This window comes from Actinophytocola sp. KF-1, assembly GCF_054661535.1.
Map to the genome: position 1 here is coordinate 169,367 of NZ_BAAFVK010000015.1, position 55,611 is coordinate 224,977.

Consider the following 55,611-nt stretch of genomic DNA (forward strand, 5'->3'; position numbering starts at 1 on the left):
CCGCGACTCCTCCGACTCGGTGGTCGAGGTGCTGCGCGGCCAGCGGCTGCTGGCCTCGATCCTCGGCATCGGCCTCGCCGTGCTGGTGGTCACCGCGGTCGCCAGGTCGCTGACCGAGGTCACCCCGGTCGGCCTGCAGGGCCAGGAGGCCAACGGCGGCGTCGGCAACGTCGAGAACATCGGCCGGTCGATCTTCACCGACTGGCTGTTCCCGTTCGAGCTCACCTCGGCGCTGCTGATCACCGCGGCCGTCGGCGCGATGGTGCTCGGCTACGTCGACCGGCACACCCGCGGCCGCAAGACGCAGAAGGAGATGGTCGAGGCCCGCTTCCGCGGCGAGCACGACCGCCCGTCGCCGCTGCCCGGGCCCGGTGTGTTCGCCACGGCCAACTCGGTCGCCACGCCCGCGCTCCTGCCGGACGGTTCGGTCGCGCCGGAGTCGCTGTCGCGCCTCATCGACTCGGCCGCCGCGGAGACCTTCGACGACGAGCGCAAGGCGGTCGCGGGCAGCGCCCACGCGACCGAGGCCCGCGCGCTGAACCCGACGAGGGAAGGGGAAGCCCCGTGACCCCCACGGTCTACCTGCTGCTCTCCGCGCTGCTGTTCACCATCGGCGCGGTGGGGGTGCTGGTCCGGCGCAACGCGATCGTCGTGTTCATGTGCATCGAGCTGATGCTGAACGCGGTGAACCTGTCGCTGGTCACGTTCGCCAGGATCAACGGCTCGCTCGACGGGCAGATCATGGCGTTCTTCGTGATGGTGGTGGCCGCGGCCGAGGTGGTCGTCGGTCTCGCGATCATCATGTCGATCTTCCGTACCCGCCGGTCGGCCTCCGTGGACGACGCCAACCTGCTGAAGTACTGAGGGGTATTCCGTGTCGTCTACATTCCTGCTGGCTCAGGCCCAGGAGGTCCAAGAAGCCGGCGGTGCCGCGGGCAGCGCATGGTTGCTGATCGCCTTCCCGGTGATCGGTGCGGCCGTCCTGCTGCTCGGCGGCAAGGCCACCAACGCGTGGGGTCACCTGCTCGGCTGCGCTACGGTCGTCGCGTCCTTCGTGTACGGCGTCATCCTGTTCTTCTCCTCCACCGGGCTGCCGGAGGAGGAGCGGGTGCAGAACCTGCACGTGTTCGACTGGATCCCGGTCGGGCAGCTGCAGGTCGACTTCGGACTCCGGATCGACCCGCTGTCGATCAGCTTCGTGCTGCTGATCACCGGCGTCGGCTCGCTGATCCACATCTACTCGATCGGCTACATGGCCGACGACCCCGACCGGCGGCGGTTCTTCGGGTACTTCAACCTGTTCGTCGCCGCGATGCTCATCCTGGTGCTGGGCAACAGCTTCGTGTCGCTGTACCTGGGCTGGGAGGGCGTGGGTCTCGCCTCGTACCTGCTGATCGGGTGGTACACGAACCGCCCGTCCGCGGCGACCGCGGCCAAGAAGGCGTTCCTGATGAACCGGGTCGGCGACGTCGGCCTGGCCATCGCGATCTTCATCATGTTCGCGGAGCTGGGCACCACCCAGTACACCGAGGTGTTCGCGAACCTCGACCAGCTCTCGCCCGCGTCGATCACCGCGATCACGATCCTGCTGCTGCTCGGTGCCTGCGGCAAGTCCGGCCAGGTGCCGCTGCAGGCGTGGTTGCCCGACGCGATGGAGGGCCCGACCCCGGTCTCCGCCCTGATCCACGCGGCGACGATGGTCACCGCCGGTGTGTACCTGGTGGCCCGCGCCAACCCGATTTACATGATGTCCGAGGACGGCCGCCTGGTCGTGACCCTGGTCGGCGCGGTGACGCTGCTGGTCGGGTCGATCATCGGCTGCGCGTACGACGACATCAAGAAGGTCCTCGCGTACTCCACGGTCAGCCAGATCGGCTACATGATGCTGGCCGTCGGCCTCGGCCCGTTCGGGTTCGCGCTCGGCATCATGCACCTGCTGACGCACGGCTTCTTCAAGGCCGGGCTGTTCCTCGGCGCCGGCTCGGTCATGCACGCCATGAACGACGACGTCGACATGCGCCACTACGGCGGGCTGTGGCGGGTCATGCCCATCACGTTCGCCACCTTTGGCCTCGGCTACCTGGCACTGATCGGCATCCCGCCGTTCTCCGGCTTCTTCTCCAAGGACGCGATCATCGAGGCCGCGTTCGGCGCGGAGGGTTGGCGCGGCTGGGTCTTCGGCATCGCGGCCCTGCTGGGCGCGTTCCTGACGGCGTTCTACATGACGCGCCTGATGTTCATGACCTTCTTCGGCAAGAAGCGCTGGGAGGAGCTGAAGTCCGAGGACGGCCGCGACTACCACCCGCACGAGGCCGGTCCGGTCATGTGGGTGCCGATGGCGGTCCTGGCGATCGGGTCGATCGGCGCGGGCTGGTTCTTCTCCTCCGGCGACACGCTCGCCGAGTGGCTGTCGCCGTCGCTGGGGCAGCTGCAGGAGGCCGAGCACACGGCCATCCCGCACTCGCTGGTGCCGATCCTCACGATCGTGCTGTCGGTGCTCGGCGTGCTGCTCGCGTGGCTGGTCGTCGGCCGCCGCGACGTGCCGGTGGTCAAGCCGGAGCCGGTCAGCTTCCCGGTCCGCGCGGCACGCAAGGACCTGTACGGCAACGCCCTCAACGAGGCCCTGATCGCTCGCCCGGGCACCTGGCTCACCAGGGCGCTGGTGTACGTGGACAACAAGGGCGTCGACGGGCTGGTGAACGGGATCGCCGCCGGCTTCGGCGGTAGCTCCGGCCGGCTGCGCAGACTCCAGACCGGGTTCGTCCGCTCCTACGCGGCGTCGATGCTCGCCGGTTCGATTCTGGTACTGATTGCCTTCCTGGCGGTGAGGTACGCGTGAGCACTTCCTCTTCCGGTGCGGCCCTGCTCGTCGCACTGCTCCTCATCCCGCTGGTCGGCGCGATCGTCGTCGCCTTCCTGCGGGACAACGACCGCCTCGCCAAGCAGGTGGCGCTCGGCTTCTCGCTCGTCGAGTTCGTGGTCATGGTGATCTCCTGGATCTCCTACGACCCGAGCGGCGCACGGATGCAGCAGGCCTTCTCGGTCGACTGGATCCCCGCGCTCGGCGTGCACCTGTCGTTCGGCATCGACGGCATCGCGCTCGTGATGATCGCGGCGCTGGCGCTGCTGGTGCCGGTCGTCATCGGCGCCGGGTGGACGGACAAGCTGCCCGCCGACCGCAGCGCGGGCGCGTACCTGTCGCTGATCCTGCTGCAGCAGGCGATCACGATGGGTGCGTTCGCCGCGACCGACGTGTTCGTGTTCTATGTGCTGTTCGAGGTCATGCTGATCCCGATGTACTTCCTCATCGGGCAGTACGGCGGCGCGCGGCGGCAGTACGCGGCGGTCAAGTTCTTCCTGTACTCGTTCCTCGGCGGCATGATCATGCTGGCCTCGGCGATCGGCGCCTACGTGCAGGCCGCCGACACGCTGGGGAAGGGCACGTTCGACTGGGCCACGCTGGTGCGGGTCGTCTCGGACGCGCCGCTGACCAACCAGATCTGGATCTTCCTCGGCTTCTTCCTCGCGTTCGCGGTGAAGGCGCCGCTGGTGCCGCTGCACACGTGGCTGCCGGACGCGGCCGCCGAGGCGCCCATCGGGGTCTCGGTGATCCTGATCGGTGTCCTCGACAAGGTCGGCACGTTCGGCTTCCTGCGCTACCTGCTGCCGATGACCCCGGAGGCCAGCAAGACGCTGGCGCCGCTGGTGCTCGTCATGGGTGTCGCGGGCGTCATCTACGGCGCGCTGCTCGCCACCGGGCAGCGGGACATGAAGCGGCTCATCGCGTACGTGTCGATCGCGCACTTCGGCTTCATCGCGCTCGGTGTGTTCGCGTTCTCGGCGCAGTCCGAGACCGGCGCGGTGTCCTACATGCTCAACCACTCGATCTCGACCGGCATGCTGATCCTGGTGATCGGCATGGTCGTCGCCCGCGGCGGCTCCTCGCTGATCGCGGACTACGGCGGCCTCGCCAAGATCACCCCCGCGCTCGCGGGCGTGTTCCTGGTCGCCGGTCTCGCGTCGCTGTCGCTGCCGGGCACGAACTCGTTCATCTCCGAGTTCCTGGTGCTGATCGGGTCGTACGGCAACGAGCCGGTGTACACGATCATCGCCACGGTCGGCATGATCTTCGCCGCGCTCTACATCCTCTGGCTCTACCAGCGGGTGTTCCACGGTCCGGTGCGCGGGAACGCGCTCGTGGACGTGACCGGCGGGCCCGGCACCGCGATCGCGCCGGAGGTCGGCGCGCGCAAGGCCATCCTCGACCTGAGTGGCCGGGAGAAGCTGGTGCTCGCCCCGCTCCTGGTCCTGGTGGTCGGCATCGGCTTCTACCCGAAGCCGGTGCTCGACGTGATCACGCCGACCGTCGACGCGACACTCCAGTCGGTCGGTATCTCGGACGGAGGCAACTGAGTTGTCCGCACTGGTTTTCCTGGCCCAGGAGGCCCCGGGCAAGGAGACGCTGCCCCCGGTCGACTACCCGGCGATCCTGCCGGTGCTGATCATCCTGGGTGCCGCGTGCATCGGGGTGCTGGTCGAGGCGTTCCTGCCCAAGCACCAGCGGTGGTCGGCGCAGGTGTTCCTAACGCTGCTCGCGGTGGTCGCGTCCGGGGTCGCGCTGGCGTTCTACCTCGTCGACGCGCCCGAGGCCGGTGCCACGACGCTGTCGGGCACGATCGCGGTCGACGGTCCGGCACTGTTCCTGTGGGGCACGCTGCTCGCGCTGTCGCTCGGTGCGGTGCTGATGATCGCGGACCGGTCCGTGGAGCCCGGCGGTGCGTTCGTGGCGACCGCCGCGATCCGCCCCGGCACCGTCCAGGACCGCGAGCAGCGGCTCGGCGCCCACCCGGCTCGCCGTGACGCGGCCCGGTTCGGCATGCAGACCGAGGTGTTCCCGCTGACGCTGTTCGCGCTCGGCGGCATGATGGTCTTCTGCGCGGCGAACGACCTGCTGACCATGTTCATCGCGCTCGAGGTGCTGAGCCTGCCGCTGTACCTGATGTGCGGTCTTGCCCGCCGTCGCCGCCTCCTCTCGCAGGAAGCGGCGGTCAAGTACTTCCTGCTCGGCGCGTTCGCGTCGGCGTTCTTCCTGTACGGGCTCGCGCTGCTGTACGGCTACGCCGGGTCGGTGCGGCTGGAGGACATCGCGAACGCGGCGGCCGGTTCGGACCGCTCGGACGCGCTGCTGTTCGGCGGCATGGCGCTGCTGATCGTCGGCCTGCTGTTCAAGGGCTCGGTCGGCCCGTTCCACGCGTGGACCCCGGACGTGTACCAGGGCGCGCCGACGCCGATCACGGCGTTCATGGCGGCGTGCACCAAGGTCGCGGCGTTCGGCGGCATCCTGCGGGTGCTGTCCGTGGCGCTGGAGTCGACGCAGTGGGAGTGGCGCGGCGTCATGTGGGGCGTCGCGATCGTCTCGATGATCATCGGCGCGGTGCTCGGCCTGACGCAGACCGACATCAAGCGCATGATCGCGTACTCGTCGATCGCGCACGCCGGCTTCCTGCTCATCGGCGCCATCGTGCTGTCGCCCGAGGGCGTCTCGTCGACGATGTTCTACCTGCTGGCGTACGGCTTCACCACGGTCGCCGCGTTCGGTGTCATCTCGCTGGTCCGCGACGCGGACGGCGAGGCCACGCACCTGTCGCAGTGGGCGGGCCTGGCGAAGCGGTCGCCGCTGGTGGCCGCGGTGTTCACGTTCCTGCTGCTCGCGCTGGCGGGCATCCCGCTGACGTCCGGGTTCATCGGCAAGTTCGTGGTGTTCTCGGCGGCGCTGTCGGAGGGCATGGCCCCGCTGGTGGTGGTCGCACTGGTCGCGTCGGCGATCGCGGCGTTCTTCTACCTGCGCGTGATCGTGCTGATGTACTTCAGCGAGCCCGCACCGGACGGCCCGTCGGTGACCGTCCCGGGCGCGTTCACGACGGCGGCCATCACGCTGGGCGTGGTGATCACCCTGCTGCTCGGGATCGTGCCGGCGTTCGCGCTGGACTGGGCCGGGGCCGGCACGTTCGCGGTCCGGTAATCCGGTTGTGCGGAACGGCGCCCACTGCTTCGGTGGGCGCCGTTCTTTCTGTCCCGGAGGAGTGGCATGAGGGTCCAGCACATCACCGTCGACTGCGCGGAACCGTACGAGCTGGCGCGGTTCTGGAGCGTCGTGACCGGGTGGCCGATCAGCGACATCGACGAACCGGGCGACGACGAGGTGCTGGTCGAACCGCCGGACCCCGCCATGACCGAGCTGCTGTTCATCCGCGTCCCGGAACCCAAGTCGGGCAAGAACCGGCTGCACCTGGACGTCGTGCCCACCGAGCGGACCCGCGACGAGGAGGTGACCCGGCTGCTCGAGGCCGGCGCCACCCTGGTCGACGACCGCCGCACCCCGGACGGCCGCGGCTGGGTCGTGCTCGCCGACCCGGAGGGCAACGAGTTCTGCGTCGAGAAGGAACGCTGAGCGTGCCGCACCGATGATCACGCGCCACCACCCGGCGCACCGCGGCCCGACCCCGGGCACCTCACCGTGCGTCAGGTGCGTCACACGTACTTCGTGACGTGCGGGAAAAGGCTGGACATTAGGCTGTAGCCAGCGATTTCTATGTTGGGGAGCGATGCCGACGTGACTGCAGACCAGACCGTGCCGCGGCTACCGGCGTCGCTCGGGCTCGATCAGGCCGACCCAGCGCTCGTCGACACGATCACCGAGGGCCTCACCCGGGTCGAGACCGTGCTGCGGACCGTCGTCCAGAGCGACGTGGACTTCGTGGAGCAGGCGGCGCTGCACCTGGTCAAGGCCGGTGGCAAACGCTTTCGCCCGCTGTTCACCCTGCTGGCGGCGCAGTTCGGCCCCGACGCCGCCGCAGGCACCACCGACGAGGTGATCACGGCGGCCGCGGCGGTGGAGCTGGTGCACCTCGCGACGCTGTACCACGACGACGTGATGGACGAGGCGACCATGCGGCGCGGCGCGAAGAGCGTCAACGCGCGCTGGGACAACACCATCGCGATCCTCACCGGCGACTTCCTGTTCGCGCACGCGTCCGGGCTGGTCGCCCGCCTCGGCAGCGACGCGGCCCGGATCATCGCCGAGACGATGGGGCAGCTGGTCACCGGCCAGATGCGGGAGACGGTCGGGCCCGGCCCGGACGACGACGCCGTGCGGCACTACCTGAGCGTCATCGCGCAGAAGACCGGGTCGCTCATCGCCACGTCCGGCCGGTACGGCGGCATGTTCTCCAACGCCGCGCCCGCGCACACCGAGGCCCTGCACCGGTTCGGCGACCTGATCGGCACCGCCTTCCAGATCTCCGACGACATCATCGACATCGCCTCGCCCGCCGACGAGTCCGGCAAGACCCCGGGCACGGACCTGCGGGAGGGCGTCAAGACGCTGCCGGTGCTGTACGCACTCGCGCAGGACCCCGACCCCCGGCTCGCCGAGCTGCTCGCCGGTCCGATCACCGACGACGACCAGGTGGACGAGGCACTGACGCTGTTGCGCAAGTCCCCGGGGCTCGAACAGGCGGTGCGCACGCTGAGTGACTACGCCGACCGGGCACGTGCCGAGCTCGCCACGCTCCCGCCCTGTTCAGCGCGCGACGCGCTGGACATGCTGGCACGCTACGTGGTGGCACGTACACGATAGGCGAGGATTCGATTCCACGCAGCGTGTCGGCTTGCGAAACCAAGAGCCAAATCGACCGGGTGGTTCTTGCGGCTGGTCCAGCCGCAGTAGCCTGAGGACCACCCTGCTAGGCGTTCGCGCGGTGCGCGGAGGGAGTTCGATCGATGCCGATCTTTGGCCAGGTCTGGTTGTGGAGCTCACTGGCCTTCCTGCTCGGCGCAGTGCTCTGCTGGTTGCTGGTGGCCCGCCCGGCCCGCAACCGCGTCGGTGAGCTGGAGGCCCAGCTCGCCACGCGAGCGCGCCGCCAGTCGGCCGGCGAGCGCCCGGAGCAGCCCCGGCGGAAGGACGGCCGGAACGACGAGGAGGCCGAGTTCTCCCGTGCACTGGTGCCCGGCCTCGGCGACCGCCCCGACGGCGAGGACTCGGAGTACCTCACGCGTTCCTACGCGCTGCGTGACACCCCGCCGCCGCTGCCGCCGGAGCGGGACCCGCTGGGCCGGTACGAGGACCGGGAGCCCGGCAGCCCCGGCCGCGACTTCGCGCCGCTGCCGCCCGAGCGCGAGCCGGAGCCGTCCCTCGGCGGTTTCGACGGCGGCCTCTCCGCACCGCCGGAGCCGAGCACCGAGCTGACCCAGAGCGGCCCGAGCGCGGCCGCCACCCAGTACCTCGACGTGTCCGCCGGTTCGCTCACCGCGCCGCCCGAGGTGCCGCCGATGTCGCCGCCGCCGTCGGACCGCGGCTGGTTCGACGACGAGCTGGAGGGCGACGCCGCCAACCAGGCGCCCGAGGAGCAGCCCGCGCTGCCCCGCAACCGCCACCAGCTGGACGAGTCGCTGGAGCTGAACGACTCGCGGCTCGTCGACGACGACGTGGACGCCATCGGCGACGCGCTCGACGACGAGGAGGAGGACGAGGAGTCGCGCCCGGCCGTCGAGGACGACGGCGGCACCGTCTTCACCCAGCGCACGCACCCGATCCCCGGCGAGCTGATCCGCCGGATCGACGAGGAGGGCAAGGCCGAGCAGGCCGAACGCGCGGAGGCCGAGAGCACCGAACTCGCCGACGACTTCGTCGACGACCTCGCCGACGAGCCGGGCGACGAGGTCGCCAAGCACGAGCGGACCGTCGAGTCCGAGCCCGTGGCGCCCGGCACGCCACCCGCCGCGCAGGAAGCCGAGAAGACCGGCGCGTCGCACGCACTGGTCGAGCCCGAGCCCGAGGTGGCGTCGGCCGAGGAACTCCGGCAGGAGCGGACCGAGGTCGTCGCCGCGGTCGCCGAGAAGCCCGCGAACGATCTCCCGCGGCGGGTGCCGAAGCAGAACAGGATCACACCGGGGGTGGCGGTGCGAGTCGAACCAACGCCGAGCGCGTCCGCGCTGCCCAAGCGGGTGCCCGGCAAGCCGAGGCACCAGGTGCCGTTCGGGGTCCAGCCGTCGTCGACCCCCGAGCCCGCCCCGGCGGCCGCCGTGGTCGACGAGGTGCCGGACACGCCGAGGTCGCTGTTCGAGCCGATCGTCCCGGCCGCCGACGAGGGCACGTCCACCCCGCCGCCCCCGCACCGCCTGCGGCAGGGGAGCGGCGGTGGCCGCGGCCCGTTCGGCCCCGGCTCCGCGATGCCGTTGCCGGGCGGGGCGTCCCCGTCGCCGGAGTTCACGATCAAGGCGAGCGTCGCCGCGCTGCGGTACTGCACGCCGGACTCGCCGCAGTTCGGCCGCACGGTCGCCGAGGTCTGGTTCCGCACGGCCGCCGACGCCGAACGGGTGGGATTCCGGCCCGTGGGCTGAGTTTTTGACAGCGACTTGACAGCCGGTCACCGACCGGTTCAGCGGTTGCCCTATTGTTCTCGCCTATCGGTGATCGTTACCGCGTCATCCGCGAGGAGGCAGACGCCGTGAAGTGGTTGAAACAGCTCATCGGGAAGCTGAAGTCGATCGGCGGCCGCAAGCAGGCCAAGGACACCACGGCGACGGCCGCTCCGGAGATCGTGGCCCCCGCCGCGAAACCGGACGACACCGCCGAGGCGGCGGAGGAAGCCGCGACGGAGAAGGCCAAGTCCGACAAGGCGGTCGCGGCGTCGGCCGACACGGACACCACGGCTCCGGAAACCGTTGCGGTGACTGAGGAAGCGGTGGCCGAGGACAAGGCCGACACGGAAACCGCGGCCGGCAAGGCCGACGCGGATGCCGCCGACAAGGGGGACGCCGAGCCGGCCGACAAGCCCGCCGAAAAGCCCGCGCCCGCCACGAAGTCCACCGCGACCAAGGCGAGCCCCAAGAAGTCCGGTGCGGCGGAAAAGCAGGCCGACAAGGCCGAGGCCGCGAAGCCGGAAGCGGCCTCGGATGCCGCGGGAAAGCAGGCTGACAAGGCCGAGGCTGCGAAGTCGGAAGTGGCCGCGGATGCCGCGGGAAAGCAGGCCGACAAGGCCGAAGCTGCGAAGCCGGAAGCGGCCGCGGATGCCGCCACCGACAAGCAGACAGACACGGCAGCAGCCGGGAAGTCCGCCGCCAAGACCGAGAAGTCCGCCGCCAAGGCTCCGGCCAAGTCCGCCGCGAAGGCGAAGCCCGCCACGAAGCCCGCCACGAAGCCCGCCGCGAAGGCCGAGCCCGCCGACCCGGCGCTCAACACCCTCGACGAGGGCGCCATCACCGCCGAGCTGAAGGCATCGGGCCCCTACGGCCCGGCGTCGGCGAAGCCCGCCGCGGACGGTTCCGCGCCCTCTGCCGAGTTCGCGGTGAAGGCCAAGGAGTCCTCGAAGCTGTTCCACACCGAGAAGTCCCCGTACTTCGGCCGCACCAAGGCCGACGTCTGGTTCAAGACCGAGGCCGACGCCGAGGGCGCGGGCTTCCAGGCCTGGGACCACAAGAAACGCGCGGCAGCGAAGAAGTGAACGCGAAAGGCCCGGGAAGCTCCCGGGCCTTTCCGCTTTATCCGACCGTCCAGGTGTCGTTGCCGTTGAGCAACGCCTGCAGGTTCGGCGGCTTCGCCTCGGCGGCCGTGGCGACCTGGTGGCGCGCCATGTCGTCGTAGGTCGGCCGCCGCACGTTCCGGTACACGCCGGTCACCGTGTGGGCCAGGTCCTGTGTCGACAGCCGCGACAGCGCGAACGCGTACGACGGGTCCTCGATCGACGAGTCGTGCACGACGACCCGGTCCTCGCCGACCTCGCTGACCTTCGCCACCTCGAACCCGCCGAAGTCGGTCCGCACCACCCCGAACTCGCCCTCCGGCCCGAACCGGATCGGCTTGCCGTCCTCCAACGGGATCAGGCGTTGCTCTTTCTCGCCGGGTTCTTTGAGGACGTCGAAGGCGCCGTCGTTGAAGATGGGGCAGTTCTGGTAGATCTCGACCAGGGCGGAGCCGCGGTGTTGTGCGGCGGCGGTGAGGATGGAGGTGAGCTGGGCGCGGTCGTTGTCCAGCGTCCGCGCCACGAACGTGGCTTCCGCGCCAATCGCGAGGGAGAGCGGGTTGAACGGGTGGTCCAGCGACCCCATCGGCGTGGACTTGGTGAGTTTCCCGGTCTCCGACGTCGGCGAGTACTGCCCCTTGGTGAGGCCGTAGATGCGGTTGTTGAACAGCAGGATCTTGAGGTTGACGTTGCGGCGCAGGGCGTGGATCAGGTGGTTGCCGCCGATGGAGAGCGCGTCGCCGTCACCGGTCACGACCCACACCGACAGGTCCGGCCGCGTCACCGCGAGACCGGTCGCGATCGCGGGGGCGCGGCCGTGGATGGAGTGCATGCCGTAGGTGTTCATGTAGTACGGGAACCGCGACGAGCACCCGATACCGGAGATGAACACGATGTTCTCGCGCTTGAGCCCGAGCGTGGGCAGGAACGACTGCATGGCGTTGAGCACCACGTAGTCCCCGCAGCCCGGGCACCAGCGCACTTCCTGGTCGGACTTGAAGTCCTTCGCCTTCTGCGGCGCGTCGTCGGCAGGGACAAGGTCCAGCCCCCCGAGCGACGGGAGCCCCAGATCGACCGCGGTCATGCTCGAACCCCTTCAACGTGTTCGGTGAAGACGTGCTGCAGCTCCTCGGCCTTGAACGGCAGCCCGGCGACCTTCGTGTACGACTGCACGTCCACGAGGTACTTGCCGCGCAGCAGGAGCGCCAGCTGTCCCATGTTCATCTCGGGCACCACGACCCGGTCGTAACGCCTCAGCACCTCGCCGAGGTTCGCCGGGAACGGGTTGAGGTGCCGCAGGTGTGCCTGCGCGATCGCCATGCCCTGCCCGCGCACCCGCCGGACACCCGCGCCGATCGGCCCGTAGCTGGAGCCCCAGCCCAGCGCCAGCACGCGTGCGTCGCCGGTCGGGTCGTCGACCTCGAGGTCCGGCACGTCGATGCCGTCGACCTTCGCCTGGCGCAGCCGGACCATGCGGTCGTGGTTGTCCGGGTCGTAGGAGATGTTGCCCTTGCCGTCGGCCTTCTCCAGCCCGCCGATGCGGTGCTGCAGACCGGGCGTGCCCGGGATCGCCCACTCGCGGGCGAGCGTCTCGGTGTCGCGGACGTACGGCCAGTGCTCGTCGCTGCCGTCGAGCGCGTTCGGCTCGGACGCGAACGTGACGCTCAGGTCCGGCAGCTCATCGGCCCGCGGGATGAGCCACGGCTCGGAGCCGTTCGCGATGGCGCCGTCCGACAGCAGCATCACGGGCGTCCGGTACTTCAGCGCGATCCGCGTCGCGTCGAGGACCGCGTCGAAGCAGTCGCCGGGGGAGTTGGGCGCGACGATCGGCACCGGCGACTCGCCGTTGCGGCCGAACATGGCCAGCAGCAGGTCCGCCTGCTCGGTCTTCGTCGGCAGACCGGTCGACGGCCCGCCGCGCTGCACGTCGATGATCAGCAGCGGCAGCTCGGACATCACCGCGAGGCCGATGGTCTCGGACTTGAGCGCGATGCCCGGCCCGGACGTGGTCGTGACGCCGAGCGAACCGCCGTACGAGGCGCCGAGCGCCGTGCCGATGCCCGCGATCTCGTCCTCGGCCTGCACGGTCGTGACGTTGAAGTTCTTGTGCTTGGACAGCTCGTGCAGGATGTCCGACGCCGGCGTGATCGGGTACGCGCCCAGCAGCACCGGGAGCTTCGCGCACTGCCCGGCCGCCACGATGCCGTAGGCCAGCGCCGCGTTGCCGGTGATCTGCCGGTACGTGCCGGCGGGGAACTCGGCGGGCGGCACCTCGTAGGTGACGGCGAACGCCTCGGTGGTCTCGCCGTAGTTCCAGCCCGCGCGGAAGGCCAGGATGTTGGCCTCGGCGATGTCGGGCTTGCGGGCGAACTTCTCGCGCAGGAAGCGTTCCGTGCCCTCGGTGGGCCGGTGGTACATCCAGGAGAGCAGGCCGAGCGCGAACATGTTCTTGCAGCGCTCGGCGTCCTTCTTCGACAGGCCGGTGCCCTCCAGCGCGCCCTGCGTGAGGGTGGCCATGGCGACCTTGTGGACCTGGAAGTTGGACAGCGAGTCGTCCTCGAGCGGGTCGGCGTCGTAGCCGACCTTCGTGAGGTTGCGCTTGGAGAACTCGTCGGTGTTGACGATCAGCATGCCGCCGACCGGCAGCTCGCCGATGTTGGCCTTGAGCGCGGCCGGGTTCATCGCGACGAGCACGTCCGGCCGGTCACCCGGGGTGAGGATGTCGTAGTCCGCGAAGTGGATCTGGAACGACGAGACACCCGGCAGGGTGCCCGCCGGCGCCCGGATCTCGGCGGGGAAGTTGGGCAGCGTGGCGAGGTCGTTGCCGAAGGCGGCGGCCTCGGACGTGAACCGGTCACCGGTGAGCTGCATGCCGTCACCGGAGTCGCCGGCGAACCTGATCACGACCCGGTCGAGCTTGGTGACCTGGGTGGCCCGACCGCCCCCGTTGACGCTGGTGCTCATGCTCTGGTGGTCCCTCTCTCGCACGACTGCGTGCCTCTTTGTGAGGGTAGTCGTGCCTAACCCGGGGTTTCCCTGGTGCACAGGGTATTCGCGTTGGACGTCACAGTCCGGCTTCCCACATGCTGGAAGCCGCGTCACGCCTGGCGGGATATCCGTTCCCGCATGGCGGACAGGAGCTCGGCGAACGCGGGGGTCTCCATCGACGCGAGCTGCGCGACGAGTTCCGTCTCGACGGCGTCGTCGTGTCGATGGTAGGCGGCCGTCGTCCGCAGGGTGCGCTTGGTGGTCACCACCAGCTCGCGCGGCGCCTTCACCGCGGCCTGGCAGAACTCGACGGCCGCGGGCACGACGTCGTCCACCTTCCGGAACGCCAACCCGGTGCGCACGGCCTCATCCGCGTCCAGGACCTGCCCGAACAGCGTCATCGCGGCCGCGGTCTGGGGCCCGGCGACGCGCTGCGACATCCACGTCATCCCGCCGCCGGGGTGGATGCCGAGCTGCAGGAACCGGGCGTCGAACCGTGCCTCCGGCCCAGCGAGCCGCACGTCACAGGCGAGAGCGAGGTTCAACCCGGCGCCGACTGCGGGCCCGTTGACGGCGGCCACGGTCGGCAGGGGAGAGGCGGCCACCGCGAGGAACCCGGCGTAGATGGCGCGGAGGCCCTCCTCCCTCGCCTCGCCGAGCGCCGTGAGGTCGGCGCCTGCGCAGAAGGCGGGCGGCGCGCCGGTGACGACGATGGCGTGGACGTCGTCGTCCTGCTCACACGCGCGGACGTGCTCGACGAGCTGCGCGGACATCGGCAGGGTGAGGGAGTTCCGCCGCTCGGGGAGGTTGATCGTGATGACCCCGACCCCGTCACGCCGGTCCAGCAGAACAGTCATGGCCTGGGACATTAGCCCTCGCGAGGGAAGGAGCCGGCAATCCGCGGGGCAGCTCCCGCCGCCCACCGGCCATCAGCCGACGTCCGGCGCGGGCGGCCGCTCGAGCAGCGTCGACAGCACCACCGTCGACACCGTCCGGTCGATCATGTCGACCGCGCGCAGCCGTTCCAGCGCGTCCTCGAGGTGGTGGATGTTCGCCGCCCGCAGGTGGACGATCGCGTCCGCGGCGCCGGAGACCGTGTACGCCGCCACCACCTCCGGCAGCGGCAGCAGCCGCGCACGGATCCGTTCCGGCGTGACGTTGCCGATGCAGTGCACCTCGACGAACGCCTCCGTGCCCCAGCCCAGCGCCTCCGGGTCGACGACGGCCGTGAAGCCGCGCAGCACGCCCGCGTCGAGCAGCCGGTCCACCCGTCGCTTCACGGCAGGCGCCGACAGTCCGACGACCTTGCCGATCTCGGAGTAGCTACTGCGCGCGTCAGACACCAGTTGCGAAATGATTCGCTGATCTATCGCGTCCACACGCAACATTCTGCCGGTTTGAGGGTGCCATTGCGACATTGATCGATGGTCGGCCCCGACCGCACAATGTGAATCATGACGGGCACCTCCCGACGCGAGCCGACGCCGCGCCGCTACCTGATGTGCGAGCCGAAGTACTTCACCGTGGAGTACTCGATCAACCCGTGGATGAACCCGGACGAACCGGTCAGCGCCGAGCTCGCCGTCAAGCAGTGGACCGAACTCGCCGACATCTACCGCGAGCTCGGCCACCGCGTGGAGACCATCACCCCGGTGCCCGGCCTGCCCGACATGGTGTTCGCCGCCAACTCCGGCACGGTCGTCGACGGCCGCGTCCTCGGCGCCCGCTTCCGCAACCCGCAGCGCACCGCCGAGGCCGACCACTACCGCCGCTGGTTCCTCGACCACGGCTACCGCGACGTGGTCATGCCGACCGCGGTCAACGAGGCCGAGGGCGACTTCGCGTGGACCGGCAGGCTGCTGCTCGCGGGCACCGGCTTCCGCACCGACCCACGCGCCCACGCGGAGGCGCAGGAGGTCCTCGGCGTGCCGGTCGTGTCGCTGCAGCTGGTCGACCCGCGCTTCTACCACCTCGACACCGCGCTGTTCGTGCTGTCCGACGAGCACATCGCCTACTACCCGGAGGCCTTCTCGGCAGGCTCGCAGCGCGTGCTGGCCCGCCTGTACCCGGACGCGATCATCGCCAACGCGGCGGACGCGGAGTGCCTCGGCCTGAACGGCGTCTCGGACGGCCGCAACGTGGTCCTCCCCATCGAGGCCACCCACCTGGCCGAACGCCTCGTGCACGCCGGCTACGAACCGACCTTCGTGGACATCTCGGAACTCCGCAAATCCGGCGGCGGCCCCAAGTGCTGCACGATGGAACTCAGGGACTAAATCGGTCACGCTGAGTAAAGTCTTCTCGGCCAGCGTCAGGCCCGAAACCGCAGCGAGAGGACGGTTTCGGTACACCGGCGCTGGCCGAGTCGTCTGTACCGGTCGTCACGGCAGCCGGGGCTGGGCGCTGAGCTTGGCGACGACGTCCAGCACGGACACGCCGCTCAACTGGACCACGGCGGCCCACAGGAACAGGTTCAGCCAGTCGTCCATGTTGTCCTCGAAACCCTGGTTGTTCAGGTACTCGGCGGAGAACCCCACGAACGTCACGACGAGCGCGGACACGAGCGCCGCGACGAGGCGGACGTGCCGGATCAGCCACGAGTCGCGCTCCAGCCTGCCGCGAGGCGGTTCGACATCCGTGGGCCACGGCCGGGTCTCGGTGCGGCGGCGCCAGCCGGTGCGCGGGGTCTTGGGGGTGTCCGGAGCGGGGAAGGTGCTCAACAAGGTCGTGGCGCCGTCGAGGTCGTTGCTGTGCAGCAGCCGCCCGATGTTCTCCGCGTCGGCATGGCCGACGTGGTCCGGGTACACCCTCATGAAGTTGTCCACCGCCTCGACGTGGTTCCGGAGGCGGTTCGTCTCCTCCGTGCGCGCGTTGATGGTGTCGGTGTCGGTGTTCCACGGCTTGTTCCGCAGGTCGGTCAGCTGGTTGATCTCCGACTGCACCAGGTTCTCGAGCAGGTTCGCCGCGCGCACGGGGAGCCCGTCGCGCCACAGTTCGTCGAGTCGTTTGCCCTGGGCCTGGATGCGGTCCCGGATGTGGTGGATCACGCCGATCGCGGGCCTCGCGATGTCGATGGTGGTCTCGAGTTGCCGGAACTTGGTCTTCAGGTCCGTGATCTCCTGGTGCCGGAGGTGCTGCTCCACGTCGTCGCGGAGGACGCGCAGCGGGGTGGGGAGGTCGTGGTCGGTGTACCCCTGGTTGGCGAGCAGTTGCCGCGACCTGGCCAGCCTCCGCCTCGCCTCCGCGAGCGGGGTGAGGGACTCGGTGATCCACTTGATGGTGAGACCGACGAGCGCACCGATCAGGAGGATCACGAACGCGACCGCCGCGCTCCACTTCTCGCGGTCGGCGATGTCCACGACGACCTCACGCCTGCGCGGGTCCGCGCCGGTGCGGAACACCGTGAGGTGCCCGCGGTAGCAGCCTTCCGGCACCGGCGCCGCCCCGAACGGAGCCACGACCGCGCGCACGTCGACCGTGGTGTTGTCGCTGTTCACCTTGGCGCTGACGGTGATCTGGTCGGCCGGGAAGGTGGCCACCGTGCCGTCGCGGACCAGGTCGCCTTCCAACGTCGCCGTCACCTGGCGCGCGGCGTCGGCGTCGGGCGCGCCGCTCGGAACGGTCAGGGTGAAGCTGCGGGTGATCGGCTCGCGGCCAAGACCGAAGTTGACCGAGATGTCGTCCCTGTCGACGTGGTCGCACAGCTCGGCGGGCCGGGGTTGACCGGCCAGCTTGAACAGCACGACCCCGACGAGGACGAGCAGCACCGCGAGGACGATCACCTTCCGCCGCCGCTTGATCCACATGGTGACCCCCTGTGCTGCCGCTTGCCCGGGACCGTCGCGACAGGACGGTCTTCGTTACCGGCGGTCGCGGTGCGTGAGCACGTGGGTCACTGAACGAGAATGGCCGTCGTGACGACGCAGGTGATCGTGCTCAACGGTGGTTCCAGTGCCGGGAAGTCGGGTATCGCCCGGTGCCTGCAGGCTGTCCTGCCCGACCCGTGGCTCTCGCTCGGCGTGGACACCTTCGTCGACGCGTTGCCCGCGGCCATGCGGGCCTCCGACACCGGGATCGAGTTCGCTGACGACGGGGGTGTCCAGGTCGGCCACGCGTTCCGCGCGCTCGAAGCGACCTGGATCGCGGGGATCGCGGCCATGGCGCGCGCCGGCGCGCGGGTGATCGTCGACGAGGTGTTCCTCGGGCAGGCCGCGTCGCAGCGGCGGTGGCGGGACGCGCTGGACGGGCTCGACGTGCTCTGGGTCGGTGTCCGCTGCGATCCCGAGGTCGCGGCCGGGCGGGAGACCGCGCGTGGCGACCGGGTCGCGGGGATGGCCGCCGCGCAGGCGGAGCTCGTCCACGACGGCGTCACCTACGACCTGGAGGTCGACACCACCCACGACGAGGCGTTGACCTGCGCTTACGCCATCGCGGCCGCCATCGAAAGGAAACCGTAAGGGCCTCGCCGCAAGCTGGTGCCACCACAGAGACAAGGGAGCACCGGACATGCGCAAGCTCATCGAATCCACGTTCGTCTCGCTCGACGGGATCATCGACGACACCCGGCCGTCCACGGCCTCGCGGGCCGAGCCGCAGCGCTGGGGTCAGCCGTATTGGGACGCCGACCACAACGGCTACGCCGCCAAGCTCATGGAGGGCGTCGACGCCATGCTGCTCGGCCGCTTCACCTACGAGGGCTTCGCCGCGGCGTGGGGTGCGCAGGAGGGGCCGTTCGCCGACACCATGAACGCGATGCCCAAGTACGTGGCCTCGCGGACGCTGACCGAGACCACCTGGAACGCCACGCTGCTCGGCGCGGACGTCGCCGAGGAGGTCGCGAAGCTCAAGGAGCAGCCCGGCGGCAACATCCTCAAGTACGGCACGGGCGAGCTGGACCGCACGCTCGTCGAGCACGGCCTCGTCGACGAGTTCCACTTCTGGTACTTCCCGGTGGTCGTCGGCGCGGGCAAGCACCTCTTCGAGGGCGCGGGGTTCGATACGACCCACCTGAAGCTCGCGGACGTCAACCGGTTCGAGTCGGGGATCGTCGTCCACATCTACGCACCCAAGTAAGCCACCGCCTCCAGCGGGGTGAGTTCGGTGCCGCTCGCGAAGTGGTGGTCGAACCGGGGGTCGGCGAGCTGGACCGTCGAGGTGACGCGGTCCAGCTCGCTGCGGTCCGCGGTGGACAGCGGCAGGTCCCCTCGGGCGGTCGCGGCGGCGCCGAGCAGGCGGGACGCGACGGCGGCGCGCCCGTCCAATACGAGCGCACCGGCAATGCCCGTCAGCGCATGCGCCATGCCGTGCGCCGCGTCCTGGTCCCGGTACACCTCGAAGGCTTCCCGGTGCCACCGCAGTGCCGCCGCCGCGTCACCCCGCTGCTCGGCCAGCAGGCCCAGCTCGACCAGCACCATCGTCAGGTACGGCGGCGTGCCCTCGTCGGACTGCTGCTCCCGCGCGGACGCCAGCAGCCAGCGCAGGTGCTCCTCCGCCACGTCCGGCGCACCGGCGCGACGGGCGGCGAACGCGAGGCTGATCGTCGCGAACACCTCGCCGGTCCGCTGGCCCTGCTCGATCGTCAGCTTCCTGGCCTGCGCCGCGTACTCCTGGGCGGCCGCGTAGTCCGCGGTCTGCACCGCCGTCCATGCGAGCCAGGACAGCCGACCTGCCACGTCCGACCACAGGCCGAGCTCCTCGGCGATCCGCAGGCCCTCCCGGCTCAGCCGTTCCGCCTCCGCGTGGTCGCCGGTCATGTCGGCGAGGCCGATGAGCCAGTCCGTGGCCTGCAGAACACCCCAGTCGTCGCCCAGCTCGCCGAACAACCGGGCGCTGCGGCGGGCGTCCTCCTCGAGCGCGGCGGCGTCGGCGCGCATGTGCGCGAGCATGGCGCGGGTGCTGAGCACCGCCGCCTCGCCCCAGGTGTCACCCGCGTCGCGGAACACGTCCAGCGCCCGGGACAGCAAGTCACTTGTCATGGCGGTGTCGCCGAAGTCGATGATCGTGGCGGCCAGGAACCACTGCGCGCCCGCCAGCTCGACGGGGCTCGCCACTTTCTCGTACGCCCGTAACGCCTCCGTCGCCGGTTCCGGGCCCGCCTGGCCCTGGCGGATCGTCAGGCCCGCGTGCCAGAACTCGGCGGCCGCCCGCACCTCGGCCGGCGCGTCGCCCGGGACCGCCAGCGCGGCCGCCAGCATCCGCCGCCCCTCCACGGGTCTGCCGCGCAGCAGCCAGTACCAGCCCAGCGCCGTGGTCAGGCGCAACGCCTCCGCGGCGGCGCCTGCCCGTCCGAACGTGTCCAGCGCCGCGCGCATGTTCGCGGCCTCGGCGTCCAGCCTGCGCAGCCACTCCCGCTGACCGGGACCGCGCAGCTCCGCCTGTTCCGCGCGGGCCAGGTAGTGGTCGGCGTGCCTGCGCCGCACCGCGTCCTCCTCGCCCGCGGCACGCAGCCGCTCGACGCAATACGCGTGCACGGACTCGAGCAGGCGGTACCGGGAGCCGTCGACGCGCGCCACGAGTGACCGGTCCACCAGCCCGGCCAGCAGGTCGAGCACCCCGTCCACCGCGCACACGGCTTCGGCGCCCGCCAGCGTGCAGCCGCCGACGTGGACGGCCAGCCGTCGCAGCACGGTCCGCTCGTCGTCGGTGAGCAGCTGCCAGCTCCAGTCGATCACCGCGGCGAGCGTGCGCTGCCGGGCCGGCGCGTCCCTCGGTCCCGCGCCCAGCAGCCCGAACCGGTCGTGCGGCACCTGCAGCCGCGTCGCCAGGTCGGTCACTCCCAGCGCGGGCACGCGGGTCGCCGCCAGTTCGAGTGCCAGCGGGAGCCCGTCGAGCCGCCTGCAGATCTCGGCGACCCCGGTGGTGACGTCCGATTCGGCCGTCAGCCCGGCCCTGGCCAGGAACAACCGGACGGCCGCGGCGTGCGCGAGCCGTTCCGGGTCGTCCGTATCGGGAACGTCCAGCGGCGGCAGGTCGAACCGCGCCTCGCCGCGCAGCCGCAGCGGTTCGCGGCTGGTGGCCAGCACCCGCACGCCGGGCGCGGCGGGCAGGAGCGCCCCGACCAGGTCCGCGACCGGGTCGAGCACGTGCTCGCAGTTGTCCAGCACCAGCAGCATCCGGTGCTCCCGCAGCGCCGCCGCAGGGCGCTGCGCGCCGGGGATCGACAGCACGGAGAGGACGACCTCGCCGAGGTCGCCGGTGCCGTCCCAAGTGGTGAGGTCGATCAGCCAGGCGCCGTCCGGGTACGTGCCGGCCGCCGCCAGCGCGACCGCGCAGGCCACGCTCGTCTTGCCGACGCCACCCGGCCCGGTGAGCGTGACCAGCCGGCCGGCGGTCAGCAGCTCGCGGACCCGCGCGATCGCGTGCTCCCGGCCGATCAGTTCGGTCACCGGCGCGGGCAGGTTGGTCGTGGGCTTGACCGGGCGCGGGGCCGGTGACGGGGCGTCCTCCGCCGGGTCGCCGGAGAGGATCGCCCGGTGCAGCGCGGTCAGCTCGGGGCCGGGGTCCAGGCCGAGCTCGTCGGCGAGACCGCGGCGCAGGTCCTGGAAGCTGTCGAGGGCCTCGCCCGTCCGGCCCGCGCGGTGCAGGGCTCGCATGTGGGCCGCCCGCAACCGTTCTCTGTACGGATGACTTGCCACCTGCTCGCCGAGCTCGCCGACCAGTTCGCGGTGTTCGCCCAGTGCGAGGCGGGCCTCGGCGTGCGCCTCCACGGCGGCCAGCCGGAGCTCCTCCCAGCGGGCTCGCGCCGCCTCGGTGAACTCGTCGTCGGCGAAGTCGGCGAGCACCGGACCACGCCACAACGCCAGTGCCTCGGCCAGCACGCCGGCCCGGGCTCGTGCGTCGCCGGTCGTCCCCGCCCGCTCGACGAGCGCGGCGAACCGGACCGTGTCCACCGCGTCGGTCCGCAGCACGTACCCGGGCGCCTGCGACACCACCAGCTCGCGGCCGCCCGGCTCGGCGTTCGCCAGCGCCCGCCGCAGCTGCGAGACGCGGACGTGCAGGGCCGCGGTCGGGTCAGCGGGCGCGGCCGTGCCCCACAGGTCCTCGACCAGCCGGTCCACCGACATCGGCCGGCCCGCGTTGACCAGCAGGTTCGCGAGCAGCGCCCGCACCTTGCGGCCGGGCACGGTCACGGGCTCGCCGTGATCGGTCCAGACAGCCAGGGGCCCCAGTAAGCCGAAACGCACGGGGCACAGGCTAGATGCGCACGAACCCCGAACACATCACGCGCGCCCAGCTGATCTTGCCGTCGGTGACGTTGTAATACATCTGTTGTTCCATCAGCGAGTCGCCGTCGGCGTTGCGCAGGTGCAGGCGGTACGACACGTGGTCGCGCGTCGACACCTCGCCCGTCGACGTGTCCAGCAGCGCCACGACCTCGTCGGACGGCTCCAGCCAGTTGCCGAACAGGATGTCGATCAGCTCGTCGTGGTCGTGGGCTTCCCAGAAACGGCGTGGCGTCATGGCGCGGAAGTCCAGGTCGGGGGTCGTGATCGCACGCACCCCGGCCTCGTCCTTCGCCGCGAGGGCCTTCGCGAACTCTTCACCAGGGGTCATCCGCACAGCGTGCGCCGTCGCGCGGCCGAACACCATGGCCCTTCGGGCGAATATGTGAAAGACTCCTTTCGAAAGGAGCCTTTCACATGCAGAAGCGCCACCGCGTCACCGACGTCGAGCTGATGACCGCCCTCGCGCACCCGTTGCGCGGCGAACTGCTCCGCCACCTGCTCGCCCACGGCCCGCGCACCGCGAGCGAGTGCGCCGACGCGGTCGGCTCCACGGCGTCGAACTGTTCGTGGCACCTGCGCCAGCTCGCCAAGTTCGGCCTGGTCGAGCCGGTCGACGGGCCCGACGGGCGGCAGCGGCCGTGGCGCGCCACGATCGTCGGCCTCGAGCTGGGGGAGCTGGCCGACGACGACACCATGCGCACCGCCCAGCTCGCGGTCCTCGGCAGCGCGCTGCGGCAGGACCAGCAGCTCACGCAGCGTTTCCTCGACCACGCCGACGAGGTCCCGCCGGAGTGGCGGCACGCGGGTGCGCTCGACAACTACGCGCTCACGGTGACGCCGGAGGAGCTGACCGAGCTGGCCGCGAAGGTCGACGCGCTGCTCCGGCCGTACGTCACGACCATCCGGGAGGACGCGCCGCCCGAGGCCCGCACCGTGCACGCGGCGTTCCGCGCCTTCCTGTGGCTGACGCGATGAAACGGCTGCTGGTCGCTTCTCTCTGCTCCGAGACCGCGGAGTGGATGCTCCAGATCGCCCTGCCTGTGCTCGTCTTCCAGGCCACCGGCTCGACCGCGTCGACCGCGCTCATGATGGTCCTCGGGCTGCTGCCGATGGTGCTGCTCAGCCCGGTCACGGGCGTGGTCGCCGACCGCGTGCACCGGCCGCGGCTGCTCCTCGTCGTCTGCCTCGGCCAGGCACTGGTCGCCGCGCCGCTGCTCGCCGACGACGCCATGTGCTGGGTGGTCATGGCCATGCAAACCAGCCTCGCCGCGTTCTTCGAACCCGCTCGCAACGCGCTCGTCGCCGACCTCGTGCCCGTCGAGCGGCGCACCGCCGCCAACGGACTGCTCGCCGCGGCCGCCAACATCGCGCGGCTCGTCGGGGCGTGGCTCGGCGGTGCGCTCCTCGCGGTCGGCGGGATTCCGCTGGTGTACGCCGTGTACGCCGGAGTGCTGGCCGTCGGCGCGGCCGCGATGTGCGGGCGGTTCCCGGTCAGCCGACCCGCGAAGGCCGTCAAGCCACCGCCGCTGCGGGTCGACCGGCGCCTGCTGCCGATCGGGATCGCGCTCACGCTCATGTGCGTGGCACAGGGGATCTTCCTCGTGCGATTCGTGCCCTTCGTATTGGAAACCCTGGGTGCGGGTTCCGGCGGCGTCGGCCTGCTGCGTGGCGTGCAGGCCATCGGTGGCCTCGCCGCCGGGTTCGCGGTCGCGACGGTCGCCAGGCGCGTCGCGCCGACCGGGCTGTTCGCGTGGGGCGCGGTCGCGTTCGGGCTGGTGTCGGCGTGCATCTGGCACGGGCCCGCGCTGACCACCGCCATCGGCGTCTACGTGGGGATGTTCGTGGCCGTCGGCGCACCGGGGGTGGTCGCGAACTCGGGGCTCTCCGCCGTGCTGCAGTCCGCGGTCCCGCCGGCGGCCACCGGCAGGCTGCTGGCCGCCGCGTTCGCGCTCATGACGCTCGGGACCACCGCGGGCATGCTCGTCGCGGGGGCCGTCGCGTCGCCACTCCTCCTCGACGTGCAGGCGTTCCTGCACGTCGAGGCCGGTGCGCTACTGCTCGCGCACCAGCATCGTCACCGCGTCCGCGATGCCCGTCGGACCCGGTTCGCCGGTGGCGAGGCGGCGCAGCTGCAGGCCGGTGAGCAGCGCGACGACCGGGCCGGCGAGCCGGCCCGCTGACGGGACGCCGAGCCGGGTCAGCACGGTGGTGGCAATACGGTCGTACGCCTCGAAGCAGGCGGCGGCCGCGTCCCGCAGCGACGGGTCCCGCCCCGCCTGGATGTACAGCTCCAGCGGCGCGATCTGCTCGTGCCCGAACCTGGTGTCCACGGCGACCCGCTCGACCAGCGCCGCCGCCTCCGCCAGCGACGTGCCGGCGTGCGCGTCCGCGAGTGCCGCGAGCCGGGCGGCCTCCTCGGCCACGAACAGCAACATGGCCTCGCGCAACAACTCCCGCTGCGACTCGAAGTGGTAGGTGAGCGTGCCCAGCGACGTCTCCGCCTCCCGCGCCACCCGCCGGTTGGTCACACCCGCTACCCCGTCGGTGCCGATGACCCGCAGCACCGCGTGCAGGATCCGCTCCCTGGTGCTCACGGCCTGCGCTCGTCCCAGCGCAGCACCGACTCGAGCTGCGCGGCCAGCGAGATCAGCAGCTCCTCACCACCGGCGGGCGCCAGCAGCTGCGCCCCGACCGGGAGGCCGTCGTCGGTGAGCCCGGCGGGGACGTTCAGCCCTGGCCAGCCGAGCGCGTTCCACGGCCACGCGTACGGGCAGGCCGCCATCACCTTCTGGTCCGTGCGCCAGCCGGAAAGCCCGTCGATCGCGCCCACCGGCAGCGGCGGGGTCGCCGTCGTGGGCGCCAGCACCACGTCGACCCGCTCGAACAGCCTGCCCACCTTGCGGCGGTAGCGATCGAGGGAGGCGCGTGACCACCGCAGTGCCCGCCCGGACAGGCGCGCGCCGAGCCTTCCCGTGTCACTTGTACGGAAATCGAGCAGCGACCGGTCCGGCGCGGCGGCACACCACTCCTCCACGCCGGCCAGGGACCTCGGCAGGAACGTCAGCCCGAGCAGCCCGTAGTCCGGGTCGTCGACCACGATCTCGTGCCCGAGTGCGTGCAGGTGCCGCGCGACCCCGACCACCGCGGCACGGACCTGCCCGTCGAGCCGCACCCGCACGCCGCCCATGAACGCCGGGCGCAGCGACAGCGCGACCCGCAGCCGTGCCGGTTCACGTTCGGCCGCGGCGCGGAACCTGGTCTCCCCGGCCAGCACGTCGAGCGACAGGGCGGCGTCGGCGGTCGTCCGCGCGAGCGGGCCCCACTCGGTGATCCCGTTGAACGCCTCGGGCGTCGGCAGGGTGCCGCGCCCGGGCTTGATGCCGACGAGGTGCGTCCACGCCGCCGGGATGCGGATCGAGCCCGCGCCGTCCGACCCGACGGCCGCGGCGACGATCCCCGCCGCGACCGCGGCCGCCGACCCGCCCGAGGAGCCGCCGGGCGTGTGGTCGAGGTGCCACGGGTTGCGGGTGACGCCGAACGCCTCGCCCTCGGTGATCGGCCACAGCCCGAACTCCGGCGTGTTCGTCTTCCCGACGATCACCGCGCCCGCGGCCCGCAGCTGCCGGACCAGCGGCCCGTCCTCGGCGGCGACCGGGTGGTCGCCCGCGCAGCCGAACGCCGTCGGCTCACCGGCGACGTCCATGTCGTCCTTGACCGCGACCGGTACGCCGAGCAGCGGCAGCCGTTCACCCGCGGCGAGGCGCCGGTCGGCGTCCTTGGCCTCGACGAGCGCGGCGTCCCGGCGCAGGCGGCGGAACGCGTTGAGCGTGGGCTGGGTGGCATCGGCGCGGTCCAGGGCTTCCTGGGTCAGCTGTACTGAAGTGGTTTCGCCCCGTGCCAGAGCACTCGCCTGAGCCGTCAGCATCCCGCGTCCCCTCTCGTTCGTTCGAACGAACGGTAACCCGCGATGCGGGCCGATGCGAAGATGGCGGGGATGAACACCACCGTGAGTAGGCGTTCGCGCCGGCAGCAGACGAAGTTGTGGCGGGTCCCCGTGCTGCGGGTCGAGCGGGTCACCCCGCGGATGGCGCGCGTGACCGTCGGCGGGCCCGACCTGGCCGACTTCGCGGCCGCGGGCACCGACCAGAACGTGATGCTGTACTTCTACCCGGACGACGTGGCGCTGCCCGAGCCGTTGACGCTGGAGTCCGCGCGCGGCATGTGGTCCCAGGTCCGCCCGCTGACCAGGACGTACACCGTCCGCCGCTACGACGCGGAGGCCTGCGAGATCGACTTCGACTTCGTGCTGCACGAGGACGCGGGCCCGGCGTCGGACTGGGCGAAGCAGGCCGTGCCCGGCGACCGGCTGATCTTCGTCGGCCCGTCCCCGGCGTACTTGCCGGACGATACGGCTGACTGGCATCTGCTGGCCGGCGACGAGTCCGCGCTGCCCGCGATCGCGGCGATCCTGCGTGAGCTGCGCCCCGGCGTGCCCGCGCACGTGTTCGTGGAGGTCCACGACGCGGCCGAGGAGCAGGAACTGCCGACCGCGGCCGACCTGCACCTGACCTGGCTGCACCGCGACGGTACGGATGACTTGCTGGCCCGTGCCGTCGCGGCCGCCGAGCTGCCTGCCGGCCGGGTCGACGCGTGGCTGGCGGGGGAGCGGTCGTCGATGGTGGCGCTGCGGGCCCACCTGCTGACCGACCGGGGCTACGAGCGGTCGCGGGTGCGGCCGACGACGTACTGGCGCAGGGGCGAGACAGGCAACTGACCAGCGGGTTTGTCCCGCCCGGGGAACTCGCCGCCGCCGTGGCTCGTTACGCGTCAGTAGGAACGGTCACGGAGGCGGGAAAGTGCACAAGCACTACAACGGGCTGAAGACCGCGTTGCTGCTCGGCGGTATGAGCGCGCTGATCATCCTGATCAGCGGGCTCTTCGGGCGCGGTGCGTTGTTCATCGGTCTCGCGGTCGCCCTGCTGATGAACGGTTACGCGTACTTCAACTCCGACAAGCTGGCGCTGCGTGCGATGCGTGCCAGGCCGGTGTCGCAGGCGGAACAGCCTGCCATGTACCGCATGGTCCGCGAGCTGGCGACGTCCGCGCGCCAGCCGATGCCGAGGCTCTACGTGAGCCCGACGGCCGCGCCGAACGCGTTCGCGACGGGCCGCAACCCGCGCAACGCGGCCGTCTGCTGCACGACGGGCATCCTGGAACTGCTGAACGAGCGTGAGCTGCGTGCCGTGCTGGGCCACGAGCTGTCCCACGTCTACAACAGGGACATTCTGATCTCGTGCGTGGCGGGTGCCCTGGCCTCGGTCGTCAGCGTGCTGGCCAACCTGGCGATGTTCGCGGGCCTGTTCGGCGGCTCCGACGACGACCGCCCGAACCCCCTCGCCATGCTGGTGCTGGCCATCCTCGGCCCGGTCGCGGCGGGCATCGTCCAGATGGCGGTGAGCCGCTCCCGCGAGTACCAGGCAGACGAGTCAGGCGCGGAACTGACCGGCGACCCGCTGGCCCTCGCGTCGGCCCTGCACAAACTCGAGTACGGCACGGCGCGCTACCCGCTGGCCCCGGAACCGAAGGTCGTGTCGCAGGCCCACCTGATGATCGCGAACCCGTTCCGGCCCGGCGAGAACATGGCCCGCCTGTTCTCGACCCACCCCCCGATCCCGGACCGCATCCGCCGCCTGGAAGAGATGGCCCGCCGAGATCTGGGCCGCTGAACGAACGACGGCCTGATGCGCGGTGCATCGAGCCGTCGCTGGTCAGCCGCTCGCGCCAGCGGACTTCGCGACCGCCATCACGTACTGGCCGTAGCCCGACTTGTGCATCTCGGCGCCGATGGCCCAGCACTGGTCGGCGCTGATGTAGCCCCTCCGCAGCGCGATCTCCTCCAGGCACGCGAACCGCACTCCTTGGCGGTGCTCCAGAATCTGGACGAACTGGCCTGCCTCGAGCATCGCGTCGTTCGTACCGGTGTCCAGCCAGGCGAACCCCCGACCCAGGTTGACCATCCGTACAAGGCCGCGTTCCAAGTAGGCGCGGTTGACGTCGGTGATCTCGAGCTCCCCACGCGCGGAGGGAGTGAGACCCTTGGCGATCTTCACGACGTCGTTGTCGTAGAAGTAGAGACCCGTGATGGCCAGGTTCGACTTCGGCTTGGCGGGTTTCTCCTCGATCGACAACAGTCGTCCGTCCTCGGCCACCTCGCCGACGCCGTACCGCTGTGGGTCTCGCACCGGGTATCCGAACAGCACGCAGCCATCGATGTTCGCAACCGCCTCCTGGAGGATCTCCGAGAAGCCCACGCCGTAGAAGATGTTGTCGCCGAGTACGAGCGCCACGGAGTCATCCTTGATGAAGTCCGCGCCGATGATGAATGCCTCCGCGAGACCATTCGGCTCGGCCTGGGTGGCGTACTCGATCGAGATGCCCCATTTTTGTCCATTTTCGAGCAGGTGCGAAAACATGGGGAGGTCTTTTGGCGTGGTGATGACCAGTATTTCCTTGATCCCGGCGAGCATGAGGACCGAGAGCGGGTAATAGATCATCGGCTTGTCGTACACAGGCAGTAGCTGCTTCGACACTGCGTGTGTGATCGGGTGCAACCTGGTGCCTGCCCCGCCAGCGAGGATGATGCCCTTCAATGTGCCCCCTGAGCAGTAGGTGTGCCTGGTAGGAGATGATCCGTTGGCGGTCGTGACGTGGTAACACACTAGCGAACGGTTCGGCTCGTCTCGTTCGAGCCGGATCCGCATCGCGCGGGCAGGCCTGTGAATCTCTTGCGGGAAACAGCGTGCCGTCCCCTCGAAGTGTCATGTCGATAACATCGACTGCGTTACCCCGGCGCGGTGGTTATTCTTGTGTGGTCGGGTGGATGCGCAAGAAACATCACGGCTCTGGGGAGCGAATGACGTGGCATCTGTCCTGACTCTCACGCGTCTGCTCTTCATCGCACTTCGGGAGGACGAGTACCCGAGGGCAATGGATTGCGTCGCGCGACATGTCGGGCGGCACGACCGGAGTCTCAGAGAGCCTTTGCTGCAATTCGTGCAGCAGTCGATTCACGGCTGGAGTGACGACGAGGGCCTGCGAGAAGAGCTGCAGAGTGATCGGCGTACGCGATCGGTTCTCGTCGACGTGCTCTACGAACTGACGGGAGTCATCGCGGACGACGATGATGGCGAGCCGTCACGGCGTAGCTGGGAGTCGTTGGTTCTGGACAGGTTCGAAAGCCTCCTTGACATATGTCTTCTCGCGGGCTCATTGCTGGACGGTCCGGTCGTCGTCGATGACTTCTTCAACCATGGGTGCTGGAGTGCTCTCGTGGTACCCGCTCGAACATCGCTTGAGAGGACGTACTGGCCGCCGCGGCGTGTATGGCGACGTACGGGTGGGAACGGAAGGTCAGCCGGTGAGTACGCGCCGGCGTTGGTCTTTCCCTTTGACGATCTCGTCGGGGAACACACCGGTGTTCTGGTTCGCCAGCGCATTCCCGGGCGGTCTGACGACTCGGTCGCTCCGGTGCGGCCGGATACAGCGCCGGTCGTGCCGGGTGAGGTATGGACCGGGTTGCGGGAGCTTCGATCCGATGACTGGTTGTGTGTCGGAAGGATTCGGCCGACTCTCGTGGAGCCCTGGGTTTACGAGACTCGCCGCACCGATCCCGAATGGCTCTGGCAAGAGTTTGCGATTCCAGATCCCGAGGGCGCCGCTGCTCGCTTTCTCGGTGCTGTTGCCCGGTCGTTGCGTGCGAACGAACGACTGCGGTTCCTCCTGTTGAAGTGGTTCGACTGATCTGTGACGCGGCAGCCGGTTCGATCCGAACATCGAAGGGGCGTGGGCAGTGGCAATCGAGTGGCGCAGGCGGGTGATGTCCGACTCCTACACGAACTACGCGCAAGGCCTGGTGTCTCTGGGACGGGATGAGCGCTCGGACTTCATCGGCTCGTTGCGGTTGGACGCGCTGCTGCTCGGGCGTTTGGTCGTCCCAGATACCCATCTGTTGGACGGCAGGTTCTTCCTCGATGTGGACCCTCTCGAGCTCGCCGAGGAACTCCGGGAGTCGGAACACGGGTATTGCCCACTGGAAATCGTCGGCAGAGGAGCATCGCTCCTCAACTCGTTGGCGACCTGGTTCGTTCGACCCGACCGGGAGACTCTCAACGGTGGTCTGTTCAACTCGATCGAGGATCGCACGGTCGCGTTGTCGTTGAGCGCGGGCATGACCGCGGTCCCTGTCGATGAGTTCGCGAACATGATTCGGCAAGCCGGCGACGACCCGATCGATGGTGTTCTCTACCTGCTCGAATCCCTGGGCGTGCCGAGCGCGGATCTGCAGAGGTTTTCCAACGGATGGGCCGCGTGGGTGTCGGCGACGGAAAGCGGCGACATCTCATACCTTCGACAGAAGTTACAATACTATCCACTGGCGGAGGAACTTCGCCGCCAACCAGTCGACACGTTGGCTTTCATCGACGAGCGAAGTGCCGCTCTGGCGAACGAGGTCCTCGCCGTGGTGGATTCCGGGTCGAAGCACCGTGCCGATACTTACCGGCTTGTCGACGGAACCGGGCAGTTCAGTGATGTGGAGCTGCACGATCGGCGGGTGGTTCGTGACTGGTACGACAGCGCGAGACAACGGGCCATAGCCCGGCAGAACGGCTGCGATCTCGAACAGTCTTCGTTCTACTTCAACGTGACGAGTTCCACGGCCAGTGACTCCCTGCTGGATTCGTCGCTGGACTCCGAACCGTTCCGCGATCGCCAGGTGGTTTCCACAGTTTCGCTGAGTTCACAGATCGGTCGTCTGGACCGGGAGAGCTACAAGAACCTCGTGTCGGAGCTACAGGCCGACATCAACCGCTGGCGGACAGCACGAAGTGTCCGCGCGCTGCGCAGAGTGGTGAACGGCTTGCGCGAGGGCACGGGAGACATCGGGCGCACGCCATCGATGGGATTCGCAGCGAAGCTCCTGACTGATCTGGCAGTGGGTGGCACCACCTTCGTGAGCACGGGTGGCCGAATACTGCCGTCGTTGATCGCCGCCATCGTCCCGGAAGGGATCGACCTCGCCGCGAGAGCGTCCCACGGCGGCCGCGACACCAGGGGAGTCGTGCAGTATTTCCGGGAGCGCAGCGGATGACCTGCGCTCCTCAGCCGGTGTGAACCTCGCCACTTGTGCGGGGGCGGCCGTCGCGGTGACCCGGCTCAGCGGTAGTTCGTGAACTGCAGCGCGATGCCGAAGTCCTCACCCTTGAGCAGCGCGATGACCTCCTGCAGGTGGTCCTTCTTCTTGCCGGAGACCCGCAGCTGGTCGCCCTGGATCTGGGCCTGCACGCCCTTGGGACCCTCGTCCCGGATCTTCTTGGCGATCTTCTTCGCGTGGTCGGAGTCGATGCCCTGCACGATCTTGCCCGTGACCTTGTAGGTCTTCCCGGACACCGTGGGCTCGCCCACGTCGAACGCCTTGAGCGAGATCTGCCGCTTGACCAGCTTGTCCTTGAAGACGTCGATGGCCGCCTTGCAGCGCTCCTCGGTCTCGGCCTCGATCGTGATCGCCTCTTCGCCCGCCCACTTCACCGAGGCACCGGTGCCGCGGAAGTCGAAGCGCGTGGACAGCTCCTTGCTCGCCTGGTTGAGCGCGTTGTCGACCTCCTGCCGGTCAACCTTGCTCACCACGTCGAAGGACGGATCCGCCACCAGTCTCACCTCTCGAGCCGCCGTACTGCCATGTGCCGGACGCGAGCCTACCGGTGGAGGGGATACCGGTTGTGAGCGCCGCGAGGGCATTGGGTATGGTTTCGCCCGTCCGGTCACGACCGGACACTCCCGGCGGGTTGCCCGAGCGGTCAAAGGGAGCAGACTGTAAATCTGTCGCGCAAGCTACGCAGGTTCGAACCCTGCACCCGCCACCAACCTGGCTTGACCAGGCGAAACAAGTGAAGACAGGATCGACTGTCGAGCTAGAAGTCGATCCATGGGTGCGGCCTTGGGTGCGAGATGCGCTCAAGGCCACATTTGTCTCATCAGGTGAAAGATCGCGAACGGGGCGGTCCTACGCGTTGTACGGCGTCTGCGGTGGGGTGTCCGCAGGTCCTGTCTCTGGTTGGCCGTTGGGATGCACCGGGCTCGGCGTTTCGACGTCCGGTTCGCTCTCCGGGGTGTCGAACAGCGTCGACTCCTGTTCGGCGCTGAAGTCGGGGGCGTTGAAGCGCTCGCGCAGATCGCGGGCAAGGGCTGTCGCACCGGCTTCGGTGGCGATGACGGCAAGCCGGTCGGCCATGTCGGTTCGTTCGGGTTCGGAGCCGTTGGGGAGGATCGCCGCCATCAGCTGGTCCAGGAAGTCCTCCTGGGCGATGGGATCCTGGTACGGCGCGTCATCGGTCTGCCGCTGCGGATCCGTCAGTGCGCCGACAAACGTGCGGAAGATCGGCTCCACCTCGCGGTCCTGGGCGGCGGCCACCAGTTTGCCGAGCGTGCCGATCAGGTCCACCGTCTCCGGGACCCGGGTGACGTCGCGAGACAGCCACCACACGACCGCGCTGCCCGTGGTGGACAGGACGTCGTCGCGGAGGTAGGCCCGCTTGTTCCGTTCGTAGGCCCGTTCGTACTCCCACACCTCTTCGTCCTTGCGGATCTCCGCGAGCTTGCGGAGCCGGGCGCGGTCTTCCTCCGGGATGTTCACGTTGACGGCCTGCGCCCAGACTTCCAGCTGCCCAGTCCTGTCCGGCCGGGGATAGGACAGCTCGCTTGCCAGCCGGGGCGCCAGCAGGTCGCCATCGGCCGGTGACTCACGTTCGGCGAGGCTCGTCGCCCGCTCGCGGATGGCGTCCACCGCCAGTTGGTCCGGCCGCGGATGCGTCAGGCTCTGCGTGGCACGCCACAGCACGGTGACGTCGAGCACGAAGCGGTAGTCGCGTTGAGCGCTCGGCAGCACCAGTCCCTGCACCGACGTGCTGGCGGGCGGTGTGGGCTGAGGCGGCGGCGGTGGTTGGTAGGTGACCTGCGGCTGGCGTTCGTACAGGCGCTTGTTCTCGATGCCCTGCTTCAGGAACAGGCCACCGACGATGAGCGGTACGAAGACCACCGCTCCCAACCACCACTGCACGCCCGCGATGGTCAGGAAGACCACGACGACCAGGGACACAGACGTGGCGAGGAACAAGTACAGCTTGTCGCTGAACATCAGGGACGGACTCCTTGTGCGGGCCGGGCTTCATGAGTCGACGGGGTGCTCGACCGGACCTCGGCGCACGCGTGCCGCAGCAGAGCGGCCGTGTGCAGGCGAGCACGGCGCTGATCTGGTGTCGCCGTCGCGACCCAGTCGCGTGAGATCACATAGAGGACTGCGCAGCGTGGGGACAACCCGCGAGTGGCCGCCGCCAGGATGTCGAGCAACGCGTCTCGTCCGGGCTCGTCGGCGTGGGCGGCAAGCCAGGGCGTCACGGCCGCGGCGACGTCCTGGTACGGCCGCATGGCGAGCCATGCCGCCCACCCGTCGACGAGCATCTCCGACACGACGCGTTCACCGACGCGGGGATAGCCAGGTTGGGCGCCGGTGAGCCGTACCGGGTCGGCGACGTCGGTGAACAGGGCGAAGTCCACGTCTCGTCGATGATCGCCGACCAGGTCGTCGTGGACGCGGGTGAGCATGCGGCGGGCAAAGCGACCGTCGCGGCAGAGCCTGGCGAGCGCGGACCGGGCGTCGGCTACGACGCCAGGGGTCGTGTGCCGGGTCAGGTGGCGCAGGCGCACCAGTGCCTGGCCGGGTTGGGCCGGCGCGATCACCTCCTCGCACAAGCCGATCAGCAGCGTGGCGAGGCTCGGTAGCAGGCGATGGTCGAGGACCCAGTTGTACACACGCCGCCGGAACCACCGGCCGTACCGCTCGTCGAGCAGTCCCCGGGTGAGCGCCGCACCCGCAATGTCGAGCAGTTTGTCCGGTGTGGACGGTGAGCGGGCTGCCCACTGCTCGACGAGCCGCTGCAGGTCTTCCGGATGTCCGACGCGGAGGCACTGGTCGGTGTAACGCAACACGGCAAGGGAACGATCGGCGATGGGAACCGCCGCGGATCGGACCGATCTGTCGAGCCAATGTCGCAACTTTCCCCGGAGATCCGGGAAGGTGCGCCAGAAGTGGGTGCGCACCGCATCGGCGTACGCGACCGACGCGAAGCGGACCTGCCTGCCGTCGATCGTCGCGTGCACGTTGTCGAGCGCTTCGGCGAGGTCAGGGAGATCCAGCCGGTGCGAGTCGTGTGGTGGGTACTTCACGATCTCGAGGAACGTCGTCGCAGCGGACGCCACGACTTCCGGAGCCGCGTGCTCGAACAGCGCCGCGGCCAGCAGGAGTGCGCGTTCCCGGCCGTCGGGGTGCGCGCGCACGTACTGCGCGACGTCCTTGACGTATGTGTCGGTCTTGAGCGCCGCGGCGAGCCAGGCCGACCACCCACCTCGGCCGTCCAGGTGGTTTCGGGCGCGGCGTACCCGTTCGGCGAGCGCGGCGATGTCCCGCATCGGATCACGGGCGAGATGACCGCGCAGCGCCTCGTCGTTCAGCTCGTGTGGCGCGACCTCGATGCCGAGCGCCGAGAGGTGCTTGCGGAAAACCGCCGCACCATCGGGACGCTCGATGAACACAGCTTCGATGCCGAGCTCGGCGGCCATCTGATGACGTTCCGGTGGCAGCACGATCGCCAGGTAGGCCTCGTGTTCGGCGACCGCGGCCCGGTATGCGCGCAGATCTTGCGGATTGCCCTTCCACTCGGTGGTCAGGTCCAGCAGGAGGCGTTCACCGGGCTCGATGACGCTCGCGTCGAGGATGAGCCGGTCACCCACGTCGTCGTCCGGCAGTTCGCGGAACCGCGTCGCGCCCTCACCGGACTCCTTGAGAACCATGAGCGCGGCGGAGCGCCTGCCACACCCTGGGGCGCCGGACACGACCACCGTGCCGGGGTAGCGCAGGCGTCTCACCAGATCGCCGTAACCAGGTGGCATCTCGAAACGTTCCGCGAGGTTGTTCAGGATGTCCTCTGGCACCAGCCGCGGTGACCACTCCGGGGCGCCGGAACTGTCGCTCACGGCGGACCGGAGGTGGAACGCCACCTGCTCCATCACGACGACCGAACCGCGAGGGTCGGTGATGCTGATGTTGCGGTTGCCCCGGACCGTGCCGATGCCACCGGTCCTGTCAGCGTTGTCGTCGACGTCCGGGACCTCGTCGTCCCGGTCGGTTTCGTCGAGCAGGTCCGCGAGGGGCTCGTCGGGTTCCTCGCCGGTCGGTTCGTCGAACGGTCCGTCCTGCTCGTCGTCGGGCTGTGGGACTTCGCCGGTCACTTGTCCCTCCGGGGACGGGTGAACCGGTCGCCGATGTGGAACGGACCACGGGGGTCGGTGATGCTGATGTTGTTGTTGCCCCGCACCGAACCGATGCCCCCGGACCGTCCGCTGCCGCGCCCTCGTTCGGCTGCCTCCTCGACATGCAGCCCGAGCGCCTTGTCCAGGCGTGCGAAGCCCGCTTCCGGCGTCCGAAGGTCGAGGATCACGAACTGTCTGCGTGCGAGGCCGGCAAGTCGCTCCGGTAGCTCGTGTTCCTTGGGAAACCGCGCTTCCCCGATGAGGAGCGGCACGATCCGCACCTGGTGGTTGAGCGCCTCGTGGAGCTCGCGGTGGATCCAGTCCGCTGGGTCGTCGATCGCACGGCCGTTCTTGCCCGGGAAGTCGAGCCAACGGACGCCGATGATCGACACCATCACGTCGCTGCGCCAGACGTTCTTCAGCAACACGTCGTCGAACAACGCGCCCGGCTCGATTGATTTGGTGTCCAGGAAAACGTTCTCGTCACCGATCCGCTCGGACAAGTGCCGTCTCACCAGCTGGGCAGTGGCTGCCTCGTCCTTGGTGCGGTAGTTGACGAAGACCTTCATCGGCAGGGGTGTCTCCGTTTCATGGCGGGAACCGGTGGCGAATTCGCGGCAATCATGTCCAGCAGACCTGGATGGGAACTGGATCAGAACTGGATCGGCTGGTCGTTCAGGCACTTGTGTTCGGTGGAAATTGCCGTCGTAACGCGCGGGCTGACGTGGGCGACTCACAAGCCATCCACTTGGGAGGTTGGCATGGAGATTGCCGAGCGGACGCAGGCGCTGGCGTTGAAGATCCGGAAGCACAAGGCGGGCATCGAGACCGAGGAGGCGACGAAGAACGCCTTCGTGATGCCGTTCATCAGTACTGTGCTCGGCTACGACGTCTTCAATCCGGCTGAGGTGATTCCCGAGTTCACCGCCGACGTGGGGACCAAGAAGGGCGAGAAGATCGACTACGCCGTGTCGCACGGTGGGAAGATCCAGCTGCTCATCGAGGTCAAGAAGGTCAACGACCCCTTGAAGATCGAGCACGCCTCCCAGCTCTTCCGGTATTTCGCCGTCACCAACGCGCGTATCGCGATTCTGACCAACGGGGAGGTCTACCAGTTCTACACGGACCTCGACGCGCCCAACCGGATGGACTCGAAACCGTTCCTGGTGCTTGATTTCGCCGCGCTCGACGAGACGCTGCTGCCTGAACTCGCGAAGCTGACCAAGGAGTCGTTCGACCTCGACTCGGTGATCAGCGCCGCCGGGGAGCTGAAGTACATCGGGCAGCTCAAGCGGGTGCTCGCCGCGCAGTTCAAGCAGCCCGAGGACGAGTGGGTGCGGTTCCTGACCACCCGGGTCTACGAGGGGTCGTTCACGCAGCGGGTGCGGGAGCAGTTCGTGCCGTTGGTCGTCAAGGCCGCGGGGCAGTTCCTCACCGAACAGGTGAACGACCGGCTCAAGAACGCGCTCGGTGGGCCCGATTCGTACGTCAGCGTCTCCTCCGGCGCGCCCGAGGCGGAACCGGCGGTCGTCGAGGAGCGGCCCGTCGACGCGAGCGGGGACGTCGTGACCACCGAGGAGGAAGTCGAGGGGTACCGGATCGTCCGGGCGATCGTCTGCAGCGAGGTGCCGGTGTCCCGCATCGTGGCGCGGGACACGAAAACCTACTGCGGCATCCTGCTCGACGACAACAACCGCAAGCCCGTCGCGCGGCTCTGGTTCAACCGCGCGAAGAAGTACCTCGGCGTGTTCGACGAGAACAAGGTCGAGACGCGGATCCCGATCGACGACGTGCAGGACATCTACGGGCACGCCGACCTGCTGCGGCGGACCGTGGCCCGCTACGTCGCGAAGGGCACCCAGGTCGAGGAACCACCGCTGCCCGCGGAGCCCGCCCTCGTCGAGTGACTAACGTCGGCGCGTGGACATCTGGGCTGCTCGCGCGTACGCCAACGGGCTCGGGGACGACCGGGCCCGGACCGTCGTGGACGCGGTGCGGACGGTCGTCGCGTTGCAGGGGCAGGACGTGCGGGCCACGCGGCTCGCCGTCCGCGCGCGCAGTGCGGGGCTGACCGCCGCCGACGTGGACGACGCTGTCGCGCGGGCCGACGTGGTGCGGACCTGGGCCATGCGCGGGACCTTGCACCTCGTCGCGGCCGCCGACCTGCGGTGGTTGACCTCGATCTTCGGGCCGTACTTCCGGGATCGGCAGCGGCCCCGGCGGCGGCAGCTCGGGCTGTCCGACGAGGACTGCGCTCGGGGCGTCGAGCAGCTCACGACCTTCCTGCACGAGCCGATGACCCGGGCGGAGATCGTCGAGCGGGTCGATCTCGACCTCGCCGGGCAGGCGGCGCCCTACTTCCTCGCGTTCGCGGCGTTTGAAGGGGTGGTGTGCCGGGGCCCGGAGCGGGGGAACGACGCCACCTACGTCCTCGTCGACGAGTGGGTCCGCGAGCACGGCGACGGGCGGCTCGCCGAGCGCTACCTGCGCGGCCACGGACCCGCGGCACCCGAGGACCTCGCCGCCTGGTCCGGGTTGCCGGTGACCGTCGCGCGGAAGGCGTTCGACGACGTACGCGATCTGCTCGAGCCCGTCGACGGCGGGTTCCGGCTTCGGGACTCGGCGCACGGAGAAGCGAGCGGGACGCGGTTGCTGGGGCACTTCGACGCCTACCTGCTCGGCTACCGAGAGCGACCGATTCCGCCGGAACACGTCAAAGCCATCCAGACGGGTGGTGGGTTCGTGATGCCCGCCGTCTCAGTGAGTGGGCGGATTCACGGTGTCTGGAGCAGCCGGTCCACGCGGGGAACTATCGGTATCGACGTGACGCCTTTCACAACGATCTCGGAACGGTTGACGCGTGAACTATCTGCCGAGGTGGCTGACCTCGGTAGATTCCTCGGCCAGCGGACGACCCTCGCGGTGTCAAGATCGGACTGACCGGCCGGTTCATCGCGTCGTGCGGCCATTTAGCACAGTCGGTTTCTGTGCACCGAGGGGGTACAGTTACGCGACCGTGACTAGCCCGATCGGGGGGCGATGTCACTCGCGGGTCTGGGGTGGCTCCCCGGGTCTCGCTGTGCGGTGGATTTTGTCGCCAGGGGCGGCAGAGGAGGTTGCATGCCGGACCATGCCATGCCGGCGGCCACGGACCGCACCCCTGAGGACAACCCACTGCTGGACCGACGGTTCAGCCTTTTTTCGGTCCTCGTGCTGGTCTCGGGCGCGGCCGCGGCGGCGGCCGTCTCCTGGTGGCTCCCGTTTCAGGGCGGCACCGAGCTGATCTGGACCGGGCTCCTGCTCGTGCTCGGGTTCCTCGTGGTCGAGCAGTTGTCGGTCAACATCGACGTCCGGGGCGGCGTCTCCTGGACCATCTCGTTCACCGAGATACCCCTCGCGATCGGGCTGTTCGTCGCGCCGTTCCAGGTCGTGCTCGCCGCGCACCTGATCGCAGGCGTCAGCACGCTGCTCGCCAGGCGCGTCCAGGACCGCGTCCTCTACAACACCGGCGCCGAGATCTTCGAGATCGCCGTCGCCTACACCGTCCTCACGGTCGTCGCGGGCGCCGTCGGCACCGGCGACCCGGACTGGTTCGCGGTGTTCGTCGCCGCCGTGTCCGCGCCGATCACCAGCACCCTCCTCGCGCTGGTCGCGGTGCACGTGCTCGGGCGGCGGATGCGGCTCGGCCCCGCCACCAAGCTCGTGTCCCGCACGCTGGTCCTCGGCCTGGTCAACGCATCCGTCGGCGTCGTCGGCTTCGAGGTCGCCACGGGCGTCCAGTACGGCTGGCCGCTGGTCATCGCCATGCTCGGCGGGCTGTGGGCCCTCTACCTCGCCTACTCCGGACTGCTCCGCGAACAACGCGACCTGGAGGCGTTGTCCGAGGTCAGCCTCATCGTCGCCCGCTCGGGGCGGCGCGCGGCCGCCCGGCCCGCCGCCGGCCCGGAGACCTCGGCCGCGGTCAGCAACGAGGACTGGCTCGGCATCGCCCAGCGGATCAAGGACCAGCTCGGCGCGGCCCGCGTCGTGCTGCGCCTGCGGTTCGACCCCGGGCAGCCGATGCACACGGTCGTCGCAGGCGACGAGCTCGCCGCGGACCTGTACGAGGTCGAGGCGACCGGCGCCCGCGCCGACGCGCTGCTGCGGCTGCCCGGCTCGCACGTCCGGCACTTCCGCCGCGTCGACGCGCTGCCCGAGGTCCGGGCCGCGCTGGTGCAGCGGAACGCGCAGGAGGCGCTCGTCGTGCCGCTGCGCAGCGCCAGCCACCTGCTCGGGGTGGTCGAGGCGCACGACAAGCTGTCCCGCTGGCGCGGCTTCGGCCAGGCCGACGTCCGCATGATCGGCACGACCGCGAGCCACCTCGCGACCGCGCTGGACAACCGCAGGCTCCTCGCCACCCTGCGCCACGACGCCTACCACGACCCGCTGACCGGCCTGTACAACCGGCCCGGCTTCCGGCAGGTCGCGACGGAGCTGCTCACCACCAACCCCGGCTCGGTGATGCTCCGCCTCGACCTGGAGGTGCAGCCGGCGATCAGCGACGCGCTCGGGTACGCGTGGAGCGACCGGATCGTCATCGCGGCCGGGCGGCGGCTGCGGGAGACGCTCGGCCACGACACCCCGCTGGCCCGGCTCGAGGGCGGCGCGTTCGCGGCGCTGCTCGTCGACTCGGACTTCGAGCACGCCCAGCTCGTCGCGAACCAGCTGGTCACGAGCCTGTCGGCGTCGTACCCGGTCGACCGGCTGTCGATCGAGGCCGGGGTGGTCATCGGCTACTCGTCGGCCACCATGGCCGACGGGGTCCTGTTCTCCGACTCCACGTCGGGGGGCGCCAGGGATGGGGCGCCCGCCGGCATCGACGTCGACGAGCTGCTGAAGCGGGCCGACGTGGCACTGCGGGCGGCGCAGACCTCCGGCGAGCACGCCAGGGCGTACGTGCCCAGCATGGGCCAGATGTTCCTGCGACGGTTCCAGCTGGTCACGCAGTTCCGGCAGTCCATGGAGACCGGCCAGGTCAAGATCCACTACCAGCCGAAGATCGCGCTGCCCAGCCGTGAGGTGCTCGGTGTCGAGGCCCTGGTCCGCTGGCGGCACCCCGAGTTCGGCGACCTGCACCCGGACGAGTTCGTGCCCGCGGTCGAGGCGGCAGGCCTGGTCGACGCGCTGACCGACTTCGTGCTCGACAAGGCGCTGATCAAGGTCCGCACGTGGATGGACCGCGGCCTGCGGATCGGGGTGGCGGTCAACCTGTCGGTGCGCAGCCTCGCCAACATGGACTTCCCGGACGGTGTCGCGGACGCGCTGGCGCGCCACCGCGTGCCGCCCGAGCTGCTGACGCTGGAGCTGACCGAGTCCGGTGTCATGGCCGACCCGCAGCGGGCGCTGCCGGTGCTGCGCGCCCTGCACAACCTGGGCGTCGTGCTGGCCGTGGACGACTTCGGGACGGGCTACTCGTCCCTGGCGTACCTGCGGCAGCTCCCGGTGGACGAGGTGAAGATCGACAAGAGCTTCGTGTTCGGCATGGGCAGTGATCTCGGCGACCTCGCCGTGGTGCGGTCCATCGTCGAGCTGGGGCACTCGCTCGGGCTCACCGTGGTCGCCGAGGGCGTCGAGGAGGACGTGGCGCGGGACCAGCTGGCGGCCATGGGCTGCGACGTGGCGCAGGGGTACCTGATCTCGCGGCCGCTGTCGGAGGAGCGGCTCGAGGCGTGGCTCCAGGCACGAACCGCGCAGGCCAGGGGCTTGCGGGACGAGACGGTGCTGACCCTGCTGTCGTAGAGGGGGCACCCGATTTCGCGGTCGCCGACCGGCCGTGTAATCTTCTCTCGGCTCCGCAGGAACGGTTCGTCCGTTCTGGATCCGCCCCAATAGCTCAGTCGGTAGAGCGTCTCCATGGTAAGGAGAAGGTCTACGGTTCGATTCCGTATTGGGGCTCGGTGAACTGGCCGCGGTGTTCGATTCCGGGCACCGCGGCACAGGCATGTCAAGGCGGTGTAGCTCAGTCGGTAGAGCAAGCGGCTCATAATCGCTGTGTCGCCGGTTCAAGTCCGGCCACCGCTACGCGATTGGGCGACGTGTGTCCGCAGAGAGCGCGGACCTTCATCGCTCCGCATAATCCTGGGGGCCCAGCCCCCAGACCCCGGCCGGGGGCAAGCCCCCGGACCCACGGGGACACTAGTTTGGAGAAGAGGAACCTCAGGTGGCTGGTGGCAGCGACGTTCGCCCGAAGATCACGCTGGCGTGCGAGGAGTGCAAGCACCGCAACTACATCACCAAGAAGAACCGGCGCAACGACCCGGACCGCTTGGAGATGAAGAAGTTCTGCCCGAACTGCGGCACGCACCGCCTGCACAAGGAAACCCGCTGAGGGTGCCTCTGGATCCGTCTTTCGTCGGGCACACGTACCCGACGTCTGAGGTCTACGAGGTCGGCAGGGCCAAGATCCGGGAGTTCGCCGAGTCGATCGGTGACGACCACCCGATGTACCGCGACACCGCCGCCGCGCAGGCGGCGGGCCACCCGGACGTCATCGCCCCGCCGACGTTCCCGATCATCCTGTTCAGCCACTACTCGATGGCGGACATCATCAACGACCCCGAGCTGGGGGTCGACTACGGCCGCCTCGTGCACGGCGACATGGGCTTCCGGTACGCCCGGCCCATGCGTGCCGGTGACCGGGTGACGGTGACCACGCGCATCGCGAACATCGACGTCCGCATGGGCAACAGCTTCCTCAACCTCGACGCGCTGATCGACACCGAGGACGGCGAACGCGTCGTCACCGCGACCGCGCAGCTGGTGATCCGGGCGGAGGACGCATGACCGCGGCCGGCGACGAACTGCCCCCGCTCGACGTGCGGGTGCGCCGCGCGGACCTCGTCCGCTACGCGGGCGCCTCGCTCGACTTCAACCCGATCCACTGGAACGACAAGGTCGCCGAGTCGGTCGGGCTCCCCGGCGTCATCGCCCACGGCATGCTGACCATGGCGCTCGCCGGCCGCCTCGTCACCAACTGGACCGGCGACCCGACCGCGGTGCTCGAGTACAGCGCCCGGTTCATCCGCCCGGTCGTCGTGCCCAACGACGACGAGGGCGCGCTGGTCGAGCTGACCGGCAAGGTCAAGGAAGTCCGCGACGACGGCACCGCCCGCGTGGACATCACCGCCAAGTTCGACGGCAAGGCCGTGCTCGGCAAGGCCGTCGCGGTCGTCCGCCTGCCCGCCTAGAAGGCAGGGGCGAGGTCCTCCGCGGCCCGCACCGTGTGCCACACGACCTCCGGCGGCACCTCCTCCGACCTGGTCGACACCACGACCGCCCACGACTCCTCCGCCGTGTCCCGCCGCACGACGTGCCCGACGCACGCGACGCCGTCGCGGAACTGGCCGGACTCGAGCACCGGCCCGTCGCCCAGCGTCGTCAGCTCGTGGTCCAGCGCGTCGGGGTCCACCACCGTCCTGGCCGTGAACCGCCGCATGCCCTGATCGGTGAGGTACTCGGCCCGGCGGGCCTTCGGCAGCTCGGCGAGCAGCACCTTGCCGATCACCGTCGCGTGCGCGGCCACGTCCAGCCCCACCTCGAGGTCCTCCAGGTGCGGGGACTCCGGGCCCTCCACCACGTCGGTGATCAGGATGCGGCCCGACACGAACTGCCCCAGGTACACGGTGCGCCGGGTCATCGCCGACAGGTGCCGCAGCACCTCGCGCACCTCCGGCGGCTGGTCGAACGACGACAGCAGCTCGCGGAACCGGCGCGCCACCGCGACACCGAGCACGTAGCCGCCGTCGGACGTGCGGACCAGGTAGTTCTCGTAGGTGAGGGTCCGCACCAGGTGGTAGGCGGTGGAGAGGTTGAGGCCGCAGCGGCGGGCGATCGCCTTGACCGTCAGCGGTGCGTGGCTCGCGCCGACCTCCTCCAGGATCCGGAAGGCCCTGGACACCGACCGGACGAGATCCGATGGCTCGGACGCTCTGTCGCGCATGCGTCACCGTCCCGTGCAGCGCTTTCACCATCTGAAATATTACGGCTTTCACCAGGCACCGGCCCCTGTCAGCCTCGATGCATGGCCGACGTCCCGCAGCGGTTTCTCGACGCGCTCGCTGACGTGTACGACCCGTGCTGCCGCGAGAAGGGCATCTCGGTGATCGACATGGGCCTGGTCCACCGGGTTTCCGTCGCCGAAGGGCACGCCCGGGTCGAGTTGCTGCTGACGTCCGGCTGGTGCCCGTTCGCCGCGCGGGTGCTGACGGACGTGCGCGAGCGCGTCGAGGCGCTGCCGGACGTCGAGAGCGCCGAGGTCGAGGTGGTGTGGGACGAGGTGTGGACGACCGACCGGTTGTCGCCGTCCGCGCGCGAGCGCCTGCGCTTCCTGCCCGACCCGGCTGCCGTGCCGGACCGTGCCGCCTACCTGGCCACGAAGGGAGTCAGGCCATGATCGACGACGCGTTCGTGTTCGACGGCGTGGCGCACCCGTTCAACTTCGAGCAGAAGAACGCCTTCGGCAGCCCCGGCGAGATGTTCGCCAACCACCTCTACGCCTTCCACGCGACCCTGACCCCCGAGGGCGAGGAGCACCTCGCCGCGGAGCAGTTCCTGCGGAAGTGGACCATCGAGGACATCCGCCGCATGGTCTACGAGCAGTCCGACACCGACATGCTGGTCGCCATGCCCCTCCCGCTGACCGACCTCTTCGCCGACGGCCTGTCCCCGTGGGAGGAGTGCGCGGAACTGGCGGCCCGCGACCCGGACCGGACCGTGTTCTGGGGAACGGTGAACCCGCTCGAAGGCCGGCGTGCGCTGGACCTGATGGAACGGCAGGTCGGCGAGTACGGCGCCAAGGCGTTCAAGTTCTACAACGTCCGGTACGACTACGGCAGGCCGTTCCCGTGGCGCATGGACGACCCGCAGGTCGCGTTCCCGATCTTCGAGAAGGCGCGCGAGCTGGGCGTGAACCTGATCGGCGTGCACAAGGGCGTGCCGCTGGGCCCGCAGCCGATCGAGCACACCCAGACGTGGGACATGGACGGCGCCGCCGCGAACTTCCCCGACATCAACTTCGTGATCTTCCACGTGGGACTGCCGTTCCTCGACGAGACGTGCTGGCAGCTCATCCGCTACCCCAACCTGTACGCGTCCCTGGCCGCGACGATCAACTTCGTCGTCCGGTCGCCCCGGATGTTCGCCGAGATCATCGGGAAGCTGCTGTTCTGGTGCGGCGAGGACAAGATCGTCTACGGCAGCGAGGCGCCGATCTTCCACCCACAGTGGGCGCTGCGGGCGTTCATGGACTTCCAGATCCCGCAGGACCTCTGCGACGGGTACGGCTACCCGCCGCTGACCGACACGGCGAAACGCAAGATCCTCGGGGAGAACCTGTTGCGGCTGCACGGGTTCGACGTCGAGGACACGAAGGCCAAGCTGGGCCGCCAGAGCCAGCGGCTCCCCGAACGCCGGCCCTGACCCCGCCGGTGTGAACCTGAATGGCGTCTTCCGGGCCCTCGGATGTCCGGAAGACGCCATTCAGGCGTGTGCTGCCTCCGGCCTCCGGCCCCCCGACTCCAGCCTAGAGCCGACCACCGACAAGATCAGGCGCCAGCACCCGGGTTGTCCACAAGCAAAAGGCCCCCCGATGCCAACCGGCAACGAGGGGCCACGAGCCGTGGACTACTTGGCCTCAGCCAACAGCGCGCCCATCCGCGAAACGCCGGTCGCGAGGTCCTCGTCCCCGAGCGCGTACGACAGCCGGAAGTACCCCGGTGTCCCGAACGCCTCCCCGGGCACGACCGCCACCTCGGCGTGCTCCAGCACGAGCGCGGCCAACTCCACGCTGCTGTTGGCGCGCACCCCGCGGATCTCCTTGCCCACCAACGCCTTCACCGACGGGTAGACGTAGAACGCGCCCTGCGGCGTCGGCACCTCGACGCCGGGGATCTCCGACAGCATCTTCACGATCGTCTGGCGGCGACGGTCGAACGCCGACCGCATGGCGTGGGCCGCGTCCAGAGAACCCGAGACCGCGGCGAGGGCGGCCCGCTGGGAGACGTTCGCGACGTTCGACGACAGGTGGGACTGCAGGTTGCCCGCGGCCTTCGTCACGTCGGCCGGGCTGATCATCCAGCCGACGCGCCAGCCGGTCATGGCGTAGGTCTTGGCCACGCCGTTGATCACGATGCAGGTGTCGGCGAGTTCGGGCACGACGACCGGCATGGACGGGGCCGTGACGCCGTCGTAGGTGAGGTGCTCGTAGATCTCGTCCGTGATCACCCAGATGCCGTGCTCCACGGCCCAGCGGCCGATGGCCTCGACCTGCTCGCGCGGGTACACCGCACCGGTCGGGTTGGACGGGCTGCAGAACAGCAGCGCCTTGGTCTTCGGGGTGCGGGCCGCCTCGAGCTGCTCCACCGAGACGAGGTAGCCGGACGTCTCGTCGGCCACCACCGGCACGGTCACGCCGCCCGCCAGGCCGATGGCCTCCGGGTAGGTCGTCCAGTACGGGGCGGGCAGCAGCACCTCGTCGCCCGGGTCGATGATCGTGGCGAAGGCCTGGTACACGGCCTGCTTGCCACCGTTGGTCACCAGCACCTGGTTCGCCGCGACCTCGTAGCCCGAGTCGCGCTTGGTCTTCGCCGCGATGGCCTCGCGCAGCTCGGGGAGGCCTGCGGCGGGCGTGTAGCGGTGGTTCTTGGGGTCGGCGGCCGCGGCGACGGCGGCCTCGACGATCTCCGGGGGAGTGGGGAAGTCCGGCTCACCGGCGCCGAAGCCGATGACCGGCCGTCCGGCGGCCTTCAGCGCCTTGGCCTTCGCGTCCACCGCCAGCGTGGCGGACTCGGCGATGCCGCCGATACGAGCGGAGATCCGGCGCGGTGTGACGGTGGTGTCGCTCATACGGGCATCGTCGCAGATCCGCCAAACGGAATAGTCACCGGCCGTTAGCCTCCGGGACGTGGCAGAACCGGAATGGAGCGGGACGACGCGCCGCGGTACCTACAACCCTGACCACCAGGCGAAACGTGACGAGTTCGCGGACCTCGCGCGGGACGGGGACTGGCCTGCCGTGCTGGCGCGGATCGCCGAGTGGCCGTCGCTGGTCAACGCCTGGCGGCCGGGCGGGCCGAGCTGGTACACGCCGCTGCACCAGGCGGCGTGGCACGGCGCGAGCGAGTCCGTCGTCCGCGCGCTGCTGGCGCACGGGGCGTGGCGGACGTTGCGGACCGCGGCGGGCGACCGGCCGCTGGACATCGCGCTGCGTGGCGGCCACACGCACCTCACCGGCCAGCTGACCCCGGTGATCCACCACCCGGTGCCGACCGACGTCCTGCGGGCCGTGCAGCACCACTTCCACGAGGTGATCCGCGGGCGGGCCGCGCACCTGGTCGACGAGCAGCGGCTGCGGCTGCCCGAGCTGGACGTGCTGACCGAGCTGGAGACGCCGGCGATGTGGTTCCCGGTGCCGGGAATGTACGGCGGGTTCCGCTACGTTCTGGAGGGGCGGGAACTCCAGGTGGACAGCTGGATCCGGGTGGTCGGCGGCTCGGGTGAGACCCACCGGGTCACGGCCGACGGCGCGGTGCTCACGGACAGCGGGTTCGTGTGAGTGGGGGGCGTGCTTGCGGGCCGACATCGCGGTTGCCGTACACTCTTGAACTTGGAAGTTGACGACTCGCTCCGCGCGGCGACACGGGGCAGGTCGAATGCGTCCGAATTCGTGGCGTCGAGTGATCGACAACGCGAAGGGGTGTAGCTCAATTGGCAGAGCAGCGGTCTCCAAAACCGCAGGTTGCAGGTTCAAGTCCTGTCACCCCTGCGTCAGGCGCAAGGCCGGGGAGGACCTCCCCGGTTCCGTGAAGACCGAGCGGAGGAACTGGCGTGGTTGACGACCGGGACAAGGAGCCGAGCAAGGGACAGGAGCGCCCTTCTCGTCCGGTCACCGCCGCGGCGCGGCGTGAGCGCCGTGCTTCCGCTCGCCCTGCCGCGCGGAAGGAGTCCTCGGCGGAGGACACCAAGACCGCGAAGGGCGCCGAGGACAAGGCGAAGCCGAAGGCCAAGGCGAGGTCCGACAGCGACGCGAAGCCGGCCGCCAAGACCGCCCCGAAGAAGGGCGAGCACAAGGGCAGGCCCACGCCGACGCGGGACCGGAGCAAGGACGCGCGTCCGGGCCTGTTCGCCAGGATCTTCCGCTTCCTCCGGGAAGTGGTCGCGGAGCTGCGCAAGGTCATCTGGCCGACGCGCAAGCAGATGATCACGTATACGGCTGTCGTGTTGGTTTTCGTGGCCTTCATGGTGGCGCTGATCGCGGGTCTCGACCTCGCGCTCGCCCAGGGCGTGACCGCGCTGTTCGGCTGAGCTGCGCCTTCGCGGGCGCACCGGCACAGTAGGCGGGGTACGCGATCTATGAAAGGAAGCGGGACCGAACAGTGAGCTCCGACAACGGCGTGGCTGGCAGCGACGAGCTGACCGGTCTGGCCGAGGACGGCGACGTGCGCACGGAGGACGTCGCGGCCGCCGAGGCGGCGCTGGCCGTCGACCCCGAGGTCGAGGCCGCCGCGACGGCGGACGACACGGACGACGACGCGGACGACACCGACAGCGACGACGTCGACGCCCCGGTCGAGACGGTGGCCGACGACGACGCGGCGGCAGCGGGCGAGACCGAGGTCGAGGACCCGGTCGCCGAGATGCGGGACGCGCTGCGCCGCGCGCCGGGCGAGTGGTACGTCGTGCACTCCTACGCCGGCTACGAGAACAAGGTCAAGACCAACCTCGAGACCCGGATCCAGACCCTCGACATGGAGGAGTACATCTTCCAGGTCGAGGTGCCGACCGAAGAGGTCACCGAGATCAAGAACGGGCAGCGCAAGCAGGTCCAGCGCAAGGTGCTGCCCGGCTACATCCTCGTGCGCATGGACCTGAACGACGCGTCGTGGTCCGCGGTGCGGAACACGCCGGGCGTCACCGGGTTCGTCGGCGCGACGTCCAAGCCGTCGCCGCTGACCATCGACGAGGTCCTCAAGTTCCTCCTCCCGCAGGTGGAGGAGGCCAAGCCGGCAGCCGCCGGCAAGGGCACGACGGCCGCACCGGCCAAGGGCCCGGTCGTGGAGGTCGACTTCGAGGTCGGCGAGTCGGTCACCGTCATGGACGGGCCGTTCGCCACGCTGCCCGCGACCATTAGCGAGGTCAACGCGGACGGGCAGAAGCTCAAGGTCCTCGTGTCGATCTTCGGTCGGGAGACGCCGGTCGAGCTTTCGTTCAGCCAGGTCTCCAAGATCTGACGACGGCTGCCGGAAGACAACTGAGCAGGGAAAGACATGCCACCCAAGAAGAAGAAGCTGGCCGCGATCATCAAGCTGCAGATCACGGCAGGCCAGGCCAACCCGGCGCCGCCCGTGGGTCCCGCCCTCGGTCAGCACGGCGTCAACATCATGGATTTCTGCAAGCAGTACAACGCCGCGACGGAATCGCAGCGCGGCAACGTGGTGCCGGTGGAGATCTCGGTCTACGAGGACCGCTCGTTCGACTTCAAGCTCAAGACCCCGCCGGCGGCGAAGCTGCTGCTCAAGGCCGCGGGTGTCGACAAGGGCTCCGGCGAGCCGCACCGGAACAAGGTCGCCAAGGTGACCTGGGACCAGGTGCGTGAGATCGCCGAGACGAAGAAGGCGGACCTCAACGCCAACGACATCGATCAGGCGGCCAAGATCATCGCGGGCACGGCCCGTTCGATGGGCATCACGGTCGAATAAGTTCTTTCATTCGTGGGAGAGCCACGCGCTGGCTCGTTACCACTGGCTCGTAAGGAAGAGTTATGGCAAAGCGCAGCAAGGCCTACCGCCAGGCCGCCGAGATGATCGACCGCGAGCGGCTGTACAGCCCGCTCGAGGCCGCGAAGCTCGCGAAGGAGACCTCCAAGGTCAAGCTGGACGCGACCGTCGAGGTCGCCATCCGGCTCGGGGTCGACCCCCGCAAGGCGGACCAGATGGTGCGCGGCACGGTGAACCTGCCGCACGGCACCGGCAAGACGGCACGCGTGATCGTGTTCGCGACGGGTGACAAGGCCAACGAGGCCGTCGCCGCGGGCGCGGACGAGGTGGGCGCCGAAGACCTGATCGAGCGCATTCAGGGTGGCTGGCTCGAATTCGACGCCGCGATCGCGACCCCCGACCAGATGGCCAAGGTCGGCCGGATCGCACGCATCCTCGGCCCGCGCGGCCTCATGCCGAACCCGAAGACCGGCACCGTGACCCCGGACGTGACGAAGGCCGTCGCCGACATCAAGGGCGGCAAGATCAACTTCCGCGTCGACAAGCAGGCCAACCTGCACCTGGTGATCGGCAAGGCCTCCTTCGACCAGGAGAAGCTGGTGGAGAACTACGCCGCGGCCCTCGACGAGGTGCTGCGCGCGAAGCCGTCCGCCGCGAAGGGCCGCTACCTGAAGAAGGTCACCTTCTCGACCACCATGGGCCCCGGCATCCCCGTGGACCCGGCCCGGACTCGCAACCTGCTGCAGGACGAGCCCGTCGCCTGATTTCGCTGCACGCATGGGAGGCGACTGCTCGCGGAGAGCGCTCGCCTCTCTGCGTTCCGCCATGATGTTGGGGGGCCGAGCCCCCCAGACCCCCCACGGTGCGGTCGGTGCCGACCCAGCGTGGTCCAGTCGCTGAAGAACGAGGGCCGCATCCCCGCGCGGGTGCGGCCCTCGTTCTTTCTGTACGCCCTGTCTCAGCCGATGGTGGCGCCGACCGCGTCGAGCGCCGTGGTCACCGGCTGGAAGAACGTCTCACCTCCCGTCGCGCAGTCGCCGCTGCCGCCCGAGGTGAGCCCGATCGCGGCGCCCTCCTCGGTGAACAGCGGACCGCCGCTGTCGCCCGGCTCGGCGCACACCGTCGTCTGGATGAGCCCGGTCACCGTGCCCTCCGGGTAGTTGACGGTCGCGTCGAGGCCGACGACCTGGCCGTCGAACAGGCCGGTCGTGCTGCCCATGCGGAACACCTGCTGCCCGACCTGCGCCTCCTCGGCGCCGGTGATCTCGAAGACCTGCCCGCCGAGGTCGACCACGCTCCGCGCGTCCCGCGCCGGGTCGTCGTAGGTCAGCAGGGCGAAGTCACCGTCGCCGGGGAAGACGGCCTCCTGGACGGTGGCGATGGGCGCGCCGCCGGCCGTGTCCGACCACTCCTCGGCGGCCACGCCGCAGTGGCCCGCCGTGAGGAAGCCGGGGCTGCCGTCCTGCGTGACGACGTTGAAGCCGAGCGAGCAGCGCGCGCCGCCGGAGAAGATCGCGTCGCCGCCCTCGGCGAACAGGCGGAACTCACCGGCGCTGCGCCGGAGTCTCGCCTGGTCGCCGACCGCGGCGACGGCGCCCGCCAGCTCGTTCCAGGTGTCCCCGGTGACGCTCGCGTCGGCGGTGACGATCATCCGGCCGGTGCGCGGGTCGACCGCCCACGCGGTGCCCGGGATGCGTTCCTGCCGCAGGCTCGTCAACGCGTCCATCGCGGACACGGCGTCCCGCGGGTCCTGCTCGGCACTGGCCTGCGGCAGCAACACCGCGACAAGACCGCCGAGCGCGACGACCCCAGCGGCGGCGAACAGGCCCTTGCGGGTGGCTGTCCGGTGTCTGGCTGGCAATGCGCGACCTCCTCGGTAACGGAATCGGGCGAATGCGGATCCGTTCCGTACACGAGAAGACATCAGCGGCGGTTCACGAACGTCAACTGGTCGGACCTGTGGACCCCGTGGGGCAGGCCGGCTCGGTGGCGTGGTTGGTGATGATCCACTGGCCGCCCTTCGAGCCCTCGATCTTCGACACCGTGAACACGCCGAGCGCGGGGCCGCCCTGGATGCCGCCCCGGATGTTGTCCTCGCACGAGCTGATCCGGATCTCGTCGCCCGGCACCTTGGTGGTCGTGTAGGACGGCATCGACTCGGCGTACGCGTTCGAGTCCGTCACCTGCCCGGCAAGGCCCCGGACCGCGGCCGTGCAGTCGGGGTAGCCCATGTCCTGGGCGAACTTCTTGCCCTCGTCCTTGAACCGCAGGCACACCTGCTCCGGCACGCCGTTCTCGCCGTTCGCGATGTGGTGGTAGATCTTGCGGACGGTCTCGTACGGGTTGGTGTCCAGGATCAGGTTGTCCGTGGTCTTGCCGCCGCCGGTCTGGGAGGCCGGGGGCTGGTCGTGGTCCTCGCCGAAGAAGTAGTTGATCGCCAGGTACGCGCCCAGCGTGAGGATGGCCAGTACGACCAGGCCGGTGACGATCTTGCTGAGCGCGCTCTTGAGCAACCGCTTGCCGAAGCTCTCCTTCGGCGGCGGCGGGCCCCACGGCTGCAACAGGCCGGGCGGCGGGTTGCCGGGCGGGAAACCCTTCTCCGCGGCGTCGCGCATCAGTTCCTGGAAGCGCTGGAACTCCTGGAACTGGCGGACCTGCTCCGGCGTGATCTCGGTCGGCTCGCGCACCGCCGGCGGGGGCGCGGCAGGGTCCTGCTCACGCGGGTGCTCGTTGTCGGCCACGGCCTCCATCATGCCGTGCGGCCCCCGGTTTGGAAGGCCAGGTCACCGCAACGTACGATGGACGACGGTTCTACCGAAGACCGCTGGTTTCTGCCGTCAGGCAGACGAAGGTCCCGCGAGCACGCGGGCGGCCCGCGCAGGAGGAACGTGGTTGTACCAGCCTGGGCATGCCCAGGCCCAGCGCCCCGTGCCGTCTTGCGCCGGGGCGTTCGTCGTCTCCGAGGCTGACAGTGGCTACAGCCAATGAGAGGAGGCGACCATGGCGAAGGCAGACAAGGTCTCGGCCGTCGCTGAGATCGCGGACAAGTTCCGCAGCAGCTCGGCTGCCGTTGTCACCGAGTACACCGGTCTGACCGTGTCCCAGCTGACGACCCTGCGTCGCGCTCTCGGCACGGGCACGACCTACCGGGTTGCCAAGAACACGCTCGTCCAGCGCGCCGCCGCGGACGCCGACATCCAGGGCCTGGACGCCCTGTTCGTCGGCCCGACGGCCATCGCGTTCGTCGAGGGTGAGCCTGTCGACGCCGCGAAGGCTCTTCGCGACTTCGCCAAGGAGAACAAGGGCCTGGTCATCAAGGGCGGCTACATGGACGGCCGCCCGCTCACGGTCGACGAGGTCGACAAGATCGCCGACCTCGACTCCCGCGAGGTGCTGCTCGCCAAGCTGGCGGGCGCCATGAAGGGCAACCTCGCCAAGGCCGCCGGGCTGTTCAACGCCCCGGCCTCGCAGGTCGCCCGCCTGGCCGCGGCACTGCAGGAGAAGAAGGCGTCCGCCGAGCAAGCGGCTCCCGCCGAGAGCTGAACAACCACAGTTAGAAAGGAATGCCAGTCATGGCGAAGCTCAGCACCGACGAGCTGCTCGACGCGTTCAAGGAGATGACGCTGCTCGAGCTGTCGGCTTTCGTGAAGCAGTTCGAGGAGACCTTCGAGGTCACCGCCGCCGCGCCGGTCGCCGTCGCCGCGCCGGGTGCCGTCGCCGGTGGCGACGGTGGCGCTGCCGCCGCCGAGGAGCAGGACGAGTTCGACGTCGTCCTCGAGGCCGCTGGTGACAAGAAGATCCAGGTCATCAAGGTCGTGCGCGAGGTCGTTTCCGGCCTGGGCCTGAAGGAGGCCAAGGAGCTGGTCGAGTCCGCTCCGAAGCCGGTCCTGGAGAAGGTCGCCAAGGAGGCCGCCGAGGCCGCCAAGGAGAAGCTCGAGGGCGCGGGCGCGACCGTCTCCCTCAAGTGAGCTAGCTCCACACACACGCCGGAAGCCGGTGCCCGATTCGTCGGGTGCCGGCTTTTGTGCGTCCTATCGCGACACCCCGCGTTCACGCACGGTGAGTGACTGGGTAGCTTGCCTCCCCATGGCCTAACCGGCCAGTAACCCACACGGGACACGCTCGTTCTACACATAGTCGGGGAGGCGAGAAGCCGCGAGCGCAGCTCGGGGAGCTCGCCATCAGCTGAGCGGGAGGTTCGATGGGCGCCGAGGTGGTCGTCGAGGGCCTGACGAAGTCCTTCGGCCGCCAGACCATCTGGCGGGACGTCACGCTGACCCTCCCTCCTGGCGAGGTCAGCGTCATGCTCGGCCCGTCGGGCACGGGCAAGTCGGTGTTCCTCAAGTCGATGATCGGCCTGCTCAAGCCGGACCGCGGCCGCTGCGAGATCAACGGCGTCGACATCGTCACCTGTTCGGAGCACAAGCTCTACGAGATCCGGAAGCTGTTCGGCGTCCTGTTCCAGGACGGCGCGCTGTTCGGCTCGATGAACCTGTACGACAACGTCGCCTTCCCGCTGCGCGAGCACACGAAGAAGTCCGAGTCGGAGATCCGGCAGATCGTCCTCGAGAAGCTCGAGATGACCGGTCTGCAGGGCGCCGAGAAGAAGCTGCCCGGCGAGATCTCCGGCGGCATGCGCAAACGGGCGGGTCTCGCGCGCGCCCTGGTGCTGGACCCGGAGATCATCCTCGTCGACGAGCCGGACTCCGGCCTCGACCCGGTCCGCACCAGCTACATCTCCCAGCTGCTCATCGACCTGAACACGCAGATCGACGCGACCATCCTCATCGTCTCGCACAACATCAACCTCGCGCGGACGGTGCCGGACAACATCGGCATGCTGTTCCGCCGCGAGCTGGTCATGTTCGGCCCCCGCGAGGTGCTGCTGACCAGCGAGGAACCGGTCGTGAAGCAGTTCCTCAACGGCTCGCGCATCGGCCCGATCGGCATGTCCGAGGAGAAGGACGAGGCCACCATGGCCGCCGAGCAGGCCCAGGTCGACGCGGGTCACCACGACGGCGGCACCGAGGACGTCCGCGGTGTCGTGCCGCAGATCCAGCCGACCCCGGGTCTCGGCGAGCGCGCCGGGGTGCGCCGCCGCCTCGACCGGGTCATGTCGATCATCCACACGCTGCCGCCCGCCGCGCAGCAGGGCATCCGGGACTCGCTGACCGAGGAGGACCGCGCCCGCTACGGCGTCGGAGCCACCACGTTCCGGCCGAGCCCGCGCCCGCGCAACGACGGCTGGCAGGCCAGCTCCGGTGACCTCAACGTCGCCGACCTCCCCACGTCGAACTTCCGCGACCAGCGGGGTGGTGCATGACCACCCGTTCCGCGCCGGCGACGTTTCCCGGGGCGGGTGCGCTCCGCGAGACCGGCCGGCTGTTCGCACTCGCCCTCGACGTCGTCGTCCAGACGTTCCGGCGGCCCTTCCAGGTCCGCGAGTTCATCCAGCAGTGCTGGTTCATCGCGTCCGTCACGATCCTGCCGACGGCACTGGTCGCGATCCCGTTCGGCGCGGTCGTCGCGCTGCAGCTCGGGTCGCTGATCGTCCAGCTCGGCGCCCAGTCGTTCACCGGCGCCGCCGCGGTGCTGGCGATCATCCAGCAGGCCGCGCCGCTGGTCACCGCGCTGATGGTGGCGGGCGCCGGTGGTTCGGCGATCTGCGCGGACCTCGGCGCGCGGACCATCCGCGAGGAGATCGACGCGATGGAGGTGCTGGGCGTCAACCCGATCCAGCGCCTGGTCGTGCCGCGCGTGCTCGCCGCCATGGTCATCGCCGTCCTGCTGAACGGCCTGGTCAGCGTGGTCGGCGTGCTCGGCTCGTACTTCTTCAACGTGGTCCTGCAGGGCGGCACGCCCGGCGCGTACCTGGCGAGCTTCTCCGCGCTGGCGCAGCTGCCGGACCTGTGGATCTCCGAGATCAAGGCGCTGATCTACGGCTTCATCGCCGGCGTCGTCGCCGCGTACCGGGGCCTCAACCCGAAGGGCGGGCCGAAGGGCGTCGGCGACGCGGTCAACCAGTCCGTGGTGATCACGTTCCTGCTGCTGTTCTTCGTGAACTTCGTGCTCACCGCCGTCTACCTGTCCGTCGTCCCGCAGAAGGGCAGCTGACATGGCGATCGGAGACACCGCGCGCCGGGTCGCGAACGCCCCGCTGACCTGGCTCGACACCCTGGGCGACCAGCTGTCGTTCTACGTGCGCGCGCTCGCGTGGGTGCCGCGCACGCTGCGCCGGTACATGCGGGAGACCATGCGCATCCTCGCCGAGGTCAGCTTCGGCTCCGGTGCGCTCGCGGTCATCGGCGGCACGATCGGCGTGATGGTCGGCATGACCGTCTTCACCGGCACCGTGGTCGGCCTGCAGGGCTACGCCGCCCTGGACCAGATCGGCACGGCCGCGTTCTCCGGCTTCGCGTCCGCCTACATCAACACGCGGGAGGTCGCGCCGCTCGTGGCGGGGCTCGCGTTGTCGGCGACGGTCGGGGCCGGGTTCACCGCGCAGCTCGGCGCGATGCGGATCTCCGAGGAGATCGACGCGCTGGAGGTCATGGGCGTGCCGAGCCTGCCGTTCCTGGTGACCACGCGGATCATCGCGGGCTTCATCGCGGTGATCCCGCTGTACATCATCGGGTTGCTGTCGAGCTACCTCGCGTCCCGCACGATCGTCGTCTACTTCTACGACCAGTCGGCGGGCACGTACGACCACTACTTCAACCTGTTCTTACCCCCGGAGGACGTGTTCTGGTCCTTCGGCAAGGT

General features: G+C 69.7%; 53 protein-coding genes, 4 tRNA genes and 1 pseudogene (2 of these 58 only partly in view). 40 read left to right on the plus strand and 18 right to left on the minus strand.

Annotated features, from left to right (window positions below; translation table 11 throughout):
* The 9 genes from ACYQ77_RS37355 to ACYQ77_RS37395 all read left to right on the plus strand — a co-directional run.
* A protein-coding gene (locus tag ACYQ77_RS37355; RefSeq protein WP_459720449.1) for an NADH-quinone oxidoreductase subunit J crosses the window boundary here: on the plus strand, positions 1–568 show its 3' portion. The gene continues 278 nt to the left of window position 1, outside the view; 568 of the gene's 846 nt are visible here — the last part of the coding sequence; the start codon falls outside the window, past its left edge; the stop codon is at positions 566–568.
* A complete protein-coding gene (nuoK, locus tag ACYQ77_RS37360) occupies positions 565–864 on the plus strand; it encodes an NADH-quinone oxidoreductase subunit NuoK (RefSeq protein ID WP_075127779.1) in 300 nt (99 codons plus the stop codon). Before ACYQ77_RS37355 ends, nuoK begins: the two co-directional genes overlap by 4 nt.
* 28 nt (positions 865–892) lie before the next feature.
* Complete coding sequence (nuoL, locus tag ACYQ77_RS37365) at positions 893–2,839, plus strand: NADH-quinone oxidoreductase subunit L (RefSeq protein WP_459720631.1); 1,947 nt, start codon at positions 893–895, stop codon at positions 2,837–2,839.
* A complete protein-coding gene (locus ACYQ77_RS37370; RefSeq protein WP_459720452.1) occupies positions 2,836–4,413 on the plus strand; it encodes an NADH-quinone oxidoreductase subunit M in 1,578 nt (525 codons plus the stop codon). Before nuoL ends, ACYQ77_RS37370 begins: the two co-directional genes overlap by 4 nt.
* Before the next feature lie 10 nt (positions 4,414–4,423).
* Positions 4,424–6,022, plus strand: a complete 1,599-nt coding sequence (gene nuoN, locus ACYQ77_RS37375) for an NADH-quinone oxidoreductase subunit NuoN (protein ID WP_459720634.1) — start codon at positions 4,424–4,426, stop codon at positions 6,020–6,022.
* 66 nt (positions 6,023–6,088) lie between these two features.
* Positions 6,089–6,451: a VOC family protein gene (locus ACYQ77_RS37380; RefSeq protein ID WP_459720455.1), complete on the plus strand. Its 363-nt coding sequence runs from the start codon at positions 6,089–6,091 to the stop codon at positions 6,449–6,451.
* A gap of 141 nt (positions 6,452–6,592) precedes the next feature.
* On the plus strand, positions 6,593–7,639 hold the full coding sequence (locus tag ACYQ77_RS37385) for a polyprenyl synthetase family protein (protein ID WP_459720457.1): 1,047 nt from the start codon (positions 6,593–6,595) through the stop codon (positions 7,637–7,639).
* Between the two features lie 143 nt (positions 7,640–7,782).
* Complete coding sequence (locus tag ACYQ77_RS37390) at positions 7,783–9,402, plus strand: sunset domain-containing protein (protein ID WP_459720460.1); 1,620 nt, start codon at positions 7,783–7,785, stop codon at positions 9,400–9,402.
* Between the two features lie 107 nt (positions 9,403–9,509).
* Positions 9,510–10,505 carry a sunset domain-containing protein gene (locus ACYQ77_RS37395; RefSeq protein ID WP_459720463.1) on the plus strand — a complete coding sequence of 332 codons (996 nt, stop codon included), beginning with the start codon at positions 9,510–9,512 and terminating at the stop codon, positions 10,503–10,505.
* Positions 10,506–10,542: 37 nt separating this feature from the next.
* Here ACYQ77_RS37395 and ACYQ77_RS37400 read toward each other — a convergent pair whose 3' ends face one another.
* From ACYQ77_RS37400 to ACYQ77_RS37415, 4 genes are all read right to left on the minus strand, one after another.
* On the minus strand, positions 10,543–11,607 hold the full coding sequence (locus ACYQ77_RS37400; protein WP_459720466.1) for a 2-oxoacid:ferredoxin oxidoreductase subunit beta: 1,065 nt from the start codon (positions 11,605–11,607) through the stop codon (positions 10,543–10,545).
* Positions 11,604–13,487, minus strand: coding sequence for a 2-oxoacid:acceptor oxidoreductase subunit alpha (locus tag ACYQ77_RS37405; protein ID WP_459720469.1), 1,884 nt, complete (start codon positions 13,485–13,487; stop codon positions 11,604–11,606). Before ACYQ77_RS37405 ends, ACYQ77_RS37400 begins: the two co-directional genes overlap by 4 nt.
* A gap of 134 nt (positions 13,488–13,621) precedes the next feature.
* On the minus strand, positions 13,622–14,368 hold the full coding sequence (locus ACYQ77_RS37410; protein ID WP_459720471.1) for an enoyl-CoA hydratase: 747 nt from the start codon (positions 14,366–14,368) through the stop codon (positions 13,622–13,624).
* A gap of 72 nt (positions 14,369–14,440) precedes the next feature.
* Complete coding sequence (locus ACYQ77_RS37415) at positions 14,441–14,890, minus strand: Lrp/AsnC family transcriptional regulator (RefSeq protein ID WP_459720473.1); 450 nt, start codon at positions 14,888–14,890, stop codon at positions 14,441–14,443.
* Between the two features lie 75 nt (positions 14,891–14,965).
* On the opposite strand from ACYQ77_RS37415, the gene ddaH reads away from it, so the two are divergent.
* Entirely contained in the window at positions 14,966–15,787 is an 822-nt protein-coding gene (ddaH, locus tag ACYQ77_RS37420) for a dimethylargininase (protein ID WP_459720476.1), read from the plus strand.
* Positions 15,788–15,892: 105 nt separating this feature from the next.
* Here the strand turns inward: ddaH and ACYQ77_RS37425 are convergent, their stop codons facing one another.
* Positions 15,893–17,317 (minus strand): hypothetical protein, encoded by a 1,425-nt coding sequence (locus ACYQ77_RS37425; protein WP_459720479.1) that lies wholly within the window; start codon positions 17,315–17,317, stop codon positions 15,893–15,895.
* Between the two features lie 108 nt (positions 17,318–17,425).
* Between ACYQ77_RS37425 and cpt the strand changes: the two genes are divergently transcribed.
* A complete protein-coding gene (gene cpt, locus ACYQ77_RS37430) occupies positions 17,426–17,968 on the plus strand; it encodes a chloramphenicol phosphotransferase CPT (protein WP_459720481.1) in 543 nt (180 codons plus the stop codon).
* Between the two features lie 49 nt (positions 17,969–18,017).
* Entirely contained in the window at positions 18,018–18,584 is a 567-nt protein-coding gene (locus ACYQ77_RS37435; RefSeq protein ID WP_459720483.1) for a dihydrofolate reductase family protein, read from the plus strand.
* Here the strand turns inward: ACYQ77_RS37435 and ACYQ77_RS37440 are convergent.
* Together ACYQ77_RS37440 and ACYQ77_RS37445 are read right to left on the minus strand one after the other, a co-directional pair.
* On the minus strand, positions 18,569–21,694 hold the full coding sequence (locus ACYQ77_RS37440; protein WP_459720486.1) for a BTAD domain-containing putative transcriptional regulator: 3,126 nt from the start codon (positions 21,692–21,694) through the stop codon (positions 18,569–18,571). The two genes, ACYQ77_RS37435 and ACYQ77_RS37440, sit on opposite strands and share 16 nt — an antisense overlap.
* A 10-nt stretch (positions 21,695–21,704) precedes the next feature.
* Entirely contained in the window at positions 21,705–22,064 is a 360-nt protein-coding gene (locus ACYQ77_RS37445; RefSeq protein WP_459720489.1) for a hypothetical protein, read from the minus strand.
* A gap of 86 nt (positions 22,065–22,150) precedes the next feature.
* On the opposite strand from ACYQ77_RS37445, the gene ACYQ77_RS37450 reads away from it, so the two are divergent.
* Together ACYQ77_RS37450 and ACYQ77_RS37455 are read left to right on the plus strand one after the other, a co-directional pair.
* Complete coding sequence (locus tag ACYQ77_RS37450) at positions 22,151–22,711, plus strand: ArsR/SmtB family transcription factor (protein WP_459720492.1); 561 nt, start codon at positions 22,151–22,153, stop codon at positions 22,709–22,711.
* A pseudogene (locus ACYQ77_RS37455) lies at positions 22,708–23,760 on the plus strand (MFS transporter); the annotation flags it as partial. The gene ACYQ77_RS37450 and the pseudogene ACYQ77_RS37455, both read left to right, overlap by 4 nt.
* Before the next feature lie 27 nt (positions 23,761–23,787).
* On the opposite strand, the gene ACYQ77_RS37460 reads toward ACYQ77_RS37455, so the two are convergent.
* Both ACYQ77_RS37460 and ACYQ77_RS37465 read right to left on the minus strand, forming a co-directional pair.
* Positions 23,788–24,330, minus strand: coding sequence for a TetR/AcrR family transcriptional regulator (locus ACYQ77_RS37460; protein WP_459720494.1), 543 nt, complete (start codon positions 24,328–24,330; stop codon positions 23,788–23,790).
* The gene (locus ACYQ77_RS37465) at positions 24,327–25,661 is read right to left on the minus strand and encodes an amidase (RefSeq protein ID WP_459720496.1); all 1,335 of its coding nucleotides are present in this window, start codon (positions 25,659–25,661) and stop codon (positions 24,327–24,329) included. Before ACYQ77_RS37465 ends, ACYQ77_RS37460 begins: the two co-directional genes overlap by 4 nt.
* A gap of 69 nt (positions 25,662–25,730) precedes the next feature.
* Between ACYQ77_RS37465 and ACYQ77_RS37470 the strand changes: the two genes are divergently transcribed.
* Both ACYQ77_RS37470 and htpX read left to right on the plus strand, forming a co-directional pair.
* Positions 25,731–26,510: a siderophore-interacting protein gene (locus tag ACYQ77_RS37470; protein ID WP_459720499.1), complete on the plus strand. Its 780-nt coding sequence runs from the start codon at positions 25,731–25,733 to the stop codon at positions 26,508–26,510.
* An 82-nt stretch (positions 26,511–26,592) separates the two neighbouring features.
* On the plus strand, positions 26,593–27,462 hold the full coding sequence (gene htpX / locus ACYQ77_RS37475; protein ID WP_459720502.1) for a zinc metalloprotease HtpX: 870 nt from the start codon (positions 26,593–26,595) through the stop codon (positions 27,460–27,462).
* 42 nt (positions 27,463–27,504) lie between these two features.
* Here htpX and rfbA read toward each other — a convergent pair whose 3' ends face one another.
* Positions 27,505–28,386, minus strand: coding sequence for a glucose-1-phosphate thymidylyltransferase RfbA (gene rfbA, locus ACYQ77_RS37480; RefSeq protein WP_459720504.1), 882 nt, complete (start codon positions 28,384–28,386; stop codon positions 27,505–27,507).
* Between the two features lie 268 nt (positions 28,387–28,654).
* On the opposite strand from rfbA, the gene ACYQ77_RS37485 reads away from it, so the two are divergent.
* Together ACYQ77_RS37485 and ACYQ77_RS37490 are read left to right on the plus strand one after the other, a co-directional pair.
* Positions 28,655–29,536, plus strand: coding sequence for a hypothetical protein (locus tag ACYQ77_RS37485; protein WP_459720506.1), 882 nt, complete (start codon positions 28,655–28,657; stop codon positions 29,534–29,536).
* 49 nt (positions 29,537–29,585) lie between these two features.
* Entirely contained in the window at positions 29,586–30,884 is a 1,299-nt protein-coding gene (locus ACYQ77_RS37490; protein WP_459720509.1) for a hypothetical protein, read from the plus strand.
* Positions 30,885–30,949: 65 nt separating this feature from the next.
* Here the strand turns inward: ACYQ77_RS37490 and ACYQ77_RS37495 are convergent, their stop codons facing one another.
* The gene (locus ACYQ77_RS37495) at positions 30,950–31,441 is read right to left on the minus strand and encodes a YajQ family cyclic di-GMP-binding protein (RefSeq protein ID WP_459720512.1); all 492 of its coding nucleotides are present in this window, start codon (positions 31,439–31,441) and stop codon (positions 30,950–30,952) included.
* Positions 31,442–31,572: 131 nt separating this feature from the next.
* Between ACYQ77_RS37495 and ACYQ77_RS37500 the strand changes: the two genes are divergently transcribed.
* A tRNA-Tyr gene (locus ACYQ77_RS37500) sits at positions 31,573–31,656 on the plus strand.
* Positions 31,657–31,796: 140 nt separating this feature from the next.
* Here ACYQ77_RS37500 and ACYQ77_RS37505 read toward each other — a convergent pair.
* Genes ACYQ77_RS37505 through ACYQ77_RS37515 form a run of 3 tightly spaced genes read right to left on the minus strand, consistent with a single transcriptional unit; the run spans position 31,797 to position 35,667 of the window.
* Positions 31,797–32,927 (minus strand): hypothetical protein, encoded by a 1,131-nt coding sequence (locus ACYQ77_RS37505; protein WP_459720514.1) that lies wholly within the window; start codon positions 32,925–32,927, stop codon positions 31,797–31,799.
* Positions 32,927–35,077, minus strand: coding sequence for a hypothetical protein (locus ACYQ77_RS37510; RefSeq protein WP_459720517.1), 2,151 nt, complete (start codon positions 35,075–35,077; stop codon positions 32,927–32,929). The genes ACYQ77_RS37505 and ACYQ77_RS37510 overlap by 1 nt, the downstream gene beginning before the upstream one ends.
* Positions 35,074–35,667, minus strand: coding sequence for a toll/interleukin-1 receptor domain-containing protein (locus tag ACYQ77_RS37515; protein ID WP_459720519.1), 594 nt, complete (start codon positions 35,665–35,667; stop codon positions 35,074–35,076). Before ACYQ77_RS37515 ends, ACYQ77_RS37510 begins: the two co-directional genes overlap by 4 nt.
* Before the next feature lie 192 nt (positions 35,668–35,859).
* On the opposite strand from ACYQ77_RS37515, the gene ACYQ77_RS37520 reads away from it, so the two are divergent.
* The 8 genes from ACYQ77_RS37520 (at position 35,860) to ACYQ77_RS37555 (ending at position 42,324) form a co-directional block, all read left to right on the plus strand.
* The gene (locus tag ACYQ77_RS37520) at positions 35,860–37,005 is read left to right on the plus strand and encodes a type I restriction endonuclease (protein WP_459720522.1); all 1,146 of its coding nucleotides are present in this window, start codon (positions 35,860–35,862) and stop codon (positions 37,003–37,005) included.
* 13 nt (positions 37,006–37,018) lie between these two features.
* Positions 37,019–38,038 (plus strand): winged helix DNA-binding domain-containing protein, encoded by a 1,020-nt coding sequence (locus ACYQ77_RS37525; RefSeq protein WP_459720525.1) that lies wholly within the window; start codon positions 37,019–37,021, stop codon positions 38,036–38,038.
* 180 nt (positions 38,039–38,218) lie between these two features.
* On the plus strand, positions 38,219–40,876 hold the full coding sequence (locus ACYQ77_RS37530; RefSeq protein ID WP_459720527.1) for a putative bifunctional diguanylate cyclase/phosphodiesterase: 2,658 nt from the start codon (positions 38,219–38,221) through the stop codon (positions 40,874–40,876).
* 83 nt (positions 40,877–40,959) lie between these two features.
* Positions 40,960–41,032: transfer RNA gene (locus ACYQ77_RS37535), tRNA-Thr, on the plus strand.
* Between the two features lie 53 nt (positions 41,033–41,085).
* A tRNA-Met gene (locus tag ACYQ77_RS37540) sits at positions 41,086–41,158 on the plus strand.
* 139 nt (positions 41,159–41,297) lie between these two features.
* On the plus strand, positions 41,298–41,465 hold the full coding sequence (rpmG, locus tag ACYQ77_RS37545) for a 50S ribosomal protein L33 (protein ID WP_184815317.1): 168 nt from the start codon (positions 41,298–41,300) through the stop codon (positions 41,463–41,465).
* A gap of 2 nt (positions 41,466–41,467) precedes the next feature.
* Complete coding sequence (locus ACYQ77_RS37550) at positions 41,468–41,920, plus strand: MaoC family dehydratase N-terminal domain-containing protein (protein ID WP_459720530.1); 453 nt, start codon at positions 41,468–41,470, stop codon at positions 41,918–41,920.
* Entirely contained in the window at positions 41,917–42,324 is a 408-nt protein-coding gene (locus ACYQ77_RS37555) for a MaoC/PaaZ C-terminal domain-containing protein (RefSeq protein ID WP_459720533.1), read from the plus strand. The genes ACYQ77_RS37550 and ACYQ77_RS37555 overlap by 4 nt, the downstream gene beginning before the upstream one ends.
* Here the strand turns inward: ACYQ77_RS37555 and ACYQ77_RS37560 are convergent.
* Positions 42,321–43,076, minus strand: coding sequence for an IclR family transcriptional regulator (locus ACYQ77_RS37560; protein WP_459720536.1), 756 nt, complete (start codon positions 43,074–43,076; stop codon positions 42,321–42,323). The two genes, ACYQ77_RS37555 and ACYQ77_RS37560, sit on opposite strands and share 4 nt — an antisense overlap.
* A gap of 81 nt (positions 43,077–43,157) precedes the next feature.
* Between ACYQ77_RS37560 and ACYQ77_RS37565 the strand changes: the two genes are divergently transcribed.
* Both ACYQ77_RS37565 and ACYQ77_RS37570 read left to right on the plus strand, forming a co-directional pair.
* On the plus strand, positions 43,158–43,529 hold the full coding sequence (locus ACYQ77_RS37565; protein WP_459720538.1) for a metal-sulfur cluster assembly factor: 372 nt from the start codon (positions 43,158–43,160) through the stop codon (positions 43,527–43,529).
* On the plus strand, positions 43,526–44,554 hold the full coding sequence (locus ACYQ77_RS37570) for an amidohydrolase family protein (RefSeq protein ID WP_459720540.1): 1,029 nt from the start codon (positions 43,526–43,528) through the stop codon (positions 44,552–44,554). Before ACYQ77_RS37565 ends, ACYQ77_RS37570 begins: the two co-directional genes overlap by 4 nt.
* 204 nt (positions 44,555–44,758) lie before the next feature.
* On the opposite strand, the gene ACYQ77_RS37575 is transcribed toward ACYQ77_RS37570, so the two are convergent.
* Positions 44,759–45,979: a pyridoxal phosphate-dependent aminotransferase gene (locus tag ACYQ77_RS37575; protein ID WP_459720543.1), complete on the minus strand. Its 1,221-nt coding sequence runs from the start codon at positions 45,977–45,979 to the stop codon at positions 44,759–44,761.
* 58 nt (positions 45,980–46,037) lie between these two features.
* Between ACYQ77_RS37575 and ACYQ77_RS37580 the strand changes: the two genes are divergently transcribed.
* The 6 genes from ACYQ77_RS37580 to rplA all read left to right on the plus strand — a co-directional run bounded on the left by ACYQ77_RS37580 (position 46,038) and on the right by rplA (position 49,613).
* Positions 46,038–46,688, plus strand: a complete 651-nt coding sequence (locus ACYQ77_RS37580; RefSeq protein ID WP_459720545.1) for a hypothetical protein — start codon at positions 46,038–46,040, stop codon at positions 46,686–46,688.
* 137 nt (positions 46,689–46,825) lie between these two features.
* A tRNA-Trp gene (locus ACYQ77_RS37585) sits at positions 46,826–46,898 on the plus strand.
* 62 nt (positions 46,899–46,960) lie between these two features.
* Positions 46,961–47,437 carry a preprotein translocase subunit SecE gene (gene secE / locus ACYQ77_RS37590; protein ID WP_459720548.1) on the plus strand — a complete coding sequence of 159 codons (477 nt, stop codon included), beginning with the start codon at positions 46,961–46,963 and terminating at the stop codon, positions 47,435–47,437.
* A 71-nt stretch (positions 47,438–47,508) separates the two neighbouring features.
* Positions 47,509–48,363, plus strand: coding sequence for a transcription termination/antitermination protein NusG (nusG, locus tag ACYQ77_RS37595; protein ID WP_459720550.1), 855 nt, complete (start codon positions 47,509–47,511; stop codon positions 48,361–48,363).
* Positions 48,364–48,399: 36 nt separating this feature from the next.
* Positions 48,400–48,831, plus strand: coding sequence for a 50S ribosomal protein L11 (gene rplK / locus ACYQ77_RS37600; protein WP_396109495.1), 432 nt, complete (start codon positions 48,400–48,402; stop codon positions 48,829–48,831).
* 62 nt (positions 48,832–48,893) lie between these two features.
* Positions 48,894–49,613 carry a 50S ribosomal protein L1 gene (rplA, locus tag ACYQ77_RS37605; RefSeq protein ID WP_459720553.1) on the plus strand — a complete coding sequence of 240 codons (720 nt, stop codon included), beginning with the start codon at positions 48,894–48,896 and terminating at the stop codon, positions 49,611–49,613.
* Between the two features lie 194 nt (positions 49,614–49,807).
* Here the strand turns inward: rplA and ACYQ77_RS37610 are convergent, their stop codons facing one another.
* Positions 49,808–50,710, minus strand: coding sequence for a S1 family peptidase (locus tag ACYQ77_RS37610; protein ID WP_459720556.1), 903 nt, complete (start codon positions 50,708–50,710; stop codon positions 49,808–49,810).
* A gap of 82 nt (positions 50,711–50,792) precedes the next feature.
* Entirely contained in the window at positions 50,793–51,590 is a 798-nt protein-coding gene (locus tag ACYQ77_RS37615) for a hypothetical protein (protein WP_459720558.1), read from the minus strand.
* A 259-nt stretch (positions 51,591–51,849) separates the two neighbouring features.
* Between ACYQ77_RS37615 and rplJ the strand changes: the two genes are divergently transcribed.
* The 5 genes from rplJ to ACYQ77_RS37640 form a co-directional block, all read left to right on the plus strand.
* Positions 51,850–52,392 carry a 50S ribosomal protein L10 gene (gene rplJ, locus ACYQ77_RS37620; protein ID WP_459720560.1) on the plus strand — a complete coding sequence of 181 codons (543 nt, stop codon included), beginning with the start codon at positions 51,850–51,852 and terminating at the stop codon, positions 52,390–52,392.
* Positions 52,393–52,421: 29 nt separating this feature from the next.
* Complete coding sequence (gene rplL / locus ACYQ77_RS37625; RefSeq protein ID WP_459720563.1) at positions 52,422–52,817, plus strand: 50S ribosomal protein L7/L12; 396 nt, start codon at positions 52,422–52,424, stop codon at positions 52,815–52,817.
* Positions 52,818–53,050: 233 nt separating this feature from the next.
* Positions 53,051–54,172 carry an ABC transporter ATP-binding protein gene (locus ACYQ77_RS37630; protein WP_459720565.1) on the plus strand — a complete coding sequence of 374 codons (1,122 nt, stop codon included), beginning with the start codon at positions 53,051–53,053 and terminating at the stop codon, positions 54,170–54,172.
* Positions 54,169–54,963 (plus strand): MlaE family ABC transporter permease, encoded by a 795-nt coding sequence (locus ACYQ77_RS37635; protein WP_459720568.1) that lies wholly within the window; start codon positions 54,169–54,171, stop codon positions 54,961–54,963. The genes ACYQ77_RS37630 and ACYQ77_RS37635 overlap by 4 nt, the downstream gene beginning before the upstream one ends.
* 1 nt (position 54,964) lies before the next feature.
* A protein-coding gene (locus ACYQ77_RS37640; RefSeq protein ID WP_459720571.1) for an MlaE family ABC transporter permease crosses the window boundary here: on the plus strand, positions 54,965–55,611 show its 5' portion. It continues 190 nt past the right edge of the window; 647 of the gene's 837 nt are visible here — the first part of the coding sequence; the start codon lies at positions 54,965–54,967; the stop codon falls past the right edge of the window.

What these genes read in the sequence shown, in the direction of transcription:
- ACYQ77_RS37575 (WP_459720543.1), bottom strand. Translation starts at nt 45,979, where the DNA reads ATGAGCGACACCACCGTCACACCGCGCCGGATCTCCGCTCGTATCGGC.
- ACYQ77_RS37435 (WP_459720483.1), top strand. Translation starts at nt 18,018, where the DNA reads ATGCGCAAGCTCATCGAATCCACGTTCGTCTCGCTCGACGGGATCATC.
- ACYQ77_RS37505 (WP_459720514.1), bottom strand. Translation starts at nt 32,927, where the DNA reads ATGTTCAGCGACAAGCTGTACTTGTTCCTCGCCACGTCTGTGTCCCTG.
- ACYQ77_RS37450 (WP_459720492.1), top strand. Translation starts at nt 22,151, where the DNA reads ATGCAGAAGCGCCACCGCGTCACCGACGTCGAGCTGATGACCGCCCTC.
- rplK (WP_396109495.1), top strand. Translation starts at nt 48,400, where the DNA reads ATGCCACCCAAGAAGAAGAAGCTGGCCGCGATCATCAAGCTGCAGATC.
- ACYQ77_RS37390 (WP_459720460.1), top strand. Translation starts at nt 7,783, where the DNA reads ATGCCGATCTTTGGCCAGGTCTGGTTGTGGAGCTCACTGGCCTTCCTG.
- ACYQ77_RS37530 (WP_459720527.1), top strand. Translation starts at nt 38,219, where the DNA reads ATGCCGGACCATGCCATGCCGGCGGCCACGGACCGCACCCCTGAGGAC.
- ACYQ77_RS37380 (WP_459720455.1), top strand. Translation starts at nt 6,089, where the DNA reads ATGAGGGTCCAGCACATCACCGTCGACTGCGCGGAACCGTACGAGCTG.
- ACYQ77_RS37465 (WP_459720496.1), bottom strand. Translation starts at nt 25,661, where the DNA reads ATGCTGACGGCTCAGGCGAGTGCTCTGGCACGGGGCGAAACCACTTCA.
- ACYQ77_RS37405 (WP_459720469.1), bottom strand. Translation starts at nt 13,487, where the DNA reads ATGAGCACCAGCGTCAACGGGGGCGGTCGGGCCACCCAGGTCACCAAG.
- ACYQ77_RS37555 (WP_459720533.1), top strand. Translation starts at nt 41,917, where the DNA reads ATGACCGCGGCCGGCGACGAACTGCCCCCGCTCGACGTGCGGGTGCGC.
- ACYQ77_RS37570 (WP_459720540.1), top strand. Translation starts at nt 43,526, where the DNA reads ATGATCGACGACGCGTTCGTGTTCGACGGCGTGGCGCACCCGTTCAAC.
- rplL (WP_459720563.1), top strand. Translation starts at nt 52,422, where the DNA reads ATGGCGAAGCTCAGCACCGACGAGCTGCTCGACGCGTTCAAGGAGATG.
- ddaH (WP_459720476.1), top strand. Translation starts at nt 14,966, where the DNA reads ATGACGGGCACCTCCCGACGCGAGCCGACGCCGCGCCGCTACCTGATG.
- ACYQ77_RS37520 (WP_459720522.1), top strand. Translation starts at nt 35,860, where the DNA reads ATGGAGATTGCCGAGCGGACGCAGGCGCTGGCGTTGAAGATCCGGAAG.
- ACYQ77_RS37515 (WP_459720519.1), bottom strand. Translation starts at nt 35,667, where the DNA reads ATGAAGGTCTTCGTCAACTACCGCACCAAGGACGAGGCAGCCACTGCC.
- ACYQ77_RS37630 (WP_459720565.1), top strand. Translation starts at nt 53,051, where the DNA reads ATGGGCGCCGAGGTGGTCGTCGAGGGCCTGACGAAGTCCTTCGGCCGC.
- ACYQ77_RS37445 (WP_459720489.1), bottom strand. Translation starts at nt 22,064, where the DNA reads ATGACCCCTGGTGAAGAGTTCGCGAAGGCCCTCGCGGCGAAGGACGAG.
- ACYQ77_RS37400 (WP_459720466.1), bottom strand. Translation starts at nt 11,607, where the DNA reads ATGACCGCGGTCGATCTGGGGCTCCCGTCGCTCGGGGGGCTGGACCTT.
- ACYQ77_RS37470 (WP_459720499.1), top strand. Translation starts at nt 25,731, where the DNA reads ATGAACACCACCGTGAGTAGGCGTTCGCGCCGGCAGCAGACGAAGTTG.
- ACYQ77_RS37565 (WP_459720538.1), top strand. Translation starts at nt 43,158, where the DNA reads ATGGCCGACGTCCCGCAGCGGTTTCTCGACGCGCTCGCTGACGTGTAC.
- ACYQ77_RS37385 (WP_459720457.1), top strand. Translation starts at nt 6,593, where the DNA reads ATGTTGGGGAGCGATGCCGACGTGACTGCAGACCAGACCGTGCCGCGG.
- ACYQ77_RS37560 (WP_459720536.1), bottom strand. Translation starts at nt 43,076, where the DNA reads ATGCGCGACAGAGCGTCCGAGCCATCGGATCTCGTCCGGTCGGTGTCC.
- ACYQ77_RS37425 (WP_459720479.1), bottom strand. Translation starts at nt 17,317, where the DNA reads ATGTGGATCAAGCGGCGGCGGAAGGTGATCGTCCTCGCGGTGCTGCTC.
- ACYQ77_RS37410 (WP_459720471.1), bottom strand. Translation starts at nt 14,368, where the DNA reads ATGACTGTTCTGCTGGACCGGCGTGACGGGGTCGGGGTCATCACGATC.
- rplA (WP_459720553.1), top strand. Translation starts at nt 48,894, where the DNA reads ATGGCAAAGCGCAGCAAGGCCTACCGCCAGGCCGCCGAGATGATCGAC.
- rplJ (WP_459720560.1), top strand. Translation starts at nt 51,850, where the DNA reads ATGGCGAAGGCAGACAAGGTCTCGGCCGTCGCTGAGATCGCGGACAAG.
- ACYQ77_RS37635 (WP_459720568.1), top strand. Translation starts at nt 54,169, where the DNA reads ATGACCACCCGTTCCGCGCCGGCGACGTTTCCCGGGGCGGGTGCGCTC.